The organism is Comamonas sp. A7-5, from assembly GCF_039581385.1.
GTDB lineage: Bacteria > Pseudomonadota > Gammaproteobacteria > Burkholderiales > Burkholderiaceae_C > Comamonas > Comamonas thiooxydans.
In genome coordinates this window covers 169,295-225,065 of sequence record NZ_JBCPWO010000005.1, presented here as the reverse complement: position 1 = coordinate 225,065, position 55,771 = coordinate 169,295, and the positions used below count along the sequence as shown (strand labels likewise).

51 protein-coding genes (1 of these 51 only partly in view) are annotated in these 55,771 nt (G+C 62.4%); 22 read left to right on the top strand and 29 right to left on the bottom strand.

The window, feature by feature from the left end:
- The first annotated feature begins 59 nt into the window (after positions 1-59).
- Positions 60-314, top strand: a complete 255-nt coding sequence (locus AAIL67_RS11365) for an acyl-CoA-binding protein (protein ID WP_003050754.1) — start codon at positions 60-62, stop codon at positions 312-314.
- A gap of 186 nt (positions 315-500) precedes the next feature.
- Here AAIL67_RS11365 and AAIL67_RS11360 read toward each other — a convergent pair whose 3' ends face one another.
- Positions 501-1,499 (bottom strand): 2OG-Fe(II) oxygenase family protein, encoded by a 999-nt coding sequence (locus AAIL67_RS11360; RefSeq protein WP_063663685.1) that lies wholly within the window; start codon positions 1,497-1,499, stop codon positions 501-503.
- Between the two features lie 473 nt (positions 1,500-1,972).
- On the opposite strand from AAIL67_RS11360, the gene AAIL67_RS11355 reads away from it, so the two are divergent.
- Genes AAIL67_RS11355 through AAIL67_RS11335 form a run of 5 tightly spaced genes read left to right on the top strand, consistent with a single transcriptional unit; the run spans position 1,973 to position 6,270 of the window.
- Complete coding sequence (locus AAIL67_RS11355) at positions 1,973-2,989, top strand: ABC transporter substrate-binding protein (RefSeq protein WP_063663687.1); 1,017 nt, start codon at positions 1,973-1,975, stop codon at positions 2,987-2,989.
- 13 nt (positions 2,990-3,002) lie between these two features.
- Complete coding sequence (locus tag AAIL67_RS11350) at positions 3,003-3,503, top strand: nucleoside deaminase (protein WP_063663689.1); 501 nt, start codon at positions 3,003-3,005, stop codon at positions 3,501-3,503.
- A gap of 53 nt (positions 3,504-3,556) precedes the next feature.
- A complete protein-coding gene (locus AAIL67_RS11345) occupies positions 3,557-4,585 on the top strand; it encodes an ABC transporter substrate-binding protein (RefSeq protein ID WP_034404431.1) in 1,029 nt (342 codons plus the stop codon).
- A 57-nt stretch (positions 4,586-4,642) separates the two neighbouring features.
- Positions 4,643-5,491, top strand: coding sequence for an ABC transporter ATP-binding protein (locus AAIL67_RS11340; protein ID WP_063663691.1), 849 nt, complete (start codon positions 4,643-4,645; stop codon positions 5,489-5,491).
- An 8-nt stretch (positions 5,492-5,499) separates the two neighbouring features.
- Complete coding sequence (locus tag AAIL67_RS11335; RefSeq protein ID WP_003068629.1) at positions 5,500-6,270, top strand: ABC transporter permease; 771 nt, start codon at positions 5,500-5,502, stop codon at positions 6,268-6,270.
- Between the two features lie 76 nt (positions 6,271-6,346).
- Here AAIL67_RS11335 and AAIL67_RS11330 read toward each other — a convergent pair whose 3' ends face one another.
- Both AAIL67_RS11330 and AAIL67_RS11325 read right to left on the bottom strand, forming a co-directional pair.
- On the bottom strand, positions 6,347-8,032 hold the full coding sequence (locus AAIL67_RS11330; protein ID WP_231905889.1) for a phosphoethanolamine--lipid A transferase: 1,686 nt from the start codon (positions 8,030-8,032) through the stop codon (positions 6,347-6,349).
- 115 nt (positions 8,033-8,147) lie between these two features.
- On the bottom strand, positions 8,148-9,329 hold the full coding sequence (locus AAIL67_RS11325; RefSeq protein WP_063663693.1) for an aminopeptidase: 1,182 nt from the start codon (positions 9,327-9,329) through the stop codon (positions 8,148-8,150).
- Positions 9,330-9,371: 42 nt separating this feature from the next.
- Between AAIL67_RS11325 and AAIL67_RS11320 the strand changes: the two genes are divergently transcribed.
- From AAIL67_RS11320 to AAIL67_RS11310, 3 genes are all read left to right on the top strand, one after another.
- Complete coding sequence (locus tag AAIL67_RS11320; protein WP_034354821.1) at positions 9,372-9,989, top strand: hypothetical protein; 618 nt, start codon at positions 9,372-9,374, stop codon at positions 9,987-9,989.
- Positions 9,990-10,063: 74 nt separating this feature from the next.
- Positions 10,064-11,335, top strand: coding sequence for a cyclopropane-fatty-acyl-phospholipid synthase family protein (locus AAIL67_RS11315; protein ID WP_082877364.1), 1,272 nt, complete (start codon positions 10,064-10,066; stop codon positions 11,333-11,335).
- A 12-nt stretch (positions 11,336-11,347) separates the two neighbouring features.
- Positions 11,348-11,668: a DUF1840 domain-containing protein gene (locus AAIL67_RS11310; RefSeq protein WP_034354819.1), complete on the top strand. Its 321-nt coding sequence runs from the start codon at positions 11,348-11,350 to the stop codon at positions 11,666-11,668.
- A gap of 75 nt (positions 11,669-11,743) precedes the next feature.
- On the opposite strand, the gene AAIL67_RS11305 is transcribed toward AAIL67_RS11310, so the two are convergent.
- The 8 genes from AAIL67_RS11305 to AAIL67_RS11270 form a co-directional block, all read right to left on the bottom strand.
- Positions 11,744-12,733 carry a tripartite tricarboxylate transporter substrate-binding protein gene (locus AAIL67_RS11305; RefSeq protein WP_034377274.1) on the bottom strand — a complete coding sequence of 330 codons (990 nt, stop codon included), beginning with the start codon at positions 12,731-12,733 and terminating at the stop codon, positions 11,744-11,746.
- Between the two features lie 274 nt (positions 12,734-13,007).
- Positions 13,008-14,255, bottom strand: a complete 1,248-nt coding sequence (locus tag AAIL67_RS11300) for an AMP-binding protein (RefSeq protein WP_034377273.1) — start codon at positions 14,253-14,255, stop codon at positions 13,008-13,010.
- 159 nt (positions 14,256-14,414) lie between these two features.
- The gene (locus AAIL67_RS11295) at positions 14,415-15,254 is read right to left on the bottom strand and encodes an ABC transporter ATP-binding protein (RefSeq protein ID WP_034354808.1); all 840 of its coding nucleotides are present in this window, start codon (positions 15,252-15,254) and stop codon (positions 14,415-14,417) included.
- 199 nt (positions 15,255-15,453) lie between these two features.
- The gene (locus AAIL67_RS11290; protein ID WP_034354805.1) at positions 15,454-16,770 is read right to left on the bottom strand and encodes an ABC transporter substrate-binding protein; all 1,317 of its coding nucleotides are present in this window, start codon (positions 16,768-16,770) and stop codon (positions 15,454-15,456) included.
- A 198-nt stretch (positions 16,771-16,968) separates the two neighbouring features.
- Positions 16,969-18,033: a branched-chain amino acid ABC transporter permease gene (locus AAIL67_RS11285; RefSeq protein ID WP_003068654.1), complete on the bottom strand. Its 1,065-nt coding sequence runs from the start codon at positions 18,031-18,033 to the stop codon at positions 16,969-16,971.
- A gap of 17 nt (positions 18,034-18,050) precedes the next feature.
- A complete protein-coding gene (locus AAIL67_RS11280) occupies positions 18,051-18,980 on the bottom strand; it encodes a branched-chain amino acid ABC transporter permease (protein WP_034377271.1) in 930 nt (309 codons plus the stop codon).
- 10 nt (positions 18,981-18,990) lie between these two features.
- Positions 18,991-19,776, bottom strand: a complete 786-nt coding sequence (locus AAIL67_RS11275; protein ID WP_003068658.1) for an ABC transporter ATP-binding protein — start codon at positions 19,774-19,776, stop codon at positions 18,991-18,993.
- A gap of 11 nt (positions 19,777-19,787) precedes the next feature.
- Positions 19,788-21,725 carry an AMP-binding protein gene (locus AAIL67_RS11270; protein WP_034391224.1) on the bottom strand — a complete coding sequence of 646 codons (1,938 nt, stop codon included), beginning with the start codon at positions 21,723-21,725 and terminating at the stop codon, positions 19,788-19,790.
- A gap of 226 nt (positions 21,726-21,951) precedes the next feature.
- Here AAIL67_RS11270 and AAIL67_RS11265 point away from each other — a divergent pair, with 226 nt between their 5' ends.
- The 3 genes from AAIL67_RS11265 to htpG all read left to right on the top strand — a co-directional run bounded on the left by AAIL67_RS11265 (position 21,952) and on the right by htpG (position 27,014).
- Positions 21,952-22,683, top strand: a complete 732-nt coding sequence (locus AAIL67_RS11265; protein WP_034355313.1) for a Crp/Fnr family transcriptional regulator — start codon at positions 21,952-21,954, stop codon at positions 22,681-22,683.
- A gap of 84 nt (positions 22,684-22,767) precedes the next feature.
- Positions 22,768-24,738: a pseudouridine synthase gene (locus AAIL67_RS11260; RefSeq protein ID WP_343484063.1), complete on the top strand. Its 1,971-nt coding sequence runs from the start codon at positions 22,768-22,770 to the stop codon at positions 24,736-24,738.
- 326 nt (positions 24,739-25,064) lie between these two features.
- Positions 25,065-27,014, top strand: coding sequence for a molecular chaperone HtpG (gene htpG, locus AAIL67_RS11255; RefSeq protein WP_034377265.1), 1,950 nt, complete (start codon positions 25,065-25,067; stop codon positions 27,012-27,014).
- 114 nt (positions 27,015-27,128) lie between these two features.
- Here the strand turns inward: htpG and AAIL67_RS11250 are convergent, their stop codons facing one another.
- Complete coding sequence (locus AAIL67_RS11250; RefSeq protein WP_045838773.1) at positions 27,129-28,337, bottom strand: MFS transporter; 1,209 nt, start codon at positions 28,335-28,337, stop codon at positions 27,129-27,131.
- 23 nt (positions 28,338-28,360) lie between these two features.
- Positions 28,361-28,849: a RidA family protein gene (locus AAIL67_RS11245; protein ID WP_034377263.1), complete on the bottom strand. Its 489-nt coding sequence runs from the start codon at positions 28,847-28,849 to the stop codon at positions 28,361-28,363.
- 199 nt (positions 28,850-29,048) lie between these two features.
- On the opposite strand from AAIL67_RS11245, the gene soxR reads away from it, so the two are divergent.
- Positions 29,049-29,516: a redox-sensitive transcriptional activator SoxR gene (soxR, locus tag AAIL67_RS11240; RefSeq protein WP_003068674.1), complete on the top strand. Its 468-nt coding sequence runs from the start codon at positions 29,049-29,051 to the stop codon at positions 29,514-29,516.
- A gap of 6 nt (positions 29,517-29,522) precedes the next feature.
- Here the strand turns inward: soxR and AAIL67_RS11235 are convergent, their stop codons facing one another.
- Positions 29,523-30,731 carry an MFS transporter gene (locus tag AAIL67_RS11235; protein ID WP_082877365.1) on the bottom strand — a complete coding sequence of 403 codons (1,209 nt, stop codon included), beginning with the start codon at positions 30,729-30,731 and terminating at the stop codon, positions 29,523-29,525.
- Between the two features lie 120 nt (positions 30,732-30,851).
- Here AAIL67_RS11235 and AAIL67_RS11230 point away from each other — a divergent pair, with 120 nt between their 5' ends.
- The gene (locus AAIL67_RS11230) at positions 30,852-31,559 is read left to right on the top strand and encodes a TetR/AcrR family transcriptional regulator (RefSeq protein ID WP_034354790.1); all 708 of its coding nucleotides are present in this window, start codon (positions 30,852-30,854) and stop codon (positions 31,557-31,559) included.
- A gap of 11 nt (positions 31,560-31,570) precedes the next feature.
- The gene (locus tag AAIL67_RS11225; RefSeq protein WP_343484062.1) at positions 31,571-32,029 is read left to right on the top strand and encodes a hypothetical protein; all 459 of its coding nucleotides are present in this window, start codon (positions 31,571-31,573) and stop codon (positions 32,027-32,029) included.
- Between the two features lie 22 nt (positions 32,030-32,051).
- On the opposite strand, the gene AAIL67_RS11220 is transcribed toward AAIL67_RS11225, so the two are convergent.
- Positions 32,052-33,086, bottom strand: a complete 1,035-nt coding sequence (locus tag AAIL67_RS11220) for a serine/threonine protein kinase (protein ID WP_343484061.1) — start codon at positions 33,084-33,086, stop codon at positions 32,052-32,054.
- Positions 33,087-33,264: 178 nt separating this feature from the next.
- Between AAIL67_RS11220 and AAIL67_RS11215 the strand changes: the two genes are divergently transcribed.
- Positions 33,265-33,930, top strand: a complete 666-nt coding sequence (locus AAIL67_RS11215) for a 2'-5' RNA ligase family protein (RefSeq protein WP_343484060.1) — start codon at positions 33,265-33,267, stop codon at positions 33,928-33,930.
- Here AAIL67_RS11215 and AAIL67_RS11210 read toward each other — a convergent pair.
- From AAIL67_RS11210 to AAIL67_RS11190, 5 genes are all read right to left on the bottom strand, one after another.
- A complete protein-coding gene (locus AAIL67_RS11210) occupies positions 33,927-34,343 on the bottom strand; it encodes an organic hydroperoxide resistance protein (protein WP_003073596.1) in 417 nt (138 codons plus the stop codon). The genes AAIL67_RS11215 and AAIL67_RS11210 overlap by 4 nt on opposite strands.
- Before the next feature lie 52 nt (positions 34,344-34,395).
- Positions 34,396-34,869: a MarR family transcriptional regulator gene (locus AAIL67_RS11205; protein WP_063663709.1), complete on the bottom strand. Its 474-nt coding sequence runs from the start codon at positions 34,867-34,869 to the stop codon at positions 34,396-34,398.
- Positions 34,870-35,007: 138 nt separating this feature from the next.
- A complete protein-coding gene (locus tag AAIL67_RS11200) occupies positions 35,008-36,333 on the bottom strand; it encodes a serine hydrolase (RefSeq protein WP_197483953.1) in 1,326 nt (441 codons plus the stop codon).
- Between the two features lie 21 nt (positions 36,334-36,354).
- A complete protein-coding gene (locus AAIL67_RS11195; RefSeq protein WP_039050101.1) occupies positions 36,355-37,170 on the bottom strand; it encodes a crotonase/enoyl-CoA hydratase family protein in 816 nt (271 codons plus the stop codon).
- A gap of 75 nt (positions 37,171-37,245) precedes the next feature.
- Positions 37,246-38,094 (bottom strand): 3-hydroxybutyryl-CoA dehydrogenase, encoded by an 849-nt coding sequence (locus AAIL67_RS11190; protein WP_034374166.1) that lies wholly within the window; start codon positions 38,092-38,094, stop codon positions 37,246-37,248.
- A 195-nt stretch (positions 38,095-38,289) separates the two neighbouring features.
- Here AAIL67_RS11190 and AAIL67_RS11185 point away from each other — a divergent pair, with 195 nt between their 5' ends.
- Complete coding sequence (locus tag AAIL67_RS11185; protein ID WP_343484059.1) at positions 38,290-39,882, top strand: choline dehydrogenase; 1,593 nt, start codon at positions 38,290-38,292, stop codon at positions 39,880-39,882.
- 1 nt (position 39,883) lies between these two features.
- On the opposite strand, the gene AAIL67_RS11180 is transcribed toward AAIL67_RS11185, so the two are convergent.
- From AAIL67_RS11180 to AAIL67_RS11170, 3 genes are read right to left on the bottom strand one after another with little or no spacing between them, the layout of a single operon-like run.
- On the bottom strand, positions 39,884-41,098 hold the full coding sequence (locus AAIL67_RS11180; RefSeq protein ID WP_343484058.1) for a GGDEF domain-containing protein: 1,215 nt from the start codon (positions 41,096-41,098) through the stop codon (positions 39,884-39,886).
- A 9-nt stretch (positions 41,099-41,107) separates the two neighbouring features.
- Positions 41,108-42,559, bottom strand: coding sequence for an AMP nucleosidase (locus tag AAIL67_RS11175; protein ID WP_034354761.1), 1,452 nt, complete (start codon positions 42,557-42,559; stop codon positions 41,108-41,110).
- Positions 42,560-42,604: 45 nt separating this feature from the next.
- A complete protein-coding gene (locus tag AAIL67_RS11170; protein WP_343484057.1) occupies positions 42,605-44,683 on the bottom strand; it encodes an EAL domain-containing protein in 2,079 nt (692 codons plus the stop codon).
- A 160-nt stretch (positions 44,684-44,843) separates the two neighbouring features.
- Here AAIL67_RS11170 and AAIL67_RS11165 point away from each other — a divergent pair, with 160 nt between their 5' ends.
- From AAIL67_RS11165 to AAIL67_RS11155, 3 genes are read left to right on the top strand one after another with little or no spacing between them, the layout of a single operon-like run.
- A complete protein-coding gene (locus AAIL67_RS11165) occupies positions 44,844-45,818 on the top strand; it encodes a cation diffusion facilitator family transporter (RefSeq protein WP_034354754.1) in 975 nt (324 codons plus the stop codon).
- Positions 45,815-46,264 (top strand): D-aminoacyl-tRNA deacylase, encoded by a 450-nt coding sequence (gene dtd / locus AAIL67_RS11160; RefSeq protein ID WP_034377252.1) that lies wholly within the window; start codon positions 45,815-45,817, stop codon positions 46,262-46,264. The genes AAIL67_RS11165 and dtd overlap by 4 nt, the downstream gene beginning before the upstream one ends.
- 53 nt (positions 46,265-46,317) lie before the next feature.
- The gene (locus tag AAIL67_RS11155) at positions 46,318-48,099 is read left to right on the top strand and encodes a dipeptidase (RefSeq protein ID WP_343484055.1); all 1,782 of its coding nucleotides are present in this window, start codon (positions 46,318-46,320) and stop codon (positions 48,097-48,099) included.
- Between the two features lie 46 nt (positions 48,100-48,145).
- Here AAIL67_RS11155 and AAIL67_RS11150 read toward each other — a convergent pair whose 3' ends face one another.
- Positions 48,146-49,471, bottom strand: a complete 1,326-nt coding sequence (locus AAIL67_RS11150; protein ID WP_343484054.1) for an amidohydrolase — start codon at positions 49,469-49,471, stop codon at positions 48,146-48,148.
- 162 nt (positions 49,472-49,633) lie between these two features.
- On the opposite strand from AAIL67_RS11150, the gene dbpA reads away from it, so the two are divergent.
- Positions 49,634-51,043 (top strand): ATP-dependent RNA helicase DbpA, encoded by a 1,410-nt coding sequence (gene dbpA / locus AAIL67_RS11145; protein WP_034354741.1) that lies wholly within the window; start codon positions 49,634-49,636, stop codon positions 51,041-51,043.
- 100 nt (positions 51,044-51,143) lie between these two features.
- Here the strand turns inward: dbpA and AAIL67_RS11140 are convergent, their stop codons facing one another.
- The gene (locus tag AAIL67_RS11140) at positions 51,144-51,908 is read right to left on the bottom strand and encodes a sulfite exporter TauE/SafE family protein (protein WP_343484052.1); all 765 of its coding nucleotides are present in this window, start codon (positions 51,906-51,908) and stop codon (positions 51,144-51,146) included.
- Positions 51,909-52,100: 192 nt separating this feature from the next.
- Between AAIL67_RS11140 and AAIL67_RS11135 the strand changes: the two genes are divergently transcribed.
- Positions 52,101-53,096: a tripartite tricarboxylate transporter substrate binding protein gene (locus AAIL67_RS11135; protein WP_343484051.1), complete on the top strand. Its 996-nt coding sequence runs from the start codon at positions 52,101-52,103 to the stop codon at positions 53,094-53,096.
- A 65-nt stretch (positions 53,097-53,161) separates the two neighbouring features.
- Here the strand turns inward: AAIL67_RS11135 and AAIL67_RS11130 are convergent, their stop codons facing one another.
- The 4 genes from AAIL67_RS11130 to AAIL67_RS11115 form a co-directional block, all read right to left on the bottom strand.
- Positions 53,162-53,833, bottom strand: a complete 672-nt coding sequence (locus AAIL67_RS11130) for an outer membrane beta-barrel protein (RefSeq protein WP_343484049.1) — start codon at positions 53,831-53,833, stop codon at positions 53,162-53,164.
- A gap of 18 nt (positions 53,834-53,851) precedes the next feature.
- Entirely contained in the window at positions 53,852-54,346 is a 495-nt protein-coding gene (locus tag AAIL67_RS11125) for a heme-binding protein (RefSeq protein ID WP_034391195.1), read from the bottom strand.
- Positions 54,347-54,437: 91 nt separating this feature from the next.
- A complete protein-coding gene (locus AAIL67_RS11120; protein WP_224649025.1) occupies positions 54,438-55,064 on the bottom strand; it encodes a response regulator in 627 nt (208 codons plus the stop codon).
- Between the two features lie 7 nt (positions 55,065-55,071).
- Positions 55,072-55,771, bottom strand: partial view of an ATP-binding protein gene (locus AAIL67_RS11115; RefSeq protein ID WP_343484047.1) — the final stretch only. It continues 815 nt past the right edge of the window; 700 of the gene's 1,515 nt are visible here — the last part of the coding sequence; the start codon falls outside the window, past its right edge; it ends in the stop codon at positions 55,072-55,074.

Genomic DNA, 55,771 nt, shown 5'->3' with positions numbered 1-55,771 from the left:
CTAATTTGGTGGATTTTTGGCTACACTGGCCTCGATTATTAAAGTCCAGGAGACCTTTCATGTCCGATCTGAACGCCCGGTTTGAAGAGACCGTCAAGAATTCCACCTCGCTCGGCGAGCGTCCTGACAACGCCACCTTGCTCAAGATCTATGCCTTGTACAAGCAGGCGACCGAGGGTGACAACGAAGCCAAGAAGCCCAGCTTCACCGACATGGTGGCCCGCGCCAAGTGGGATGCCTGGGCCAAGCTGGAAGGCACGACGCCCGATGAGGCCAAGCAGCAGTACATCGATCTCATCGAGTCGCTGCGCTGATCCGCTCCAGCGCTGATTGCCGACAAGGCCCCGGTTTCCGGGGCCTTGTCGTTTCAGTGCAGACCAGATCACACTGCACCAAAGACGGAGGGCTGGAACCTGGCGCACCCCAAGCCAGGGACACCGAGGAAGGGCCGCCCCGAGGGTGTCGTCCCCTTGGGGGAAGCGGCAGGGCTGCTCAGGGGGTCAGTACCTGTTCGAGAAATTGGCGCTGATGCGCTGACGCAAATATTCCGCCCCTGTGATGGGCGGATATTTTTTGGCCGGCCCTTCTATCACCGCATCCTCATTGGCCTGGCAGAAGAAGGCCAGGCTATAGCGGGCCCCCTGGTACTCATGGGGAAGAGGGTTGCGCACGCGGTGGAAGTTGCTGGGCAACTGGTCGTCGCTCCAGCGCATCAGCATGTCGCCGATATTGCAGGTGATGACGCCATCCACAGGCTGCACGGGTGTCCATTGCTGGGCATCGGCCTCCTTGCCGGGCAGCACCTGCAGACCGCCTTGACCGGCGCGCTGGAACAACAGCGTCAGGCAGTCGAAGTCCGTATGTGCGCCTGCACGCCACAGGCCGATTTCGTCCTTGAGTGCCGGGTCCACGGCAAAGTAGTGCAGCATGCGCAGCGTGCTCTGGTAGCTGGGCACGGCGGGGTCATGTGCACGCGTGAAAAATTCCTCGTCAAAGCCCAGCTTGTAGGCAAAGCAGGACAGCAACTGCATGCCCACCTGCCAGCATTGATGCTCAAAGGCCAGCGTGGCCTGTTTGAAGCCGGGCAGTTCCTGCTCGCTGGGCCACAGGCCCTGCATGCGTGGGCGTGTGACCTGATAGGACTCTTTCTGGTCCGGGGTGCGCGTGGAAGGGCGAATCTGCGCCTTGTGCTCCCAGCCTGCGTTGCGCGATAGCGGCCATTGCGCCTTGGTTTCGGGAGGCAAGCCAAATAGCTGTTCGGCCCTGCCGAATGCAGCGTCGATATCGGCCTGGGCAATGCCGTGGCCGGAAACCTGGAAGAAGCCGATTTCCACCGAGGCGCTCCAGATCTGCTCGGCAATCTCCTGCTTGCGCTGCTCGAAGTCGCTGATGTCTATGACGCGAACTTCGCGCGCCGAAGTTTCTGCACCTTGCCCGCCCATGCGGGCTTCCTTGTCCAGTTCGCCAAGGCTGTAAGAGTGGCTGGTCATGGTCTGCATATGAATCTCTCTTGCGATGACTTCAGACACCGGCGTTGCCAGTGAGGCTCGGGGTTGCAGGCATCTGAAGTGTGGATACCAGGCGCGGCTGCTTGCCGCACCCACTTCAAGAGCAATGACCCGCGAAGCTGCTGACCGGGTGCGGTCAGAGCACCGTGCTGAACGCTTCTACTCTTGATTTGAGTGCAGCAAACGGCATGCCAGCCATCTACCAGGGCGCTGGCACTCTTGGTTTTGGTGCATGGCTTCAATCTGGTGCATTGCCGTGCATGAATCCATGCATCCATCTCTTTTGCATGCACTTTGTTGATGCCTGGCAAGGCGCAACCCAAAGCAGGCACGCCAATTGCTAGATGGTTGAACGAGTAGAAGCGTTCAGCCTGCATTCGCGTGCAGTGCCCGGAAATTGCTCAAGTCCTGTCAGCAGCGGCTGCTGCTGGCGTTCCTGTCGCCAGAGACCTGAGAGTTCCACCATGCTACGTCGCCATTTCCTTGCAGCCCTGCCTCTTTGCAGCGCACCCTGGGTCCATGCCCAGGGCAAGTCGCTGACTCCGCTGAAATTCACGCTGGACTTCCGCGTCAACGGCCAGACGGCGCCGTTCTTTCTGGCACAGCAAAACGGCTACTACCGCGATGAAGGGCTGGATGTGAGTCTGGACGTAGGGTCGGGCTCGGTGGCTTCGATTACTCGTATCGCCAGCGGTGCCTACCAGCTCGGACTGGGCGATGTCAGTTCGCTGATCGAGTTCAATGCGCAAAACGCCGGCACACCTCGCGTGCAGGCCGTCTACCAGTACTACAACCGCGCGCCTTTTGTGATCATCGGGCGCAAGGACAGAGGCATCACTTCGGATTTCGCAAGTCTCAAGGGCAAGAAGGTGGCTGCAGCGGCAGTGGAGTCCACGCGCCGTGCCTGGCCCATGGTGGCGCGGCGAAGGAATCTGCCCGCCGATCTGTTTGCCTGGTCGACGACGGAGTTCTCGGCACGCGACAACGTCATGGTGCGTGGCGATGTGGATGCCGCCACCTATTTCCATGATTCGGCGGTTTCGCTCTTTGCGCGCCTCAAGCCCGAGGAACTCTCCATACTGCGCTACAGCGATGCCGGCGTTCATCTGTATGGCAATGCGATCCTGGCGTCCAGCCAGCTGATCGCAGAGAAGCCGCAGGTCGTGGCCGCTTTCCTGCGCGCCACCAACCGTGCGATTGTGGAATGCCTTGCCAACCCCGCTGCAGGCATTGCCGCAGTGCGCCAGCGCGAGCCGATTCTCGATGAGAAGCTGGAGCTGGAGCGCTGGTCCATCACTGCACAGTATGTGGCCGCGGCAGATACGAAAAGCCATGGACTGGGCGACTTCAGCAAGCGTTTGCTGGAGCAGCAGCTGGACAGCGTGGTGCAGACCTTTGCGCTCAAGACCACGCCATCTGCCGATGCACTGTTCAACAGCAGCATGCTGCCCGCCAGGTCGGCGCGCATGCTCAAGGCCTGAGGAGGAAGCCACCATGCCCCTGCCTCAAGTCCAGACCTTGAATGACAGCGATGGTCGCTATTTGCGCGAAGCCATTGCGCTCGCGGATGTGGCGCGCGAGCGCGGCAACCGTCCGTTTGGCGCGCTGATCGTGGCTGCAGATGGGCGCGTGCTGGCCGAGGCCAGCAATGCCAACGGCGAGAGCGGCGATTGCACGGCCCATGCCGAGTTGTCCGCCATCCGCCTGGCCAGTCCTTTGCATTCACGCGATGAGCTGGCCGTTGCCACGCTGTACTCGTCTGCCGAGCCCTGCGTGATGTGCGCCGGCGCGATCTTCTGGTCCGCCATCGGCCGAGTGGTCTATGGCATCGATGCGGAGCGGCTGCGCGTGTTCCGTGGCGAGCGGCTCGATCAGAAGGATGCCGAGCTGTCCTGCCGCGATGTGTTTCAGGCCGCTTCGCACGCCATCGAATGTATTGGGCCGGCCTTGATCGAAGAGGCCAGCAGTTCGCACCAGGGTGCCTGGAAGGTCTGAGCGCCGACACGAACCCAACAGCAATTCATTGACATAGAGAGAGGGAAGCCACCATGCAAACCAAGCGCCTGTTCCTGCAATCCGTTCTGGCCCTGGGCAGCTTTGCCAGCGCCACGGCGGCCTTTGCCGCCACGCCCATCAAATTCCAGCTCGACTGGCGTTTCGAAGGACCTGCCGCGCTGTTTCTGCAGCCCGCCGCCAAGGGCTATTTTCAGGCAGCGGGCCTGAATGTGACGGTTGATGCCGGCAGCGGCTCGGGCGGCGCAATTCAGCGCGTGGCATCGGGCTCTTACGACATGGGCTTTGCCGATCTGGCCGCACTCATGGAGTTTCATGCCAACAACCCCGATGTCAAAGACAAGCCCGTGGCCGTGATGATGGTCTACAACAACACGCCAGCCTCGGTCATGGCGCTCAAGAAGAGCGCCATCGCCAAGCCGGCGGACCTGACGGGCAAGAAGCTGGGAGCGCCGGTCTTTGATGCCGGCCGGCGCGGCTTCCCGCTGTTTGCCAAGGCCAACAAGGTCGGAGATGTGCAATGGACCACCATGGATCCGCCGCTGCGCGAGACCATGCTGGTGCGCGGCGATGTCGATGCCATCACGGGCTTTACCTTTACTTCGCTGCTGAACCTGGAGGCGCGTGGCGTGAAGGCGGCCGATGTGGCGGTCATGCCGTTTGCCGACAACGGTGTCAAGCTCTATGGCAACGCCATCATCGCCAGTGCCAAGCTGGTGCGCGAGAACCCCGAAGCCGTGCGCGCCTTCCTCAAGGCCTTCAGCAAGGGCGCCAAGGAAGTCATGGCCAATCCCGGTAGTGCCATCGCCTATGTGAAGGAGCGCGACGGCATCGTCAACACTGCTCTGGAAATCCGCCGCCTGCAACTGGCGATCGACACGGTGATCAACACCGCCGATGCGCGCGGCGAGGGCTTTGGCCAGGTCAGCCCGACACGCATGGCGCTGATGGCTTCCCAGATCTCGGACGTCTATGCGACCAAGACGCGCGTGAACCCCGAGACGCTCTGGAACGGCCGCTTTCTGCCGCCAGTCGCGGATCTCGACGTCTTTCCCAAAAAGTAATTGCTCATTGATTGATAGCTGTATGCGCTTGTGTGACAGGAGCTGCAGCCTGTTTTTATGAAATCATCAGATACAGAAGCTGCCCGGCCCTTCGTCGAATTCAAGGACGTCTGGCTGGCCTATAACGAAGAGCTGCTGCAGGCCAACCACTTTGCGGTGGAGGCCATCGACCTCACGGTGCAGCGCGGCGAGTTCATCGCCATCGTCGGTCCTTCGGGCTGCGGCAAGTCCACTTTCATGAAGCTCACCACGGGCCTGAAGATGCCCTCCATGGGCCGTATCACGGTCGATGGCCAGCGCGTGACAGGGCCGCTCAAGATCTCGGGCATGGCCTTCCAGTCCTCCTCACTGCTGCCCTGGCGCACCACGCTGGACAATGTGCTGCTGCCGCTGGAGATCGTGGAGCCGCACCGTTCGCAGTTCAAGCAAAAGCGCAAGGAATACGAAGCACGTGCCATCGAACTGCTGGGCAAGGTGGGCCTGTCGGGTTATGAGCGCAAATTTCCCTGGCAGCTGTCCGGCGGCATGCAGCAGCGCGCCAGCATCTGCCGCGCCCTGATTCACGAGCCGCAGATGCTGCTGCTAGACGAGCCCTTTGGTGCGCTCGATGCCTTCACCCGCGAGGAGCTGTGGTGCATCTTGCGCGACCTGCAGGCCGAACAGAAGTTCAATGTGATTTTGGTCACGCATGATCTGCGCGAGAGCGTGTTCCTGGCCGATACCGTCTATGTGATGAGCAAAAGCCCGGGCCGCTTCGTGGTGCGCCGCGACATCGACCTGCCGCGCCCGCGTGATCTGGAGGTCACTTACACCCCCGAGTTCTCGGACATTGTCTACGAGCTGCGCGGCCATATTGGCGCCCTGCGCAAGAGCGGCACCGACATCGCTGCCACCATTCCTCAATAAGGCGCATCATGAAACATCAAAAAACCGCCGAGCGCTGGGCTCCCTGGCTGCTGTTGCTGCTGATCGTCCTGCTCTGGCAGATCATCTGCTCGGGCTTAGGCGTCTCGGAGTTCATCTTCCCCAGCCCCTGGGCCATAGGCCATCAGCTCTATGAGTTTGCGGGCACGATTGCCATGCATGCCTGGCGCACCTACTGGGTGACGATGGCAGGCTTTGCCCTGGCGATCGTGGTGGGTGTGCTGCTGGGCTTTCTGATCGGCTCCTCGCGCCTGGCCTATGCGGCCTTCTATCCGCTGATGACGGCTTTCAATGCCTTGCCCAAGGCAGCGTTCGTGCCGATTCTGGTGGTCTGGTTCGGCATCGGCGCGGGCCCGGCCATTCTCACGGCCTTTCTGATCAGCTTCTTCCCCATCATGGTCAATATCGCCACGGGTCTGGCCACGCTGGAGCCCGAACTGGAGGATGTGTTGCGCGTGCTGGGGGCCAAGCGCTGGGACGTGCTGATCAAGGTCGGCCTGCCGCGTTCCCTGCCGTATTTCTATGGCTCGCTCAAGGTCGCGATCACGCTGGCCTTCGTCGGCACCACGGTCAGCGAGATGACGGCTGCCAACGAGGGTATCGGCTATCTGCTGGTCTCCGCCGGATCTTCCATGCAGATGGGTCTGGCCTTTGCGGGGCTGATCGTGGTGGGGGCCATGGCCATGGTGATGTATGAGCTGTTCAACCTGCTGGAAAAGCACACCACGGGCTGGGCGCGTCGCGGCTCCCAGGGCGAGTGATACGCAGCTGCTGAAAGCGGAAAAGCCTGCCGGATCGTGCATCCGGCAGGCTTTTTTTGTGCTGCGCAGTCAATGCCTAGCTGGCCGTGCGGCAGCTGGCAAATGCATCCAGAGGCTGCTTGTAGGTTGGAGAAGTGACATCCATCAATCCCATCACCGTATGGAACAGGTTGTCATGCGAGAGCGGCTGATCCAGCGTCTTGCTCAGACAGGCCTGATTCAGGCCGGTGCGAGCACCTAGCGTTCCCAGCCAGGCAATCATGGGCACATGTTTTTGATCATCGGGCGCCATGGCGTAAGGCATGCCGTGCAGATAGACACCGAGCTCGCCCAGCGATTCGCCATGGTCGGACATGTAGAACATGCCGGTTTCAAACTGGTTTTGCTGGGCCTTGAGCCAGTCTATGGTCTGGGCCAGGAAGTGGTCGGTATAGCGAATGGAGTTGTCGTAGACATTGACCACGCTTTGCTGAGAACAGCTGGACAGCTCATTGGTCGCGCACTCGGGCTTGAAAGCCTTGAGGTCTGCAGTGGAGCGTTTGAAGTAATCGGGGCCGTGACTGCCCATCTGGTGCATGACCAGTACCAGGCCCTTGGCGCGGCGTGCGGGATCCAGCTTGGCGATGCGCTCGTCCAGGCCGCTGAGCAGCAGAGCGTCCAGGCATTCGCCATCCTGGGCGCACAGGGCCTTGCCGGTCGGCGTATTCACGCTGTCGGCGGTATCGGCCATGGGGATACGCTTGCACACGCCTTTGCAGCCTGCCTGGTTGTCCACCCAAAGTACGGCCAGGCCGGCGGCCTGCAGAACGTCGAGCAGGTTGTCATGCTCGACCTTGGAGGCGTAAAAGCCTTCGCGGCCCAGGTTGGAGAACATGCAGGGCACCGATTCGCGGGTGCTGGTGCCGCAGGAGTGGGCATTGCGCCAGCTCAGCACATCGCGCTTGGCCAGCTCGGGGTTGGTATCGCGCTCATAGCCGTTGAGGCTGAAGTTCTTTGAGCGTGCCGTCTCGCCCACCACCAGCACCAGCAGCGGCGGTTTCTGGGCTGCGGCATAGCTGGCACCCAGAGCTGCGCCACCCGTGATGCTGTCAAAGGGCCTGGGCTTGTTGAGTAGAGGATCCAGGGCCACCGAGGCGGAGGACAACACGGGGTTGATGGGGTTGATCATGTAGCGCAGCCAAAGATTGTTGCGCACCACGGGGGCCAGATCGCGGTAGGAAACGGCCAGCGATGCGGCTATCAGGGCAATGCCGCCCAGTAGCAGCCAGGCGGTGCGCAGCATATTGCGCCAGGCGCTGTTGGCGCGTTTGAGCGGCGTTTTCCAAAGCCAGATGGCGGGCAGTATGGCGATGATCAACACCTCGGCCAGCAGCTTGATGTTGAACAAGTCCGAGCTTTCGCGTGCATCGGTCTGCAGGATGTTGTGAATCATGCCCTTGTCCATCACGGTGCCGTAGCTGACCATGAAGTACTGGGAGCTGGCCGCCACCAGCAGCAGTGCAACCCAGAACGGCTTGGTAAAGCGCGGCCAGGCAAACAAAGAGGTCAGCAGAAGGCTGGCGCCCAGCACCAGCGGCATAACCCGCAGGGCCAGCAGGGCCAGACTGCCGTGATAGCCATCCAGGGAAGGCAGGCGCAGCCACAGGGCCCAGTTGGCTGTCAGCGTCAGCCAGATGGCCAGGGCCAGAGCGATGAACTGAGGCGTGCGAGGTTGAAAAAGCCCCTTGAAAAATGGGGCAGAAGCGGAGTCTTGGGTAGCCACGGCAGACGGCAAAAAATAGGTATCGGAGAAGTCTGGCGGGACTTTCTTAAAAACCGCTGAAGCCTCCTATGTGGCGAACCCTTGTAAAAAATTGTTTTATGTCAATTTGAAGTATTTATTGGCACTGAATCGCTGTTTTGGCAGCTTCTCCCCATTGGGTGCATAGCCGCAACTTGCGCTCTCCAGCGGACAAGGCTGCCAGCTCGCGCATCTGCGCATAGAAGCTGCGCCAGGTCTCGGGAGTGGCCGGGCCTTCGCCGCGCAGTTGCAGCCACCAGCGAGTCATGGCAGGCACCCAGTCGTCATAGGCGGCCAGGGCGCCGAAACTGGCGTTATTGGACTGGGCCACCCATTCGTCGGTCTGGGTCAGGCGCCGGTAATATTGCTCGCGCAGGGCGAGGCTGCTCAGCAGGGGCTCGTCAGTGGCAATCCATTGCGCTCTGAGCTGCGCATAAGTGGCGCGGAATTCGTCAAATACTTTGCTTTTGATGGCTTCCAGCGCTTTGGCATCAAGGGCTTCAGTATTTTTCTGTTCATAAATCTGTTGCAGGCGCTGACGGGTCTCGCGCGTCAGCTGCTGCCATAGCTCGCGTCGCTGCAGGCTCTGCTGCCAGCGCTGCTGCGTGGCGGCGCTGGCATGGCTGTGCAGCCACAAGGGTGTGGCCATGCGCTCCACCGTGGTGGCAAAGGATTCGTTGAAGGCCGTGTCGTTCTTCACATACAGCAGCTGGTGGGCCAGTTCGTGGAACAGCAGGCCGGCAAAGTCGCCCTCCTGCCAGGAGGTGAAGGTGCTGAGCAAGGGGTCGCCGCCCAGCCAGTTCAGATAGCCCAGCGTGGAGTAGGCAGGCACGCCATAGACGCTGGTTTCCAACCCCTGGGACTGAAGCGTCAGTGCCTGCGCCTGTGCGTCGCTCTTGCTGAAGTAGCCTCGGTAGGCAATGCAGCCGGTGACGGGAAAGCACCATTGGTGCATCTCCAGGCTGTAGGCCGGGGCTGCCACCACGTTCCAGACCGCAAACGGACGCTGCAGCTGGGCGTAGCGGGTGTAGCTGGCGTTGTCGGGCAGAGCCAGCTCCCGGCTGGCGAAGCGGCGCATCTGTTGCGCGGTCTGCAGGCGCTGACGCAGTGCTGCGGAGGTACTGTCTTCTGCAAGCCAGTCATCAATAGGCCGTGCGGCCTGAAGAATCTGCATCTGTCCCTTGAAACCTTGCCAGTAATAGCCGGCGCTGCTGCAGCCCGTCAGGCCTGCAATTGCGGCACTAATTCCCAGCAAAGCCCTCAGGCTGACTACACTCATCCTTTTTCTCATTGCGCTTGTCCGCCTGTCTGGTTTCACTTCATGGATTTTCTAACGCTCGCCATCATTGTCACCACCGTGCTCTACGTGCTCAAGAAGCAGGAGCAGCGTCAGCACACCCAGCTTCTGGCCCAGCATCTGGCACGCTTTCAGATCGAGAAGCTCATGGCCAATCTGATGGAGGGATATCTGCGTGTCATCGGCGAGAAGGATGCGCAGAGGCGTGAACAGATCTGGCCCGTGCTGGCCAATACTGAGAGCAGCCTGGTGAGCCAGTTTCAGCGTTTCGCGGATGAATTCGCCACCTTGCCGGCCGAGCAGACGCGTGCCAGCACCCTGCCGCTGGCGCTGCCCTATATGACCAGGGTTCTGCCTTCGGCCACCATGGATGTGCGCGAGACCATGAAGCTTCATGCCCAGGCGCTGGCGGCTGCCCGTGTGGGGGATGCGGCCGACGAGGAAGAGCGCAAGCGCCGAGCCTTCACCATGACGGCCGAGCTGATGCTGATGCAACACACCTGCCACTGGTTCTGCCGCAGCCGCACCGTTGCTTCCATGCGCTTGCTGGCGCGTCACAAGACGGCTTATGAACAAGTGCTGCAGGCTGTGGCCCCCGCCACCCTCAAGGCCTACGACAGGCTGGTGAAAGCCAGCAACTGATCCTCTGCCAGACCTGGAGGCAGTTTTAGGCAGGGATGTTTTCCGTCTTGACCCTGCCATAGTCGATGTGAACAATGGTTTTCATGAAAAACCTGTTGAGCACATTGGAGCCGCTGCTAGCAAGACTTCCTGTGACTGCATCGATACAGCTTCCCTCGGGCGAGCGTATCGGGCCTGAACACAGCGCGGTTCAACTCATTTTTCGCTCTCCCAAGGCTGTTGCGGCGCTGCTGGACGGCCAGATCGGCTCGATTGGTTCGGCCATCGTCGAAGGCTGGGTGGAGGTCAAGGGCAGCTCCCGCGACATCATGGCGGCAGCGGCCGGGCTGCTGCGCGGTGATCCGGTCAGTCATACGCCCTCCTGGCTGGGGCAGACGGTCTCCAAGGCCAGGTCGCTGGCCATGCACACGCTGACTCGCGATGCGGAGCAGATTCAGTTTCATTACGATCTCTCCGACGACTTCTACGCGCTGTGGCTGGACCCGCGCCGCGTCTATTCCTGCGCTTACTACAAAGAGCAAGGCATGAGCCTGGCGCAGGCGCAGGAGGCCAAGCTCGATCACATCTGCAGAAAGCTCAAGCTCCAGCCCGGAGAGCGCTTCTGGGACATAGGCTCTGGCTGGGGCGGACTGGTCTTCTGGGCAGCCGAGCATTACGGCGTGCAGGCCCATGGCATCACACTGTCGCGCAACCAGTTCGATCATGTGCAGCGTCTGATTGCCGAGAAGGGCCTCCAGGGCAAGGTTCATGTCGAGCTACGCGACTACCGGCAAATGGTTGATGTGGAGCCATTCGACAAGATCGGCTCGGTCGGCATGTTCGAGCATGTGGGCAGCGCCAATCTGCAGGAATACTTCGAAACCATTTATTCCATGCTCAGGCCCGGCGGACTGGCCCTGGTCCATGGCATCACGGCGGGCGGTGTCAGCAATGTGGAGCTGGGGGCCGGCATGGGCGAGTTCATCAATCGCTACATCTTTCCCGGTGGAGAGCTCATGCATGTCAGCCGCGTGCTGCATGATCTGGCGGCCAGCGGACTGGAAATGGTGGATACCGAGAACTTGCGCCCGCACTACGCGCGCACGCTTTGGGCCTGGTCGGATGGGTTGGAGGCCAGGCTGGGCGAAGCTCAAATCATTTTGCAAGCCCAGTACGACGAGGAAAAGGCCGCTAAGGCTTTGCGTGCCTATCGTCTTTATCTGGCGGGCTCGGCCATGGGCTTCGAGCATGGCTGGATTGCGTTGCATCAGATGCTGTGTAGCAAACCCGATGGCGATCTGCGCAGCGGTGCGATGGCGGGTGCGCAGAGCGGCTATCCTTTCAACCGCGAATACATCTACCGTTGAAGGAGTCGCTTCATGCCCTACAAATTCAAATCGCGTGCCACGGCAGACCTCATCATGCTGGACGCCAACGGCCGCAAGCTGCTGGAAATCATCGGCAAGTCTCCCGATGAGGTGCATGGCATCATCACCGTGGAGCAGATTCCGGCCGCCATCATCGCGCTGGAGGCTGCTGCCGCCGAAGATGCGGCCAGACGTGCGCAGCCGCAAGACGAAGCGCAGGAGGAGGATGCCGTGCCTGCAAATCAGGACGGCGTGGCCCTGGGCCAGCGCATCGTGCCTTTTGTAGACATGCTCAGGCGCAGCGCCGCCGATGGCAAGGAAGTGACCTGGTAAGCGGCCTTCTTCGGTCGCCCCATGCAAAAAAGCCTGCAGATGCAGGCTTTTTTGCGTTGAACGGATTGTGCGTTCTCAGTCGGCGTAGATGCCGGCGGCCTTGATGACCTTGCCCCACTTGGCGATTTCGGCTTCCACAAACTTCTTGTGACCCGCAGGGTTGGTACGGTCGTCGCTGGCAATCACGGCCCCCAAGGCTTCCTGGCGCTTGATGAACTCGGGGTCCTTGAGCGAAGCCTTCATGGCTTCGTTGATCTTTTGCACCACATCGGCAGGCGTGCCCTTGGGGGCGTACAGACCGTGCCAGATGGTCACGTTGAAGTCCTTCAGGCCCAGGGACTGCAGCGTGGGCAGGTCCTTGAGTGCAGGCGTGGTCAGAGGCTTGGCAGTGGTCACGGCATAGGCCTGAACCTTCTTGGCGGCAATCTGCGAAGTGGTATTGGTGGTCTGGTCGCACAGCAGATCCACCTGGTTGCCCATCAGATCGGCAATCGCAGGAGCTGCACCCTTGTAGGGCACGGGCGTCATGTCCTGCTGCAGCGAGGCCTGGAACATCAGGCCGCACAGGTGCGAGGCCGAGCCCACGCCGGCGTTGGCCAGATTCACCTTGCCCTGGTTTTTGCTGACCCAGTCCTTGACTTCGGCGAAGTTCTTGGCGGGCAGGGTGGGGCGGCCGATCAGCGTCATGGGCACATCGTTGATGATGCCGGCGTACTCGAAGTCGTTGAGCACGTTGAAGGACAGCTTGCGGTACAGCGTCGGGATGGTGGACATGCCGATATGCGTCAGCAGCAGCGTGTAGCCGTCATTGCGTGCACGTGCGGCCTTGGCCGTGCCAATCGTGCTGCCGGCACCGTCTGCGTTGTCGATGACGATGGTGGCGTTGTTCAGCTGCTTGCGCATGGATTCGGCCAGGTCGCGAGCCACCTTGTCGGTGGGGCCGCCTGCCGTGAAAGGCACGATGATCGTGATCGTCTTGCCAGCGGCTGGGTAGCTGTCGGCATGGCTGCTGATGGCTGCGGTAGCGGCCAGAGCGATGGTGGCGATCTTGAAAATAGTTTTCACAGTGTCTCCCTAAAAATAATGTGCAAGCAGACCAGGACGGTTGACTTGTCGTGACGTAAAGCCGGATTCTAGGTAGCGCTAATCTGTGGGGTTTTTGTTATTTTCTAAGTGTTATCCCTTGATGGAGCGGGCGATCACATTGCATTTGCGTTAAAGCAAACCGATTGCCTGTCGCGTATTGGCGACACATGTGCAGGGGCTTGGCCAAGCTCAAGTCCCAGTACAAAACCTTTAGGTCGCAGAGCCAGCCGAATGCTGGTAGCTCTTCAGAGCTTCACTGATAGGAGCGCGCATCCTCGATCACCTTGCCGTCATTGGGCAGGCTTCCGGGAGACACCATCTGCACTTCGCCGCGCAGCTTGGTGACTTCGCGCAAGGCGTCGATCACCTGCAGGGCAAAGCCCGGTGCGGTTTCCGTGGTTTCAACCAGCAACTGCATCTGGTCGTTGGCCATCTCACCCGTCACTACCAGCCTGGCCCTGACGATCTGCGGAAAGCGCTTGACGACCTCGGCCACCTGTTTGGCATGCACGAACATTCCGCGCACCTTGGTGGTCTGGTCGGCGCGGCCCATCCAGCCCTTGATGCGGGCATTGGTGCGACCCGTGGGGCAGGTTCCCGCAAGATAGGCCGAGAGGTCACCCGTGCCAAAGCGGATCAGCGGATAGTCGGGGTTGAGCGTGGTGATGACCAGCTCGCCCACCTCGCCCTCGGCCACAGGGTCGCCGGTTCCGGGGCGCACGATCTCCACGATCACGCCCTCGTCCAGCACCAGACCTTCACGGGCGCTGGTCTCATAGGCAATCAGGCCCAGATCGGCCGTGCCATAGCTCTGGTAGGCGTCTATGCCATGATCGCGCATCCATTGGCTGAGCGAGGGGGGGAAGGCTTCGCCGCTGACCATGGCCTTGGTCAGGCTGGGCAGCTTCATTCCCATCTCCTGGGCCTTTTCCACAATGATTTTCAGAAAACTGGGCGTACCCACATAGGCCGCAGGCCGCAGATCGGCCATGGCCTGCACCTGCTGCTCGGTCTGGCCCGTGCCGCCCGCGAACACCGTGCAGCCCAGGGCCTGAGCACCGGTTTCCATCATCGATCCGGCGGGCACGAAGTGATAGCTGAAGCAGTTGTGCACCAGCTCCCCAGACCTGAAGCCCGCGGCGTACATGGAGCGGGCCATGCGCCAGTAGTCGGGGCGGCGGCTTTCGGGCTCGTAGATGGGGCCGGGGCTGGAAAACAGCCTGGGCATGTCGTGGCCAAGGCCAATGGCATTGAAGCCGCCAAAAATCTGCTGCGGACGCTGTGCAGCCTGGCGCTCCAGCAGCTCGCTCTTGCGCGTCACAGGCAAGGTGGCCAGCGCTGCGCGACTGGTGATACGGGACGCATCCACACCTTTGAGAATTTCGGCAAAAGCGCTGGAGCGCTGCTGTGCATGGGCAATCTGCAGCGGCAGGCTGGCCATGCAGTCGGCTTCGCGCTGTTCGGGGCTGCGGGTTTCCAGGGCATCGTAGAAATCACTCATGGCAAATCCTGTAGAGAAAATCTGCAAGCAAAACTGAAGTCAATGGGCGCAAGCTAAAAACTGGCGCGCACCAAGCCAGAGACAGCGAGCAAGCGCCGCCGCGCAGCGAGGCTGTCGTCCCCTTCGGGGGGAGGCGCGAAGCGTCTCAGGGGGCAGTCATCAAGCCAACCAGCGTTTTCTGCGTTTGTAGCTCTTCACATCCTTGAAGCTCTTGCGTTCGCCGCCGCCCACGCCCAGATAGAACTCCTTGACGTCCTCGTTGCTGGCTAGATCCTTGGCGGAGCCGTCCATGACGATGCGCCCGCTTTCCATGATGTAGCCGTAGTCGGCGTATTTGAGCGCCATGTTGGTGTTCTGTTCGGCCAGCAGGAAGGTGACTTTTTCCTTGCTGTTGAGGTCTTTGACGATGTGAAAGACCTCGTCCACGATCTGCGGTGCCAGGCCCATGGAGGGCTCGTCTAGCAACACCATACGCGGGTTGCTCATCAGCGCACGGCCGATGGCGCACATCTGCTGCTCGCCGCCCGAGGTGTAGGCCGCCTGGCTGGTGCGCCGGGTCTTGAGGCGCGGGAAGTAGTTGTAGACCTTCTCGAGATTGGCTGCAATCTCGCCCTTGTCCGTGCGTGTGTAGCTGCCGGTGAGCAGGTTTTCTTCGATCGTCAGGTGGGCGAAGCAGTGGCGTCCTTCCATGACCTGGACCACTCCGCGCTTGACAAGTTCGGCGGGCGAGAGGTTGGCGATCTGCTCGCCTTCCAGTGTGATGCCGCCTTTGGTGACTTCGCCGCGCTCGCCTTTGAGCAGATTGGAGATGGCGCGCAGCGTGGTGGTCTTGCCCGCGCCATTGCCGCCCAGCAGGGCCACGATGCTCTGGTGGGGGACTTGTAGCGAGACGCCCTTGAGAACCAGGATCACATGGTTGTAGATGACCTCGATGCCATTGACTTCCACCAGCGGTGCGGTCTGGGTGGAAGTGGAAACTGTGTGCGCGATATCGGTCATGCGGTCACCTGATAACTCAAAATAGATAGCTGTCTGCACTTTATGGATAAGCGCTTGAGGCTGATTTTTATAAATCCGGTTGCGACGAGGCGAGCCTTGGTCAGAGACATCAAGCAAGGACCGGGGCTGGCCGCGCCGCAGCGAGGATGTCGTCCCCCTCAGGCGCCAGGCGCCAGTGAGGGGGAAGGCGCGACGCGCCTCAGGGGGTGCAGGTTCTTACCTTGACGTTCTTTTCCTTGGCGTACTTTTCCGCGAATTCCTTGTAGAGCGGATCGACCATGGACTTGTCGGCCTGGTACCAGTCGGAAGTCACCTTGAACTTGGCGCCGTCCCAGGTGGCAATACGGGCCCAGTCGGCGCCCAGATGGTTGTCGCAGCTGGTCTTGAAGGGGCGGATGATCTTGCCGAAGCCCAGCTCGTTCAGGCGTTCCTGAGTCATGTTCAGGTTCTCCAGGCCCCAGCGCACCTGCTCGGGTGTCATGACCTTGCCTTTGCCGAACTTTTCCTGAGCGGTGCGGATGGCCTCGACCTGCAGCATGGAGATCACAATGCCGCGAGTATGTGCCAGCTGGCCCAGTTCCTTGGCGTCCTTGGCCGTGCCCTGACCCTTGTCGTAGAGCATGGACTTGATGTCGCCATGCACCTTGTCGCTCTCGGCAGTGTTGTGGATGGTCACCGTGTTGTAGCCCTTGGCGCCGGCACCGATGTCCTTGACGTCATGGTCGGAGCCGCCCCACCAGACGGCATACATCTTCTCGCGCGGGTAGCCCGTGGCCTGCGCCTCACGCACGGCCGTAGGAGTCATCACGCCGGCCGACCACAGCAGCACATAGTCGGGGCGGTTCTGGCGAATCTGCAGCCAGGTGGATTTTTGCTCCACGCCGGGGGCAGTCACGGGCAGCTTGATCAGCTCAAAGCCATCCTTGGCGGCGCGCTTTTCCAGCAGCGGAATCGGCTCCTTGCCATAAGGCGAGTCGTGATAGACCAGTGCGATCTTCTTGCCCTTGAGGTTGCCTTTTTCCTTCTTCAGAATGTCCTGCACGATGGAGTCGGCGGCTGTCCAGTAGTTGCCCAGCAGCGGGAAGTTCCACTCGAAGACCTTGCCGTCCACGGACTGGGACAGACCATAGCCCGGAGTGACCACCGGCACCTTGTCACCGGGAGCCTTGTCGGTCACGGCAAAGGTGATGCCGGTGGACTGGGTGTCAAAGCCCGAGGCGCCGCCGTCCTTGTTCTTGAGGCGCTCGTAGCATTCCACACCCTTGGCCGTGTCATAGGCGGTTTCGCATTCCTCGAATTTGATCTTCACACCGTTGACGCCACCCTTGGCATTGACCAGCTTGAGGTAATCCTGCTTGCCGTCCGCCCATGGAATACCCAGGGGCGCGAACTGGCCCGTGCGATACACCAGCAGAGGCACGAACTGCTCCTGGGCCTGAGCCGCAGGCGAGGCCATCAAGGCTCCCATGCCTGCAGCAACAGCAGCGGCAGCAATCGCAACTTTCTTGAACATCATCGACTGTCTCCTTGGGTTGTATGGGACGCTGTCCCGGTTGCAGGCACTCTGCGGTGTCTTGTAAATAAATCAGCTATCTCTCAATCAAGCACTCAGCAATTCAGGGGCACCGAGCAAGAGCCGCCTCGCGGCAGGGCCACCCCGGCGAAGGTGCCGTCCCCCTTGGGAGAAGCCGCGTCAGCGGCACAAGGGGAGTCATCAATGCGGAAACGGCCAGACGCGCAGCTTCTGACGGGCCGTGGCCCAGAGCTTGGCCAATCCGTGGGGTTCCACAATCAGGAAGAACACGATGAGCGCACCAAAAATCATGTGCTCGAGATAGGTCGCCGTGGCTGTGGACAGCGGCAGGCCCAGCCAGTGGGGCACCTGGTTGAGCAGCAGCGGCAGCAGCACGAAGAAGGCGGCGCCGAAGATGCTGCCCACGACCGAGCCCAGGCCGCCGATGATGATCATGAACAGCAGCTGCAGAGAGCGGTCCAGGCTGAAGGCTGCGGGTTCCCAGGCGCCCAGGTGGACAAAGCCCCAGAGCGCACCGGCCACGCCGACGATGAAGCTGCTCACGGCAAAGGCCGACAGCTTGGCGTAGGTGGGGCGGATGCCGATCACGGCAGCCGCCACGTCCATGTCGCGCATGGCCATCCATTCACGACCTACCGAGCTGCGCACCAGATTCTTGGCGGCCAGTCCGAGCAGACAAAGAATCGCCAGGCAGAGCAGGTATTTCTCCATGGGCGTGTCGATGGCCCAGCCCAGAATGGCCAGTGGCTTGGCGCTGACGGAGCCGGATGAGGAGTTGTTCGTCACCCAGGCCGCGCGGGTCGCCAGCCAGTCCACAAAGAACTGGGCGGCCAGCGTGGCCACGGCCAGATACAGGCCGCGAATGCGCAGGCTGGGCAGACCGAACACCACGCCGAACGCCATGGCCACCACGCCACCGCCCAGAAGTGCCACCAGCAAAGGCATGCCTTCAATGCGGGCCTGCAGGTTGTAGGCCGCATAGGCACCCACGGCCATGAAGGCGGCCGTGCCCAGCGAAATCTGGCCGCAGTAGCCGACGAGGATATTGAGTCCCAGCGCCGCCAGCGACATGATGACGAAAGGAATCAGAATCGCCTGAAAGGTGTAGTCGCTGGCAATGAAGGGAATGGCCAGGAAGGCAAAGGCCAGCACCAGCAGGATGACCCAGCGGTCCTGCGCGACGCCGAAGATCTGCTGGTCTGCCGCGTAGCTGGTCTTGAACTGGCCGTTTTCACGATAAAACATATTCTTGTTCTCCCTGTTCAGACGCGGTCAATGATCTTGTCGCCGAACAGACCTTGGGGTCGTACCAGCAGGAAGCAAAGGGCCAGACCATAGGCAAACCAGGTCTCGATGCCGCCGCCCACCATGGGGCCGATGTAGACCTCGGAGAGCTTCTCTCCCACGCCGATGATCAGGCCGCCGATGATGGCGCCGGGCAGTGATGTCAGGCCGCCCAGAATCACCACGGGCAGGGCCTTCAGGGCCACCAGCGACAGCGAGTACTGAACGCCCAGCTTGCTGCCCCAGATGATGCCGACGACCAGAGCCACGCCGCCGGCCACCGACCAGACGATGACCCAGATGCGCGACAGCGGAATGCCGATGGACTGGGCGGCCTGGTGGTCGTCGGCCACGGCACGCAGCGCGCGTCCGGTTTTGGTCTTCTGAAAGAAAAGGCTCAGGCAGATCACCAGGATGGCTGCGATGCAGGCCGCATACAGGTCTTCCAGGCTGATCATCACGCCGCCCTGAAACAGGCTGTCCATGATGAAGACAGGATCCTTGGGCATGCCCACGTCAATCTTGTAGACCTCGCTGCCAAAGACCATGGGGCCGAGGCCATCGAGCAAATAGGCAATGCCCAGCGTGGCCATCAGCAAGGTGATGGGCTCCTGATTGACCAGATGGCGCAGGGCCAGACGTTCGATCACCCAGGCCACGCCCACCATCAGCGCCAGGGTGACGGCGATGGCCAGCAGGTTGCCGATCAGCCCCGGCTCCAGGCCCAGCCAGCCGGGAATCCATTGCGAAAAACGCGCCATGGCCAGGGCTGAAAACAGCACCATGGCGCCTTGCGCAAAGTTGAAGACGCCGGAGGCCTTGAAGATCAGCACGAAGCCGATGGCGATCAGTGCATACAGCGTGCCCACCATGAGGCCGCCGAACAATGTCTCTAAGAAAAATCCCATGACTGCTCCTTCAGTGGCCTGCGCCCAGATAGGCGCGGATCACGTCTTCGTTGTTGCGTACTTCATCGGGAGCGCCGTCGCCGATCTTCTTGCCATAGTCCAGCACCACGACACGGTCCGAAATGTCCATGACCACGCCCATATCGTGTTCGATGAGCACGATGGTGGTGCCGAACTCCTCGTTCACATCGAGGATGAAGCGGCACATGTCCTGCTTTTCTTCCACGTTCATGCCGGCCATGGGCTCGTCCAGCAGCAGAACCTGAGGCTCCATGGCCAGGGCTCGGCCCAGGTCCACGCGCTTTTGCAGGCCATAGGGAAGCTGACCCACGGGAGTCTTGCGATAGGCCTGGATTTCGAGAAAGTCGATGATGTGCTCGACGAACTCGCGGTGCTGCATTTCCTCGCGTTGCGCGGGGCCGATGCGCAGGGCCTGCATGAGGATGTTGCTCCTGATCTTGAGGTTGCGGCCGGTCATGATGTTGTCGATCACGCTCATGCCCTTGAACAGCGCCAGGTTCTGGAAGGTGCGTGCGACACCCATCTCGGCCACCTGGCGGCTGTTCATATGACTGAAGGTCTGGCCGCGAAAGGTGATGGAGCCTTCGGACGGTGTATAGACGCCGTTGATGCAGTTGAGCATGGAGCTCTTGCCGGCACCGTTGGGGCCGATGATGGAGCGGATTTCGTGCTCTTTGACATTGAACGAGATATCGGTCAAGGCCTTGACGCCGCCGAAACGCAGACTGATGTTCTTGATGTCCAGAATCACTTCGCCGCTGGTTCTTGTATTCATGAAAATTCCTCTCAGGCGGCAGCCTTGGCCGAAGCCGGGTGGAGCTTGGCTTCGACGATGGTCAGCGTGGCGCTGACGCTGCCCGTGCGGCCGTCCTCGAACTTCACCAGGGTCTCGATGAACTGCTGCTGCTTGCCGGTGTAGAGCGCCTCCACCAGCACGCCGTACTTGTCGGCGATGAAGTTGCGGCGCACCTTGCGGGTGCGGGTCAGCTCGTCGTCATCGGGGTCCAGCTCCTTGTGCAGTACCAGAAAGCGCGCCACCTGGGTGTCGGCCATGCCGGGCTCGCTGGCCAGGTCGGCGTTGACCTTGTCTATGCAGTCGGCCACCAGCTCCAGCACCTTGGCCTTGCTGGCCAGGTCCACATAGCCGCCGTAGGGCAGACCCTGGCGCTCGGCCCAGTTGCCCACGGCCTCGTAGTCGATGTTGATGAAGGCGCAGACCTCGTCCTTGCCATGGCCGAAGCAAACGGCTTCCTTGATATGCGGGAAGAACTTGAGCTTGTTCTCTATGTAGTTGGGCGCGAACATGGCGCCGCGGCTGGTCTTGCCCACATCCTTGGCGCGGTCGATGATGCGCAGCTGACCGTTGGCATCGATCACGCCGGCATCGCCGGTATGGAAGTAGCCGCTGGCGTCGATCACCTCTGCCGTGGCGTCGGGGCGCTTGTAGTACTCCTTGAGCACGGACACACCCTTGACCAGCACCTCGCCGTTGTCGGCAATCTTGAGCTCGATGCCCGGAGCCGCCTGGCCCACGCTGGAGAGTTCCACCTGGCGGTCGCGCTGCAGGCAGACATAGGCACAGGTTTCGGTTTGACCGTAGAGCTGCTTGAGGTTGATTCCGATGGAGCGGAAGAAGCGAAACAGCTCGGGGCCGATGGCAGCGCCTGCCGTATAGGCCACGCGGATGCGCGAAAGGCCCAGAGCATTGCGCAGCGGTCCATAGATGAACAAGCTGCCCAACTGGTATTTGAGGCGATCCATGGCACTGACGTTCTTGCCGTCCAGAATGTCCGAGCCTACGCGACGTGCCACCTCCATGGCCTTGGCATACATCCATTGCTTGAGCGGCGAGGCATCTTCCATGCGAATGGAAACCGAGGTCAGCATGCCCTCGAATATGCGCGGCGGAGCAAAGTAGTAGCTGGGTCCGATCTCGCGCAGGTCGATGGCGATGGTCGAGGCGGATTCCGGGCAGTTGATGGTGAAGCCCGCCACCAGCCATTGCGCAAACGAGAACAGATGGTCTCCCACCCAGGCCGGCGGCAGATAGCAGATCACATTGTCCGAAGCATTCAGGCCATCGGTCTGCACGCCGCCGCGGGCAGATTCGCCAAAGCTGGCGTGGGTCTGGCACACCCCCTTGGGCTTGCCCGTGGTGCCCGAGGTGTAGAGGATGACCGAGACATCGTCGGGCGAGACGGCCTGGACCATGGCCTCATAGGCTCCTGCGTGCCGTGCATCCCATTCCTTGCCCTTGGCCAGCAGTTCATCGGTGCTGATGAGTCCGGGTTGGTCATATTTGCGCAGGCCGCGCGGGTCGTCATAGATGATGTGGCGAATGCTTGGCACGCTCTCGCGTACTTCCAGCAGCTTGTCCACCTGTTCCTGGTTCTCGGCAAAGGCGAACGCGATCTCCGCATCCTCCATCACAAAGCGCATCTCGGCGGCCACGGCATCCTGGTACAGCGGAATGGGCACTGCGCCACAGGCCTGAACGGCCAGAAAGCCCATGTAGACATGAGGCCGGTTATCGCTGATGAACGCCAGGTTCTGGCCACTTTCAAGCCCCAGCGCGCGCAGGCCGCAGGCCATGTGGCGCACGGTCTGTGCGGCTTCGCGCCAGCTCCAGGTTTGCCAGATGCCATACTCCTTTTCGCGCAGGGCGGGCGCATCGGGGCGTTCTGTCGCGTGCTTGAGCAGCAGTTGCGGGAACGTGGTTGTCATGCCTGATCCTCTTGGTTGGGGTTGGAGCCGTCGCGGCTACCCTTCACGAAAGTCTTGCAGACATGCTATGAGTGACTTTGACGTCAGGATGTCTGTTTGACGACAATTTGAGGGAAAGCCTGCATAGTGAAAATCCGCTGTAACAAATGCTGCTGAAAATGGCGCATTTGCTGCCTCGTGGAAATCCCGCTGTTGCGCCAGCGCGGCTTTGGCAATGCTTCTGGGCATGAGTCAAGAACTGTCCCTGCATCAAAGGCGGCGCAAGCCTTTGAGCTCAGAACTCGATGGCATTCCCTGGTGGCCTGTTCTGTTGCCCATGGAGCGTGAAAACGTGGCACGCGTGCTGCTCGTCGGCGATGCCGAGCCGGGCGACTATGTCTGCCGCACCGGTCGCCCGCCTACCTACTGGTTTGGCGTGGTCGACGGCCTGCTCAAGATGAACACCGAAAGCGCCGACGGAGTCAGCATGACGCTGGCCGGCCTGCCTCCCGGCGGCTGGTTTGGGGAGGGAACGGTCATCAAGCGCGAGCCCTATCGCTACAACGTGCAGGCCATCCGCAAGACTGTTGTGGGTGGCCTGCCCATAGACATGTTCCACTGGCTGCTTGATCACTCCATAGGCTTCAATCGTTTTGTGATGAACCAGCTCAACGAGCGCCTGGGCCAGTTCATCGCGGCGCGCGAGATCGACCGCATGAGCAACCCCGATCTGCGCGTGGCGCGTACTCTGGCCGCCTTGTTCAACCCCTTGCTCTATCCCGGCGTGGGGCAGATTCTGCGCATCACCCAGCAGGAGCTGGCCAATCTGGTCGGCCTGTCACGTCAGCGTGTGAACGAGGCCTTGTCTGTGCTGCAGCGCGAGCGCGTGATCCAGATCGAGTACGGCGGCCTGCGCGTGCTGGACCTGGAAGCGCTGCGGCATGGTGAGTTCTGTGCGTCGCGCAAGGCGCTTGCCTGAGGGACGTCCTATAACCTAGCTCCGCGCTGGAATTGTGGATAACTCTCGCCTCGCGCCCGCGCGTCGCGAGACAATTACGCCCAAATGTCAGTCAAACCTCCTAAAGAGTCCGGCGCCCCTGGTGCTGGCAAATCCTCCGCGCCCTCTGATTCCTCGTCGGCGCGCCCTGTTTTGCGTGCACCGGCCAAGCCAGCCAAGGCCGAAAAGCCTGCGGCAGCCCGTGGCTCCAGGCCCGCTGGCGGTACCGATCGCGGCCCGCGTGGTGAAGGCCCGCGTGGCGAACGTGGCGCCCGCCCTCAGCGTGAGCGCGACGAGCGCCCCCGCGCTTCCGGTTTTGGTCGTCCCGATGGCGGCCGCCCTGCTCGTGACGACGGTGAACGTCGCGGCGGCTTCTCGCAGCGCGATGAGCGCCGCCCCCGCTCCGATCGCGATGAAGGCGGCGAGCGCCGCTTTGGCGGCGGTGACCGCGGTTTCCGCCCCTATGGCGAGTCGCGTGATGGTGATCGCGGTGGCGAGCGCCGTGAGTTCCGTCCCCGTGACGACCGCCGTGATGACCGCCCTCAAGGCGGCCGTGACTTTGGTGACCGTCCACGTTCGTCCGGTTTTGGTCGCCCCGACCAGGGCCGCTTCGAGCGTTCCGAAGGTGGCGAGCGCCGTGAATTCCGCCCCCGTGACGACCGCCGTGATGACCGCCCGCAAGGCGGCCGTGACTTTGGTGACCGTCCACGTTCGTCCGGTTTTGGCCGTCCCGACCAGGGCCGTTTTGAGCGCTCCGAAGGTGGCGAGCGCCGTGAATTCCGTCCACGCGACGGCGAACGTCGTGGCGGTGATCGCTTTGAAGGCCGCCGCGATGAGCGTCCTCAAGGTCGTGACTTTGGTGACCGTCCGCAAAACCGTGGTTATGGTCGCCCAGACCGCTCCGAAGGTGGCGAACGCCGTGAATACCAGCCCCGTGATGGCGAGCGCCGTGGTGGCGATCGCCCGCAAGGCCGCGACTTTGGTGATCGTCCGCAGAACCGTGGCTACGGTGACCGTCCCGAAGGCCGCTCCTTTGATCGTGACGACCGCCGCGGGGATGCCCGTCGCGGTGATGACCGCCGCAACGACGAGCGCCGTGGTGAACGCCGCGATGAGCGCGGTAGCGAGCCGGAAAAGCGCCATATCCCCGGCTCGTTTGTGTCGGAGGCGACCCGTCGCCCCACCACCGGTATTCGCACCTATCGCCCCGCAGCCGATGGCTCGGACCGTGCGATTCCCGTCAAGCGTGCTCCCGAAGCCGAAGCGCGCCAGGACGACCGTCCCGGTGCCATTCGCATCAACAAGCGAATTGCCGACATGGGCATGTGCTCGCGTCGCGAAGCCGATGAGTGGGTGGAAAACGGCTGGGTCACGGTCAATGGCGAAGTCGCAACCATGGGTCAGAACGTGGTGCCCGGCGACAGGATCGAGATCGACCAGAAGGCTCAGGAACGCCAGGACCAGCAGGTCACCATCCTGCTGAACAAGCCCATGGGCTATGTCAGCGGTCAGGCCGAGGACGGCCATGAGCCCGCCGTGGTGCTGATCACCAACGAGAACCGCTGGAACGAAGACCGCAGCAAGACGCGCTTCAACTTCAGCCAGCTCAAGGGCCTGGCTCCCTGCGGTCGTCTGGACATCGACTCCGTGGGTCTGCTGGTGCTGACGCAGGACGGCCGCGTGGCGCGCCAGATCATTGGCGAGGACTCGGAAGTCGACAAGGAATACCTGGTGCGAGTGACCTTCGGCGATCGCGACGTGGATGTGCAGTCCGTCTTCCCAGAGGAAAAGCTGGCTCTGCTGCGTCACGGCCTGTCGCTGGACGAGCAGCCGCTCAAGCCGGCCCAGGTGGACTGGCAGAACCCCGAGCAGCTGCGCTTTGTGCTGACCGAAGGCAAGAAGCGCCAGATTCGCCGCATGTGCGAGCAGGTCGGCCTCAAGGTCGTGGGCCTCAAGCGCATCCGCATCGGCGGCGTGACCCTGGGCAATCTGCCCACCGGCCAATGGCGCTATCTGGCTCCACACGAGAGTTTCTAAGCTCCCCCTGAGCCGCTTTGCGGCTTCCCCCTCTCTCTACGCGCTGCGCGCTATGGGAGGGGGACGACACCCTCGGTGCGGGGCGGCGGGGCCGCCCAGGCCCTTCCTCGGTGTCTCTTGCTTGGGGTGCGCCAGTTTTTCAGTGAAATTGGCCTCTGGCCCTTTATTGATAAGCGCAAGTAGCTATTCTTTTTGAATAAGTGCTTGCGCTTTTTTCTTGCTCGAATAGCCCTTGAAATATCAGGGGCAGGCCCTAGCTATGACTGCGAATCGCCTTGAGAGGTTCTCCGGGCGGCTTTTGATTTCAGTTTTTCGCTCACAAAGACATGACAAAGCAAACCCATTCCTTCCAGGCCGAAGTGGCCCAGCTGCTGCACCTGGTCACGCATTCGCTGTATTCCAACCAGGAAATCTTCCTGCGCGAGCTGATCTCCAATGCATCGGATGCCTGCGACAAGCTGCGCTTTGAAGCGCTGGGCGACGCCAGTCTCTACGGCGATCAGCCCGAGCTGGAAGTGCGCGTTTCCTTTGATAAGGCTGCCCGCACGCTGACCATCACCGATACCGGCATCGGCATGAGCGAGCAGGAGGCCATCGACAATCTGGGCACGATTGCCAAGAGCGGCACCAAGGCCTTCATGGAAAAGCTCAGCGGCGACCAGAAGGCCGATTCGCAATTGATCGGCCAGTTCGGCGTGGGCTTCTACTCGGGCTTCATCGTGGCCGACAAGATCACCGTGGAAACCCGCCGCGCCGGTGCTCCGGCATCGGCCGGCGTGCGTTGGATCAGCGGTGGCACGGGCGACTTCGAGATCGAGCAGATCGAACGCGCCCAGCGCGGCACCAGCATCATCCTGCACCTGCGTGAAGATGCCGAGGAGTTCCTTAACGGCTACAAGCTCAAGCAGGTCATCTCCAAATATTCCGACCACATCAGCCTGCCCATCCTGATGGAAAAGGAAGAGTGGAAGGACGGCGAGAACGATCAGCCCGGCGAGATGGTCAAGACCGGCGAATGGGAAACCGTGAACAAGGCCAGCGCCCTGTGGACCCGCGCCAAGAAGGACATCACGGAAGAGCAGTACAAGGAGTTCTACAAGGCCATCAGCCATGACTTCGAGGACCCGCTGACCTGGAGCCACAACCGCGTCGAAGGCAATACCGAGTACACGCAGCTGCTCTATATCCCCGCCAAGGCCCCGTTCGACCTGTACCAGCGTGACAAGCATGCCGGCATCAAGCTCTATGTGAAGCGCGTCTTCATCATGGACGACGCCGAGGCGCTGATGCCCCAGTACCTGCGCTTTGTGAAGGGCGTGATCGACTCTGCCGATCTTCCGCTGAACGTGAGCCGCGAGCTGCTGCAGGAAAGCCGCGATGTACGCCTGATCCGCGACGGCTCGGCCAAGCGCGTGCTGTCGATGCTGGAAGACCTGGCACGGCATGACAGGCATGAAGCCGCAGCTGAGGCTGCGGATGGCGTGCAGGATGTCGTCAGCGAAGAGGACAAGGCCAAGGAAGGCAAGTTCACGCAGTTCTACAACGAGTTCGGCGCCGTGCTCAAGGAAGGCCTGGGCGAGGACTTCGGCAACAAGGAACGTATTGCCAAGCTGCTGCGCTTCGCCACCACCACGCATGAGGGCCTGAACACCTCGTTTGCCGACTACAAGGCACGCATGAAGGAAGGTCAGGACGCGATCTACTACATCACGGCCGACACCCTGGCTGCGGCCAAGAACAGCCCTCAGCTCGAAGTGTTCAAGAAGAAGGGCATCGAAGTCCTGTTGATGACCGATCGCGTGGACGAGTGGGCGCTCAATTATCTGCACGACTTTGACGGAACGCCGCTGCAGTCCGTGGCCAAGGGTGCCGTGGATCTGGGCAAGCTGCAGAACGAGGAAGAGAAGAAGGCCGCCGAGGAAGCTGCCGAAGCCTTCAAGCCCGTGCTGGCCAAGCTCAAGGAAGCACTCAAGGACCGTGCCGAAGACGTGCGCGCCACCAGCCGCCTGGTCGACTCGCCCGCCTGTCTGGTGGTCAGCGACGGCGGCATGAGCCTGCAACTGGCCCGACTGCTCAAGCAGGCCGGCCAGGCCGCGCCCGAGTCCAAGCCCGTGCTGGAAGTGAACCCCGATCACGCCCTGGTCAAGAAGCTCGACGGCTCGGTCCACTTCAACGATCTGGCCCAGATTCTGTTCGACCAGGCCGTGCTGGCCGAGGGCGGCATGCCCGAAGATCCTGCTGCTTATGTCAAGCGTGTGAACGCGCTGCTGGCCTGAGCGGTTCGGTTACCCCGATAAAAATCCCCGCAGAGTGGTGGCTCTGCGGGGATTTTTATCATGATTTCTGGCTATATCGCTTATGGGCAGGTGGCAACCAGCTATCAAAATTGATTAGCTGCGTGAACGTGCAAGCAGGCTGCGATCCCAGAGCACCATGGCCAGGGTGAACAGGCCCAGCAGGCCGCCCATGAGACTGGTGCCGGCCCAGCCATGTGCCAGCCAGGCCCACGAGCCCAGTGCCGAGCCGAGGGAGGCGCCGAGAAAGTACGTGGTCATATAGACGGCATTGATGCGCGAGCGGGCCTCGGGTGCCAATGCATAGACCACGTTCTGGTTGCTGATGTGCAGGGCCTGCAAGGCACCGTCAACCACCAGCAGGCCCAGCATGAACCACCAGAGGCTGCTGCCGCCCAGCCACAGGCACAGCCAGCCCAGCAGCATCAGAATGGCGCCGGCCAGCGTGGTGGACTGCTCCAGCCCTTTGTCGGCCATGCGGCCTGCCACATTGGCCATCAGTGCGCCGGCAATGCCCACGATGCCGATCAGGCCGATCATGAGATCCGAGAGTTCAAAGCCCGGCCCGGCCAGCAGCAGCGCCATGGTGGAGAACAGCACGCTCACGGTGGCAAAGCCGGTGCCGCCAATCAGCGCGCGGCTGCGCAGGCGCGGATGTCGGCGCAACAAGTCCCCCAGGGACTTCATGACTTCACCATAGCTGACGGGAGCGGCGGGAGCCGCCTTGGGCAAGGCACGTGCCAGCAGCAGAGCCATGAAGGCCGTAGCGATGGCACCTGCCCAGTAGACGGTGCTCCAGCCGCCCAGATCGGACAGAATCCCCGCCACGCTGCGCGAGGCCAGAATGCCGATCAGCAGGCCGCTCATGACCAGCCCTACGGCGCGGCCGCTGGTGCCGGGGGCGGCGAAGGTGGCCGCCATGGGCACCAGTACCTGGGCGGCCACCGAGAAGACACCGGCCATCAGCGTGCCGGCAGCCAGCAGCGCAAAACTGCCTGCCAGGCCGCTGATACCCGAGAGCAGCATGCCGCAGGCGGCTAGCAGCATCAGCGTCAGAACCAGGCGGCGGCGCTCCAGCATATCGCCCAGCGGCACCAGAAACAGCAGGCCCAGGCCGTAGGAGACCTGGGCCATGGTCACGGTGCTGGAGGCCTGGGCATCGCTGATGTGCAGATGCTGGACCATGGAGTTGAGCAAGGGCTGGTTGAAGTAATTGGCTCCGGCGCACAGACCGCAGGCCGTGGCCATGAGCAGCAAGGTGGTTCTGGAGAGGACGGTAGTGGCCGCTGGTGTTGTGGTTTTCATGAGGCGTTCAGGTGTGCAGGGTGTCAGGCGGGAGTGGCGGCTTTGGCGCCCACCGCCATGGGCAGGGCCGCCGTGGCCTCCACCTCGATCAGCATGCCGGGCAGGGCCAGCTTGGGCACGGGAATCAGCGTGCAGGCCGGAAAGCGCGGCCGCTTGTCGCCGGGTTCGCCGCTGCCCCAATGCTGTCTTACGGCGCTTTGCCAGTGCTCGAAGCGCTCCAGCGAATGATCGACGATGAGCACGGTGAGCTTGAGCACATGGCCCATGTCCGCGCCACCGGCGTCCAGGGCGGTCTTGATATTGGCCAGAGCCTGCGCAGCTTGCAGGGCAAAGCTGTCTGGCAGCTCGGCCAGGGCGTTTTCTCCGCCCTGGCCCGAGACGAAGAGCCAGCGCAGCGGCTCCTGGACGGTGACCACATGGGTGTAGCCATTGGGCAGGCTGTCATAAAGACCGGCGGGCTGCAAATAGCACGGTTGCGGGGCAGGGGCAATGAAACTGGGCTTGGCGTCCATGAAGTCTTTCAGGCAAGGCTGGTCCGGCAGGGCCCGCCAGCAGCAGGCCTTTGTTCCGGAAGCCGCTGGAATTGTTCAACCTCAACTAAGCTTGAGGTCAAGAGGTTTGTATGACCACACAGGATTGCGGTTATGGCGGCCAGGCCGGGACAAAGGGAAGCAACGGGAGATGACTGTGCAGTGTGAAGAGGCTGGCGATATGAATGGATGCGGCAGCGGCCTGGTGGCCGAGGCTGAGGGAATGCCGGATCTCAGTGTGGGAGAGGTCGCCAGCCGCAGCGGGGTGGCGGTATCGGCCCTGCATTTCTATGAGAAGCAGGGCCTGATCGAGAGTGCGCGCACCGCAGGCAATCAGCGTCGCTATGCACGAGCGGTGCTGAGGCGGGTGGCCGTGATCAAGGTAGCCCAGCGCATGGGCGTACCCCTGGCCGAGATCGCGCAGGCACTGGCCCATCTGCCGGCCAACCGCGTACCCGGCAAGGCCGACTGGAGTCGCCTGTCCTTGCATTGGCAGGCACAGCTCGATGCACGCATTGCCATGCTGACCCAGCTCAGGGATCAGCTCGATTCCTGCATAGGCTGCGGTTGCCTGTCTCTGCAGGCATGCCCGCTGCGCAACGACCATGACTGTCTTGCGGCGCAGGGAGCCGGCCCGCATTTCAGATAGCCGGGCCTACTGGCGCGGCACGGGCAGCACGCGTGCCCTTGCGCTGATGATGCCAAGCAGTGCCGACAGCAGGCCCAGACAGGCACAGAAGCCTATCAGTGCACCCGTCAGCCCTATATGGTCGGACAGCCAGCCCATGCCCAGGATGGGGACGATGGTGCCTACATAGCCCACGACCAGATAGGTGGACAGCAGGCCCGTGCGGTTGATGGGCTTGGAGACCTTGTTGACCACGGCCATGCCCGACAGATTGCACAGTGCATGACCGCAGGACATGCTCAGCACACTCAGAGCGAACAGCCATGGCGAGCCGGCAAACAGATTGAGAACCAGCAGGGCATTGGTCGCCGCCAGGGCGAAGAAGCCGATGATGATCAGTCGCTTGGTGGGGTAGGGCCGGGCGATGAGCTGAATGCCGGCCGACAGAAACAGGATGACGCCGATGGACAGACCCGAGACTGCCGGTCCGTGCCAGGGCAGCATCTGGGCCATGAAGCTGGGGGCCATGGCGGCAAACAGGCTGAACATGCCGAAGGCAGAAAACGCCGCCATGCAGCCCAGCGCATAGTGGTAGAGAAAAGGCTTGCGCGGCTGGGAAATGCTGGGCAGAACATCTTTAAGTGTCAGGCCGGGAGCGTTGTGGACGGGCGCACTGGCCGCCGGTAGCTGGACCTTGAACAGCGCATGGATGCCCAGAAAGCTCAGTGCGATGGGCGGCAGATAGCTGCTGACCAGCGGGTGGGGCACCCATTGCGCCATCAGGCCGCCAACCACGGGCCCCAGGCCGAAGCCGAAGGCAATCGTCAGGCTGGTGGTCGCAGCCGCACGCTGCAGGTCGCCCTTGTTGTTGAGCTGGGTCATGCCTATGGAGGCCGAGGTGGTGATCAGGCCCGAGGCCAGGCCGATGATGAAGCGGGAGGCGCCCAGACTCCAGGCATTCCAGGACAGGGCCGAGCCGATGACGCCCACGGTCATCACCATCAGTCCCAGGCGCAGCACTTTGAGAAAACCGAAGAGGTTGGTCAGACGGCCCAGAAACAGCAGGCTGATCAAGGCGCCCAGCATATAGGTCACGAAAATCTGCGTGATATGGCTGGGCTGCAGCCCCCAGGCCTGCTGGTAGAGCGGGTAGAGCGGGCTGGCAAGCGCCGTTCCCATGACGCCGACGCACATGGAAAAGCAGACCCAGGCATAGGGGCTCAGACGGGATTGCATTGGGAAGGCTTTGGTGGAGCAGTCATCCGCATGCCCGGTGCGGGCAAGTCGGCTTGGCCTAAAATTATTAAAAATGACTAATTGGTCAATTTTAATAATTCTAGAAAAGGATTTCAGAGCATGGCGGATGTTGCGACGGCAGCCCCTTGTGCGGACCCGGATATCGGCACAGTGGCAAAGCGTCAGCGGCGCACGCGTGGCCCGAGTCTCGACAAGACAGCGCAGACCCGTCAGCAGATCGCGGAGGCCGCGCTGGCCGAGTTCGTGGAGTGCGGCGTGGCCCGCAGCACCATGGAGCGCATCGCCTGCCGCGCGCAGGTGGCTAAGGGCACGCTGTATCTCTACTACCCATCCAAGGATGAGCTGCTGCGGGGCGTGGTGGAGCATGCGCTGCGGCATTCGGCCGTCTACCGGCCGCTCAAGCGTCGAAAAAGCGAGACGGTGCGTGCCTTTCTGCGCCGCAGTCTGCTGCCGACGCTGGAGGCGGTCGAGAGCAGCGAGCGCGGCATGCTGGCACGTCTGGTGCTCAGCGAGGCACGGCATGCGCCCGAGCTGGCCAGACTGTACAAAGAGCTGGCTTTTGATGCCTGGCAGAACTATGTGCAGGACTTGCTGGCGCTGGCCGTGAAAGAGGGGGAGCTCAAGACCCGCTCGGTCAGCCGCAGTGCCCAGTTGCTGGCCAGCCCGTTCTGGATGGCGCTGGTGCACAACAACCTGCTGGCTTCCGAGGGCTCGCAGAAGCTGGCTCTCAAGCCACTGGTCGAGCTACTGATTGATAACCTTTTTGCGGTCACGGCGGGTGACAATGCGGCTGTTAAACGTCAGTGAGAGTTAGTGAGATGAATTCCATGCCAGTCACCATAAAGCCCGGTCATCACAGAATCCTGAGCACGGTCTGTGCCGCTGCTCTGGTGCTGGTCTTGCCCGCCTGCGGCTCCGTAGGAGCTGGCGTGGGCGTCGGGATTCCGGTGGGGCCGTTTTCCGTGGGCGTGGGCCTTGGCAGCGGCGGTCTTAGCGCAGGCGTCGGCACGGGCGTCGGGCCTGTCGGTGTGGGCGTAGGCGTCAATCAGCGTGGGCAGGTGCTGGGGAGTGCCGGTGTCGGCGCTTCCACCGGTGTGGGCGGTGCCAGCGTGGGTGTCGGGGTGGGGTCCTCCACCGTGCTGCATGACCCCAATCGCCCGCAGGCACCAGAGGCGCAGCCCGCGCCGCCGGCCCCCGCACAGAGCGGCGATGCCGTGCAATGGCGCGATGCACGTGGGCAGCTCGTGCCCGAATGCCGTTTGCAGGGGCGCTGCTAGCTCTTTGCAGACATGGACCGCCTTAGGCGTAGAGCGGCTCCTGCTGCATGGCTTCGATCTGTTCGTTCAGCATGTCCACCTGACCCTGCCAGTAGTCGGTGCTGCCAAACCATGGGAAGTTGATGGCAAAGATCGGATCCTGCCAGCGGCGCGCCAGCCAGGCGCTGTAATGCAGCAGGCGCAAGGTGCGCAGCGGCTCGATCAGCGCCAGCTCGCGCCGGTCGAAGCTGCGGAACTGCTCATAGCCTTCGAGCAGGGCCGACAGCTGCTGCGTCTGCTGGCCCCGGTCGCCCGAGAGCAGCATCCACAGATCCTGCACGGCTGGACCGCTGCGCGCATCGTCCAGATCGACGAAATGCGGGCCGCCATGGCCTTCGTCGTCCAGTGGCGTCCAGAGAATGTTTCCCGGGTGGCAGTCGCCATGCAGGCGAATCTGCGTTGCAGAATGCAGGCCAAAATGGCCTGCAGCGCTTAATCCGTCAGCGGATGGTGCTATTAATGAGAGAGCTTTGTCGCAAGCCTGCTGCCAGCGGCTGCGCACTTCGAGCGCGACGACCTCGTGTTCGAGCAGATAGTGCATGGATTCGTAGCCGAAGCTTTTCAGGTTCAGCGCCGGACGATGCTCAAAGGGCCGAGCGGCACCCACGGTGTGGATGCGGGCCAGAAAACGGCCTATCCATTCCAGTACCTCCCAGTCGTCCAGCTCGGGGCGGCGCCCGCCGCGCCAGGGGCTGATGCTGAACAGAAAGCCCGCATGCTCATGCACAGTCTGCCCTTGCAGCGCCAGCGGCGCCACCACGGGAACCTCGCCAGCCGCCAGCTCCTGGGAGAAGGCATGTTCTTCCTCGATCTGGGCGCGGCTCCAGCGGCCCGGGCGGTAGAACTTGGCGACGACCTTGTCGCCCTCGTCCTGGTGGGCCAGGTAGACGCGGTTTTCATAGGAGCTCAGCGCTGTCAGCCGCCCGTCCGGCACAAGGCCCGTGCTGCACAGTGCATCGATCACGCAGTCCGGCGTGAGGTCCGCATAGGGGTGAGAAGGGTCTTGGGTATCGCTCATCCCCGCATTGTCAGGCTCAAACAGGCTCTTGCGAACGGGATGGCATGGCACATGCGTGGGCAAAATTGCTTTTGATTTGATAGCTGCTGCCGTTTCTCTGGCGGATGTTGGCGGCCGGAAATCCCGGGAAAAATGACCGGAATGCCGTGCATGTCGCCCGCGCTGGCACACTGCCCGCATGCAAGAGAGCGAAGCACTTTCACTGCCCTGCGAGGACCGGGATTTTGCCGAGTGGCATCAAGGCTGCCCCTGGTGTGCCGTCTGGGTGGTGATGCTGCAAGGCCATGGTCTGGAGTTCGTGCTGCAGCAGGCCAGATCCAGGCTTGGTGATGCCCTGCTGCCGCGCCATGCGCGCCAGCCGCATATCACGCTGGCCTATAGAGGGCTGTGCGGGGGAGGGGACGAGCATGTGGCGCGGGAATATGACCGGCTGGCGCTGCACGCCGATGTGGTCATGCTGCAAAGCCTGCGGCTGCGCCCTTTTGCCGTGCAGATTGCGGGGGCTGGCAGCTTTACCACCGTGCCTTATCTGGGCGTCGGCCGGGGGCAGGAATGCCTGCAGCTGTTGCATGCAGCGCTGGTGCCCGCAGAGCCCGCGCCGGGTTGGCGCTATGTGCCCCATGTGACCCTGGGCCACTATGCGAGAAGGCTGCTGCTGCGAGAGGCGGTGGACAAGTTGCTGACACTGACCCGGGACTTGCCGGTTGTCGAGGTGAAGCGGCTGGCGCTGGCCCGCTATGCGGCGGCCGATATTGCGGGGCCGCTGACGCTGGAGGGTGTCTTCGAACTGGACACCGGGCGCTATGTCGCAGCGCCCGGTGCCCTGTGGCCTGATTCGCTTTAGGCGATGGTCAGCGTCACGCCGATATTGCCGCGTGTGGCGTTGGAGTAGGGGCAGACCTGGTGAGCGGCGTCCACCAGTTGCTGGGCCGCAGCCTTGTCCATGCCGGGCAGGCTGATCTTCATGCGCACAGCGATGCCGAACACTTCGCCCACGGGGCCCAGATCGACTTCGGCATCCACCGACAGGTCGGCGGGCAGGGTGATCTTCTGGCGAGCGGCGACGGCCTTCATGGCGCCGATAAAGCAGGCGGAGTAGCCGGCGGCAAACAGCTGCTCGGGGTTGGTGCCCTTGCCGGCGCCGCCGGGCGAGCTCAGCTGAATGTCCAGGCGGCCATCATCGGTGCGCGAATTGCCTTCGCGTCCGCCGGTGGTGTGGGCGTGGGCGGTGTACAGAACCTTGTCGAGTTGGGCCATGGTGTCTTCCTTTGCGAGAGTGCCCGGCACTGCGGGCGGGTGGAGGAAATCGTCAGGAGTGGCTGCGGCGCGGCGCCAGCCGTGCGCGCAGTGTGCCGAGCTGGCCCGTGAGGGCCTGCAGTTCGGGCAGGGTGCACTGCGTGCTCTGCAGCACGCAGGCAGGTATTTTTTCGGCCTCGGCGCGCAGTGCCTGGCCGGCGTTCGTGAGGGCAATGCGCACGCGGCGCTCGTCCTGTGCATCGCGCTGGCGTGCCAGCAGGCCTGCGCTTTCCAGCCGCTTGAGCAAGGGCGTCAGCGTGCCTGAATCCAGGTAAAGACGTTCGCCCAGTTCCGAGACCGTGAGCTGGTCGCCTTCCCAGAGCACCAGCATGACCAGGTACTGAGGGTAAGTCAGGCCTATGGCATCCAGCAAGGGCTTATAGAGCTTGGTCATGGCCAGCGATGCCGAGTACAGCGCAAAGCAGACCTGATTGTCCAGGCGCAGCAGCTCGGAGCTGTCTGGGAGAAGGTCGTCATCGGATCGCATGGGCTAAATTATTGCAGACAATTAAATTGTGTGCAATTTAATTTGTAGATCACCAGGCGAGAGGAGGCAGTGCAGAGGTCCGGAGCAATGCAAACAGGCTCCGTGAGTGGAGCCTGTCGCGGCTGAAGCGTCCCGTGCCTAACGGGCAGTCAGCGCATCGGCCAGAGCCTGGTACATGGGCAGGCTGGTCGGGTCTATGCCCGCATTGCCCGCAATCGGGTGGGAGGCATAGCGCACCACCACCATCTGGGCCTTGGGGTCGATATAGATGGCCTGACCGTGAATGCCGCGTGCCATATAGGCCCCGTTGGGGTTGTGCGAGACCCACCACATATTGCGATACGACCAGCCGGGCAGCGTGGCATAGCCGGCCTTCACAAACTTGGCCGGGTCGGCGCCGCGGCGGATGTCCTGAACCACGGCCCTGGGCAGCACCTGCTGGCCGCTGGCGGCGCGGCCTTCATTGCGCATCAGTTCACCAAAGCGGGCCAGGTCGCGCAGCGTGGTGTTGAGGCCGCCGCCACCCGATTCCGTGCCTATGCGATCCACCATGAAATAGGCGTCCTGCTCGGCTCCGATGCGGCTCCAGATGCGCTCGGACAGCAGCTGGGCCAGAGGCTTGCCGCTGGCGCGGCGCACGATCCAGGCCAGAACTTCGGCATTGACTGTCTTGTAGGCAAATCCCTGGTCATGCTCGCCCTCTTTTTGCAGGGTCTGCAGAAATTCGTAGAAGCTCCTGGGCCCGGCATAGTCCTTGCCCTGGGGCATCATGCCGCCGGCACGGGCGTAGTCCCAGACTTCGGCCTTGGGATCGGCGTAGTTTTCGGAGTACTTCACGCCGATCGTCATGTCCATCACCTGGCGCACGGTGGCATCGCCATAGGCGGTGTTCTTCATCTCGGGCAGGTAGTCGGTCACAGGTGCCTCGGGCTTGATAGTGCCTTCATGGGCCAGCAGGGCGGCCAGGGTGCCGACAAAGGACTTGGTGACCGACATGGCCAGGTGCGGGCGCTGCGGCTCCAGCGCCCCCAGGTATTTCTCATAGATCACGCGGCCCTTGTGCATGACCAGAATGCCGTCGGTGTAGTTGCGATCCAGTGCCTGGGCAAAGGTCAGCTCCTCGCCCGTGCCCATGACCTTGAAGCGCACTTGTTCGATGTCGACCGGAGCCGAGCGCAGGGCGCTGGGAGCTCCCGGGCCGCGCCAGACATTGGCCGTGGGCGTGATTTCGCGGATATGCGAGAAGGTCCAGCGATTGCGTGGAAAGGTATTGCCCAGGGGGTTGTCGAAGGTGATGAGCTTGTCGGCAGCGGGCGGAAAGCCCTGCATCCAGCCCATGGCCTGCACGCTGGTGCTGGCTGGGTCGGGCAACGCGGGTGCGGCAGTCTGCGCATGGATTGCAGAAACCATAGCTGTCAGCGCAAGTGGCACAAGCGTTCTGCGCGTAAAAGACTTCAAACTCATCATCACCTCTTGGATTTGGGATCAACGACCGGTAAAGCGGGCTGGGCGTTTCTCGATGAAGGAGCGCACGCCTTCGGCGGCGTCCTCGCTGTTGGCCAGGCGCTGCTGCACGGGGATGAAATCGGCCACGGCGGCGGCCTGGCCCAGCTCTATGGCCTTGAGGACATTGAGGCGCGTGGCCACCACGGCCTGCGGTGCCTGGGCGGCAATGCGCTCGGCGATGCGAAAAGCCTCGTCCAGTTCCTGGCCTGCAGGCACCACTTTTTGCACAAAGTGGCAGCGCAGGGCCTCAGCCGCATCGAACGCGTCGCCGGTCAGCAGATGCAGCATGGCATTGCCCACGCCGGCGCGCTCGGGCATGCGCAGCGTGGCGCCGCCCGTGGGCATGATGCAGCGCTGCACTTCCATCTGTGCAAAGCGGCTGCTGTCGGCAGCGACGACGATATCGGCGCCCAGCATCAGCTCGATGCCGACGGTAAAGCAGATGCCCTTGACGGCGGCAACCATGGGCTTGGTGCGGCGGCGATAGCCGGGCAGGCCATAGTCGTGCGGCTCCACGAGACCTGCAGGGATGACCTTCTGGCCGCTTTTCATGAACTCGGCGATGACGGGAAGATCCAGCCCCGCCGTGAAATGTTCGCCAAAAGCATGGAGCAGGCCCACGCGCAACTCGGGCTCGTCGTCGAGCCGGGTATAGGCCTCTGCCAGTTGCTGGAACATGGCCGGCGTCCAGCCATTGCGCTTGGCCGGGCGGTTGATGCCTATCAGCAGCACATGGCCGCGGACTTCACAAGAAATGCAGCCCTCGGGCGGAGGGCTGGGATGGTCGATTTGCATGGCAGGTCTCCTGCTGCAACCTTAGACGGCTGTCGCAGCCGCCGCAGTCGCGCACAAGACCTGAAGGCCGGCGATTTAGTAGGTGTAAACACCCTGGCCGGTCTTGCGGCCCAGACGACCGGCAGCCACCATTTCGCGCAGCAGGAAGCAGGGGCGGTACTTGCTGTCGCCGAATTCCTTGAGGTAGACCTCCATCACGGCCAGGCAGACGTCCAGGCCGATCATGTCGGCCAGGGCCAGCGGGCCAATCGGCTGGTTGCAGCCCAGTTTCATGCCGGCGTCGATGTCCTCGGCCGAGGCCGTGCCTTCGCTGAGCACCTGGAAGGCCTCGTTGATCATGGGCACCAGAATGCGGTTGACCACAAAGCCGGGAGCGTTCTTGACGGTGATGGGCGACTTGCCCAGTTTTTCCGACAGGGCCTTGACCGCATCGTGGGTGGCGTCGCTGGTCTGCAGGCCGCGGATGATCTCCACCAGGGCCATCATGGGCACGGGGTTGAAGAAATGCATGCCGATGAACTTGTCGGCACGCTGGGTGGCGGCCGCCAGCTGGGTGATGGAGATGGACGAGGTGTTGGTGGCAACGATCACGTCCTGTGCCAGCAGGGTATCGAGCTGCTTGAGGATCTTGACCTTGAGCTCGTAGTTCTCGGTGGCTGCTTCGATCACCAGCTGGGCCGACTTCAGATCGTCGTAGCTGGTCGAAGTCTTGATGCGTGCCAGCGCTGCGCTCTTGTCGGCCTCGCTGATCTTTTCCTTCTTGATCAGGCGGTCCAGGCTACCGGCCACGGTGGCCAGGCCTTTTTGCACGGCGGCGTCGGAGATGTCCACCATCACCACGTCGATGCCCGATACGGCGCAAGCCTGCGCGATGCCGTTGCCCATGGTGCCGGCGCCGATGATGCCTACGGTTTGGATTGCCATTTTTTTGTCTCCATTCAGATAAGTGCGGTTGAACGGGAAAATGTTATCCCGGTTCTGACCGGGTTTGACCCTAGTCGGGCATGGTTGGCGTGTTAAGAGTCATCACGATGACAGTGTTTTTGTGCACGACCGTGTTTTTCCGCGTTTCGCCGCTGCAGACCTCTGGTCAGAATTTACGGCAAAAGGAGTGCGGACATGCGTGACTATCTGGTGGTGGGAGGCGGCTCCGCTGGTGCGGTGCTGGCAGCCAGGCTCAGCGAGAACCCGCAGGTCACAGTGACCTTGCTGGAGGCGGGTGGCGAAGACACAAGCGTGCTGATCCACTGCCCGGCAGGGTTGGCGCTGATGGCCAAGCAGAAAAACTTCAACTGGGCCATGAGCACGGTGCCGCAGGCCGGCCTCAATGGTCGGCGGGGGTATCAGCCGCGCGGCAAGGTGCTGGGCGGCTCCAGCTCCATCAATGCCATGATCTATCTGCGCGGCCAGCCTGCGGACTACGAATATTGGAGCGCTCAGGGAAATCCAGGCTGGGGCTGGAGCGATGTTCTGCCCTATTTTCTGAAGGCCGAATGCAATACGCGCGGCGCAGAGGCTCTGCATGGCGCAAGCGGCCCTTTGCATGTCTCCGATCTCTGCGATCCGAACCCGCTGGCGCAGGCCTTTGTGCGGGCGGGCGTGCAGGCCGGCCATGCGCACAACCGCGATTTCAATGGGGAAAGTCAGGAAGGGGTGGGCCTGTACCAGGTCACGCACCGCAATGGCGAGCGCTGCAGTGCGGCCAAGGCTTATCTGACCCCGGTGCGAGGCAGCAGGCCCAATCTGGAAATCCTGACCGGTGTGCAGGTGCTGCGGGTGCTGATGGACGGTCGCAGAGCTGTCGGAGTGGAATATGTGCAGGGTGGTCAGAGCCGGCAGCTACGCTGCCGGCGCGAGGTCTTGCTTTGTGCCGGGGCGCTGCAGTCGCCGCAGCTGCTGATGCTCTCGGGCATAGGGCCGGGCGAGCATCTGCAGCAAACAGGCGTTGATGTCGTGCATCACCTCCCCGGTGTGGGCGAGCATTTGCATGACCACCCCGATGTGGTGCAGGTGGTGGACGGGCCGCAGATGACGGACAGCTTTGGCCTGTCGTTTGCCGGCCTCAGGAATGTCTGGCAGGGCATGGGCCGCTGGCGCCGTGAGCGCCGGGGCATGCTGACCAGCAACTTTGCCGAGGCCGGCGGCTTTATCCGCAGCGGGCCGCAGGAGCGTGCGCCCGATCTGCAGCTGCATTTTGTGGTGGGCAAGCTGGTCGACCACGGTCGCAAGACGGTGCTGGGCCACGGTTACTCCTGCCATGTCTGTCTGCTGCAGCCAAGGAGTCGGGGCAGCGTGAAGCTGGCCTCTGCCGATGCCAGAGCCATGCCGCTCATAGACCCTGCCTTCTTTGCCGAGGCCGACGATATGCAGCGCCTGGTGCGCGGCGTACGCCGCATGCGTGAAATTCTCGGGCAACCTGCGCTGGCTCGTTTCGAGGGACGGGAGCTTGAGTATTCGGCACAGGCGCGCAGCGATGCGGAGATCGAGCAGTTCATCCGCAATTACGCCGACACCATCTATCACCCAGTGGGAAGCTGTCGCATGGGGCCTGGCGTGAAGGATGTGGTCGATGCACGCTTGCGGGTGCATGGCGTGCAAGGGCTGCGCGTGGTCGACGCATCGGTCATGCCGCGCATCGTGAGCGGCAATACGAATGCGCCGACCATCATGATTGCCGAGAAGGCGGCAGATCTGATCAAGGCCGAGTGCTGACTCAGGTCAGCGGAGCCAGGTCGGAGGGGGCATGATCCTCGCCGGGCGGAGGCGTCAGAGTGGTGCATTCGACCCTTCCCCGGCCCTGATTCTTGGCTTGTTGCAGGGCGGTGTCGGCATGGCTGGCCAGCTCGTTGAGGCTCAGGCTCTTCCAGGCCGAGGGGACCAGGGCACAACCCGCGCTGAAGTCCAGATCCATCTGCAGTTCGTACTGCGCGCCGATCTGGAATGCGGACTGGATGCGAGTCAGCAGCGACCTGACACCCAATTGATCGGCGTGAATCAGCAGGCAAAAGGATTCACCCTGCCATCTGGCCACGACCTCGTCGCCGCGCATCTGCTTTCGCAGAGTGCGTGACATGAGCTGCAGCGCCGCGTCTCCGGCCTGATAGCCATGGCGGCTGTTGACCCGCGAAAAGTGATCCATGTCGATCAGAATCAAGGCCAGCGGCAGGCCTTCGCGTCGAGCTCTGTTCAGCATGAAGCGGGCCTGGTTCTTGATGGCCTGGCGCAGCGGCAGGCCGGTCAGACTGTCTTCTGGTGCGTTTGCGGATCGCTGGCGGACCTCTTCGTCACGGCAGGCCATCAGGATCGATACGAAAAAAATGGCGGAACCTATGGGGATCAGCCACGAAAGCAGCATATGTGGGCTGGGTTCCTCTGCAAAGCTGTGCAGCCAAGGAGCGTGCAAGGTGAAGTAGCCGCGTATGAGCAGAATGCTTGCGATGCAAAGGCCAGCACCCAATAGCAGATAACGCCAGGCCGTGGCCGAGTTGGTTTGCGGCGATAAGGTCAGGCAGACCAGAGTGACAAGGCTCAAGCCGTAGCTGATATTGAACCAAGCCAACCGGTAGGGCTTGCTTTCGATCAGAACCAGCACGCCCGCAAGTGTCAGCAGGCACAGCAAGGCCAGGGAGCGGGTGAGTATCTTGTTGCGAGGTCCAAGCCAACCCTTGAGTGCTTTATGCAGCTGCCACAGTGCGCCGGTTGCAGCCGCGGCACTGGATATCGACAGCAGCGCATTCCATGTGAAGGGGAGTACATGCCCGGCGCAGAAGACGAGCAACCAGGCCAGCCCCTGCAAAAGCAGGAATTGCTGAGCATTTCTGGTCGCCCGGCTCATTTGCTGACCCATAAACCATGGCAGTGCAAAAGCGACCGTCATCAAATTGACGGCCACCATCAATGTCATGGAAAACTGGTCGGTTTCCGGCATGGCTGGGCTTTACTGGAAGGCCACTTCGTCAAAGCTGCGCAGCTTGCGGCTGTGCAGGCGGTCGGAGCCGCCTTCGCGCAGTATGTCGACGGCACGCATGCCGATGCGCAGGTGCTGGTCCACACGCTCTCGATAGAAATGGTTGGCCATGCCAGGCAGCTTGATCTCGCCGTGCAGCGGCTTGTCGCTCACGCACAGCAAGGTGCCATAGGGCACGCGGAAGCGGAAGCCGTTGGCGGCAATGGTGGCCGACTCCATATCCAGCGCCACGGCTCGGCTCTGGCTGAAGCGGCGCTGGGGCAGGTTGTCAGGCAGCAGTTCCCAGTTGCGGTTGTCGGTGCTGGCCACGGTGCCGGTGCGCATGATGCGCTTGAGATCGGCACGCTCCATCTGCGTGACATCGGCCACGGCCTGCTGCAGCGCGACCTGGATCTCGGCCAGCGCAGGAATCGGCACCCATAGAGGAAGCTCTTCGTCCAGCACATGGTCTTCACGCACATAGGCGTGGGCCAGCACATAGTCGCCCAGCTGCTGGCTGTTGCGCAGACCCGCGCAGTGGCCCAGCATCATCCAGGCATGAGGGCGCAGTACGGCGATGTGGTCGGTGATGGTCTTGGCATTGGCCGGGCCCACTCCGATATTGACCATGGTGATGCCGCTATTGTCTGCGCGCACCAGGTGGTATCCCGGCATCTGCGGCAGGCGCGGCGGCGCCGTGCCGAGTTCGTCGACGGCTTCCGCGGGCAGGCCGGCACGGCGGGTCACCACATTGCCGGGTTCGACAAAGGCAATGTATTCGCTGTCCTCCTTGGCCATTTCGGCGTGGCCCAGGCGGATGAATTCGTCGATATAGAACTGGTAGTTGGTGAACAGCACGAAGTTCTGAAACCAGTCGGGGGCCGTGCCTGTGTAGTGGCGCAGGCGATGCAGCGAGTAATCCACGCGCGGGGCGGTGAACAGCGACAGAGGCAGGGCCTCGCCGGCCGCCGCGCGCCAGGTGCCGTTGGCGATGCCGTCGTCCATGGATTCCAGGTCGGGCAGATCGAACACATCACGCATCAGCATGCGGCGCTCTGGCGAGAGCGAACCTTCGATATGGTCGTTGTCGGCGAACGAGAAATGAATCGGGATGGGCTTGTCGCTGAGGCCTACTTCGATGGGGACCTGGTGGTGCAGGATCAGCAGGCGCAGTTGCTCGCCGAAGTAGCTGGCAAACAGGTCGGGCCGGGTCAGCGTGGCCTCGTAGGTGCCTGGGCCTTCCACAAAGCCGTAGGTCAGCTTGGTATCGGCTTGCGCCACCGTGGTGGTCTTGATGCGTACAAACGGGTAGTAGGCATGAATGGGCGCGGCCGGAGTTTCACCCGCCACGAAACGCTGCATGGCAGCTCGCAGATGGTCGATTTGCTCGCGGTACAGCTGCTGCACATGGGCCAATGCCTGAGGGGCATCCGTATGAAACATGCTGCTGCTTTTATGAGAGGGTGTCGGTGTATTCGAGGCCATGCACTATTGTCTTTGTAGCAGTTGACAGTGTTGCGACATCCATGCCGAGGCTTGCTCGGCAGATAATGGCGCTGACACGAGAAACCCTTGCATCATGGCACAGCCCATCTCTCTCAGAAGTTGCAGCTGTTCAGTGCTTTCCACACCTTCGGCCAGAATCTCCAGATGCAGGCTACGGCCCATCTGCACGATGGCATTGACAATGGCGGCCGCATCCGGGTTGTGGGGCAGATCGGTCACGAATGAACGATCGATCTTGAGCCGGTCTATGGGGTGCTTGCGCAGGTAGGCAAGAGACGAGTAGCCGGTACCGAAATCGTCGATCGCCAGTCCCACGCCCAGTGCCTTGAGTGCATGCAGAGTCTGCTGCATCTGGTTGCCCGAGAGCATTAGCGTGGTTTCTGTGACCTCGATGTGCAGATAGCAGGCGTCCAGCCCCGTGTCGGCCAGTGCCTGCGCCACTTCCTTGACTACATCGCGCTGGCGGAATTCCTGTGCCGACAGGTTGACGGCCACGGGGATGGCGGGAAAGCCTTGTTGCTGCCAGGCACGGGCTTGACGGCAGGCCTGATAGAGCACCCAGCGGTCCACGGCTGCGATCAGCCCCCGGTTTTCGGCAAAGCCGATGAACTCGTCGGGCGAGACCAGGCCGCGGTGCGGGTGCTTCCAGCGCACCAGGGCTTCGAAGCCTGAAAGCTCGCCCGTCTGCATGAGGGTCTGCGGCTGGTAATGCAGCTCGAACTCACCGCGTTCCACGGCGTTGCGCAGCATTTGCTCCTGCATCAGCATGCGTGTGGCCCGGCTTTCGAGCGCAGGAGTGTAGAACTGGGAGAAGCTGCGGCCGCGACTCTTGGCCATCTGCATGGCGGCCTCGGCATTGCTAAGCAGGGACGCCGGACATTTCCCGTCCTTGGGATACATGGCAATGCCGACACTCACGGAAATCACCAGTTGGGTACCCTCGATCAGATAGGGCGCCTCTGCTGTGGCCCGAAGTCGCGTCAGCAGGGCCTCGGTCTCGAGCAGGCCGGGGTTGTCGGGCAGCACGACCACAAAGTCGTCGCTGCCGGTGCGGGCCACGATGTCCTGAGCACCCACAGTGTTTCGGAGCCGCTTCGCAAGCTCGCACAGCAGCAGATCCCCTGCCTGATGGCTGAGCGAATCGTTCACCGCCTTGAACTGGTCCAGGTCCAGTGACAGCACCGCCAATCGTGATTGCTCGCTGGCAGCCCTGGCGATGGCATCGGCCAGCAGATGGTTGAGACGCGCTCGGTTGGGCAGATGTGTCAGCAGGTCATGCTGGGTCAGATAGTCCATGTGCTGCCGGGTCTGAAGGCTTGCTGTCAGGTCGCGCAGCAGGACGATGCGATGCCTGTCCTTTTCTCCAGGCATGGTGCAGGCCTCGATCTCTACGGGGATTAGCTGGCCGTTCTTGTGAATGATCACGGACTCGAGGCGATCCTCTCGCTCGCTGCGCATGTTCTGCAGCGCCCGCAGGCGCGCTTCATGTGCCACGTAATCGAGAACCGGCGTGCCGCGCAGTTCGCCAAGCGAGTAGCCAACCAGCCGGGCCAGTGCGTCATTGCCGTCCGTGATGATGCCGTCACGATGCAGCACGATGGCCTCGGTGGTGATGGCAGCGAACTTGCGCATGCGCTCTTCGCTGTCGCGTATCTGCTGTGTCGCCAGATGGTGGTGGCTGACATCGGTCATCAGCGCCACAACGCCCTTGAGTACGCCTTTTTCCTCATGAGGGCGCAGCACTGCCTCGATGTGTTGCAGCCGGCCAGTCTCGTTTTCGACCTGGCGGGTGTAGCGCAGCGTCTGAGTGTTGTCGACGGCCACGGAGTCCAGATAAGGTTCGATCTGTGTCCAGACCAGCTCGCCCACAATGTCACGCACATCCATGCCCACTATGGTTTGCATGGTGTGGCCAAAGTGCTCTGCATAGCGCGCGTTGGCAAAGCGACAGGCGCGTGTGTCGGCATCAAAATAGGCCAGCATAGCGGGCGCTGTATCGGCCACCAGTCGAAGAATGGCGTCCTCATCCCTCGGTTGCTGTGCTATCAACGTATCAGGCATGCGCCTCCCTTTTTTCTGGGAGTATTTATATAGGAATCAGGTCAGCCTCGACCATGACATGTCCATCACGATAAGGGATTCTGGGTTGCTTTATAGACAACTTGCAAAGACTATTGATGCATCAAAGCACTTGGTGATATAGAGGCTGTAGAACCTGAACATGTCCAAATCTGACGTCTCAACATATTCACAATGGCTGCAGCCGCATAATTTGCTGCGCCTGTCCGTTGTGGTGGCGCTGCTCACCATTGTGCTCAAGACTCTGGCCTGGTGGCTGACCGGTTCGGTAGGCCTGCTGTCCGATGCGCTGGAGTCCTTTGTGAATCTGGCCGGAGCCATGTTTGCACTGACCATGGTGACCGTGGCCAAGCGACCGGCGGATACCGAGCACCCCTATGGACATTACAAGGCGGAGTACTTCTCGGCCGGTTTCGAAGGCGTGCTGGTCATAGGCGCGAGCCTGGCGATTGCCTGGGCGGCGCTGTCGCGGCTGTGGAACCCGCAACCACTGGAGCAATTGAGCTGGGGCCTGATGCTGTCGCTGCTCAGCACCGTCTTCAACGGGCTTCTGGCCTGGGTCATGCTGCGCTCTTCACGCAAATACCGCTCCATGGCGCTGGAGGGCGATGCGCGGCATCTGCTGACCGATGTCTGGACTTCGGTGGGCGTGGTGGTGGGTCTGCTGGCCGCCGCCTTGACAGGCTGGCTGTGGATGGATGCACTGGTGGCTCTGGCAGTGGCTGTGCATATCTGCGTGCAGGGGGTGCAACTGGTCTGGCAGTCCTCGCAAGGACTGATGGATCAGGCGCTGGACGCGCCGCAGCGTCTCAAGATTGACACTTTGCTGGACGGCTATGCCAAGCGCAACGAGGGGGTGAGCTTTGACAATATCTCCAGCCGTCAGGCGGGGGAGCGCAGCTTTGTGGACTTCCACATGCATGTTCCCGGCCAGTGGAGCGTGCAGCGGGCGGCACAATTGCGCTCGGAGATTGAAGCCGCGCTGCTGCAGGCCATTCCAGGCCTGTATGCCCGCATCGAGCTGCTGCCCATGGGTATGAACACGGTCAGTGAAGTGGCCGATGGAGAGCAGGGCGGCGAAGCACAGGGCGCGGCCAAGGAAGGTTTGAGTACATGATGAGTGTGATTCAGCGCGTCAAGCAGGCGCGCGTGGAGGTCGACGGCCGTATTACGGGCCAGATCGACCAGGGCTTGCTGGCGCTGGTCTGTGCCGAGCGCGGCGATACCGAGGCCGAGGCCGACAAGCTGCTGGCCAAGATGCTCAAGCTGCGCATCTTCAGCGATGAGGCCGGCAAGATGAACAAAAGCCTGCAGGACGTTGGCGGGGGGCTGCTGGTGGTCAGCCAGTTCACGCTGGCGGCCGACACCAGAGGCGGCAATCGCCCCAGTTTTACCGCAGCCGCCGCGCCAGACGAAGGCCGACGCCTCTACGAATACTTTGTGGACCAGGCCAGGCTTGCCCACGCTCAGGTGCAGACCGGCGAGTTCGCCGCCGATATGCAGGTGCACCTGGTCAATGACGGGCCCGTCACCATTCCCATGCGTATGGAGCCGCAGGCCTAGGCAGGCCGGGCCTGCGACCCCATCCATCACCACGATTCCTACAAGAGCTGTTCATGAAGCAATCCTGCAATTCCTCTCTGTCCCTCATAGCCGCCGGCCTGATTCTGGGTCTGGCAGGCGCCAGTCTGCCAATCCAGGCGCAGACCTTGAAGAAACCCGCGCTGGACGCACTGATCGCATCGTCCGCCCAGACCCCGCCCGAATCCTTCAAGGCCTTTGCGCAGCAGGCTGCCAGGGCCGAGCCGGGTGTGGCGCCAGCCGTGCAGCGATACACGCGTGGCCAGACGCTGTCGGATGGCGAGCTCGCGGATATCGCGCGATTGCTGGGTGTGTACAACCGTCTGACGCAGGAGACAGCGGTGCTGGAGAGCCTGCAGCGCATGGTGGCGCTGCCCACGGTGCGCGATCCCAAGGTACCTGCGCATGAGAGTCCGGCCATCCTGGACTTCGGCAAGCTCGTTGCATCCATGGCCGCCGAATTCGGGCTGCGCTTTCGCAATGTGGACAACCGCATTTTTGAAGTGACGCTGCCAGCCAATGCGGCGAGCCGCGCCAGCGAGGCCGCCGAGTTCGGCATCCTGACTCATGCCGATGTGGTGCCGGTGGTGGCTGCCGAGTGGGTGCTGGACGGCAAGCAGATCAATCCTTTCCAGGTCACCCGCGTGGGCGATCGGCTTTATGGGCGCGGCACGATTGACGACAAGGGCTCCATCGCCACCGTGCTGTATGCGATGAAGGCGGTCAAGGACAGCGGTCTGCCGCTGTCGCGCAGCATTCGCCTGATGATAGAGACCACCGAGGAAACCGGCGGCGATGCCATGAAGTACTACCAGAGCAGGACCGCGCTGCCGCAGTACAACGTCGTGCTGGACAGCAAGTACCCGGCCGTGGTCGCTGAAAAGGGCACGGGCGCGCTCAAAGCCTTGTTTGCGGATGTCACCGTGGATGCGGCCAAGCCTGCCATCACCGCCATGAGCGGCGCTGCCTCGGCCAACTCCATTGCGCAGACGGCCTCCGCCACCGTCTCCGCCACTGATGCGGCTGCGCTGGATCAGATTGCGCAGCGCCTGTCTCAGGAAAAGGACGGGTTTGTGCGTCGGCACGAGGCTCTGGGCAAGTTTGCCATCGATGTGCAGCGCGCCGAGGGGCAGGTCACGGTCAAGGTCAGCGGCGCTTCCGCTCACGGCTCGCGCCCTGAGGAAGGGGTGAATCCCGTGCCGCGTCTTGCGCTGTTTCTGCAGCAGAGCCTGATGCCGGAGCAGGGCGCGGCGCTGCTGCAGCCCAATCAGTACAGCCAGGCCCTGCGCTATATCAACGGCGTGTTTGGCCTGGACTATCTGGGCCGGCAGCTGGGCATCGCCTATGCCGATGATTTCATGGGGCCTCTCACGCTGTCGCCCAATCTCATTAGGTCGGCGGACGGCAAGCTGGAGGTGACGGCCAATGCGCGCATGCCGCGGGGCAAGACGCCGGAGCAGTTGCGCACCGAGGTGGAGCAGGGTATTGCCCGCTGGAGCGAAGCGGCCAAGGTGCCGGTCAGCGTGCAATACACCCAGGGCAACTGGATGGCCCGCGATCCCAAGGGTGCGTGGCTGAGCACCTTGCTCAATATCTTTGGCGACACCACGGGTCTGGATGCCAAGCCCGTGCCTACCGCAGGCAGCACCACGGCCAAGCTCATGCCCAATGCCATCAACTTCGGCCCGGCGATGCCTGGCAAGAAATACACGGCCCACAATGCGCTGGAGTACCAGGAGCTGCCGGATCTGCGCACGGACATGCAGATGTTCACCGAGATGCTGGTGCGCATCGGCAATCTGCAGCAAATGCAGTGATGAACGGCAGACAAGCCGTAGCCCCGATGGCGGGGCAGGCTTGCGGTTACTGCATCACGTTCATGACGGCCAGCGTCATGGTTTCCACACCGGTCTTGAGCGTGGGTTCTGGCTCGGGAGCGAAGAAGGGCGAGTGGTTGAAGGGCAGCGGCTTGCCGCCGGGCTGGCTGGCCTGCGCCACCTTCTGGGGATCGAACACGCCCAGGGTGTAGAACATGGATGGAACGCCCTGGTTGATGAAGTCGGAGAAATCTTCGCTGGCCGTGATGGGCGGGATGGGGATCACGTTCCGGTCGCCGAGCGCGGCCTTGAACAGCCTGACCGTGCGGCTTACCAGCGCCGCGTCGTTGACCACGGCGTCCGAGCCCTTGGTCAGTTTGATCTCGGGGGCAGGAGCGCCCGACATGGCGGCTTCGGCCTTGGCTGTGCGCTCTATGCCTTCGTGCATTCTGGTGCGCACCTCGCTTTTGTAGCTGCGGATGGTGCCCAGCAGCCGCGCCTGGTCGGGAATGATATTGCCCGCGCTGCCCGAATTGAAGGCGCCCACGGTGACCACGCCGAACTCCATGGGGTCTTTTTCGCGGCTGATCACGCCCTGCACGTCGACCACAAAGCGCGAGGCCATGAGCACCGGGTCAATGCCTTTGTCCGGCATGGAGCCGTGGCTGCCACGGCCATGGAAAGTGATGTCCAGAGAGTCCGAATTGGAGGTCGCCGGCCCGGCCACATAGCCCACCATGCCATAAGGCATGGAGCCGGTATGCAGCGCAAAGGCGTAGTCGGGCTTGCCGAACTTCTTGAACAGGCCGTCGGCCAGCATGGCCTTGGCGCCGGTCACGGTTTCCTCGGAAGGCTGGGCGACGAACATCAGCGTGCCCTTCCATTGATTCTTCAGGCCCAGCAGTGCCTGGGCCGTTCCCAGCCAGCTGGTCATATGCATGTCGTGGCCGCAGCTATGGGCGACAAAGCTCTCCTTGCCGTTGTACTGGGCCTTGGCCTTGCTCGCATAGGGCAGGCCGGTTTTTTCCTCCATGGGCAGGGCGTCCAGCTCGGTGCGCACCATGACGGAGGGACCCGCGCCATTGCGATAGATGGCGACCAGGCCGGTCTTGCCCATGCCCTCGGTGACCTCGAAGCCCAGCTTGCGCATTTCGGCAGCCAGCTTGGCGGCGGTACGCGTTTCCTGAAAACCCAGCTCGGGGTTGGCATGCAGGTCTTCGTAGACGCCGCGCAGCTGCGGATACATCTTGGCGATCAGCTGCTGCAGCTGGGGCTTGAGCGGCTGGAGATCCAGCTCTGCGGCCTGGGTCGAGGTCAAACTGGCGGCCAGCGCGGCGGCGATGCAGAACTTGCGAGTGAGGCTTGGGTGCATATTGGGTCTGTGGTTGGCGTCAAACAGAAGCGGCTCATGGAGAGCGCGCTTTTAGACTAGGAGCATGGCCGGACCGGATTGAAGAGGGGCAACCCGCAAATGGCACCGTGAATAGCGATGGCTCAAGGCTTTTGCGGCGCAGGCCCGGGATAATCCGCTCCCATGAACACCTCCACCAGCGCCGCCCAGGCCTCTGATTCCACCGCTTTCTCGGCGCTGCCCCTGTCCCCCGAAATGCTGGCCAACCTCCAGCAACTCGGCTATGCGCAGATGACGCCCATCCAGGCCGCCAGTTTGCCGCTGACCCTGCAGGGCAAGGACCTGATCGCCCAGGCCAGCACCGGCAGCGGCAAGACGGCTGCCTTCGGCCTGCCCATGGTCGACCGCCTGAACCCGCGCTGGTTTGCCGTCCAGGCCCTGGTGCTGTGCCCCACACGCGAGCTGGCCGACCAGGTCGCCACCGAAATCCGCCGCCTGGCGCGCGCGCAGGACAATATCAAGGTCGTCACAGTCTATGGCGGGGTGCCCTCGCGCAACCAGATCGCCTCGCTGGAAAACGGCGCGCACATCGTCGTCGGCACGCCCGGACGCGTGATGGATCTGATGGAGCGCGGCAAGCTCGACATCGGCAACCTCAAGACCCTGGTGCTGGACGAGGCCGATCGCATGCTGGACATGGGCTTTCTCGGCGACATTGAAACCGTGGTGCGCCAATGCCCGGCGGACCGTCAGACCTTGCTGTTCTCGGCCACCTACCCCGATGGCATTGCCTCGCTGGCCAGCCGCTTCATGCGCGATCCGCAGACCGTCAAGGTCGCGACCCAGCACAGCGCGGGCAAGATCGCGCAGCGCTGGTACGAAGTCGGTGCTAGAGAAAAAGTGAGCGCGGTGGCCAAGCTGCTGGCACACTTCCGTCCCGAATCAAGCATTGCCTTTTGCAATACCAAGCAGCAATGCCGCGACGTGGTGAGCGAGCTGCAGGCCCAGGGCTTCAGCGCTCTGGCCCTGTTCGGCGAGCTGGAGCAGCGCGAGCGCGACGAGGTGCTGGTGCAGTTTGCCAACAAGAGCTGCAGCGTGCTGGTCGCCACCGATGTGGCGGCGCGCGGTCTGGACATCGCCGATCTGTCTGCAGTCATCAATGTGGATGTCACCCCCGACCCCGAGGTGCATATCCACCGTATCGGCCGCACGGGCCGTGGCGATGCCGAAGGCCTGGCGCTGAATCTGGTAAGCATGGACGAGATGGGCAGCGTGGGCAAGATCGAGCAGCTGCAAGGCCGTGCTTCACAATTCTTCCCCGTTGACGAACTCACGCCTGCCGCCGGTGGCGAGCTGCTGCCACCCATGATGACCATCCAGATCATTGGCGGGCGCAAGGAAAAGATCCGCGCCGGCGATGTGATGGGCGCCATGTGCGCCGACTTCGGCTATAGCCGCGAGCAGATCGGCAAGATCAGCGTCAACGACTTTTCCACCTATGTGGCCGTGGATCGCAAGATTGCCTCGGCGGCCTGCGCCAAGCTCAATGCAGGCAAGGTCAAGGGCAAGACGGTCAAGGCTCGTCTGCTCTGAAAATATCGTCAAATTGGCCTCTGACGCTTATCTATCAAGCGCTGCGTGCTCACAAAAAAGCCTTCTCGGACCGAGAAGGCTTTTTGCTTTGGGCAGCACTTCAGCCTTTGGCGAAGAACAGCCCTGCCATCACGAGCCCCGTGGCCACAATGCCCCAGCGCAGGACATGGGGTGCAATCTTGCGCGCCACGCGGGCTCCCAGATAGCCGCCCAGGGTGGCGGCCACCATCATGACGATGGCCTGCTTCCATTCCACAATGCCGCCCACGGCGTAGATCACCACGGCAATGGCCGTCAGCAGGGCAGAGACCAGGTTCTTCATGCCGTTCATGGCGTTGAGCGAGGTCTGGCCCAGCAGGCCGAACAAGGCCAGCAGCAAAATTCCCAGGCCGCCGTTGAAGTAGCCGCCATAGATGGCCACGATCAGCATGCCAGCAGCGGCCTTGGCCGCCGATGGGGTGGTATGGGCGGCATTCTTGCCCGAGGCCCAGGCGCGCAGCTGCGGCCCGAAGGCGAACATGGCGGTGGCGGCCAGCAGCAGCCAGGGAACGACCTTGCGGAAGGTGGCGTCGGGCGTGAACAGCAGCAGCGCCGCACCGGCGGAGCCGCCGATCAGGGACAGCGCCACCACCTGTTTCATGGACAGGCCAGGCGGGGACTGCATATCGTCTTTGAAGCCCCAGGCGCCCGCCATATAGCCTGGCAGCAGGGCCACGGTGCCCGTGGCATTGGCAATCACGGGTGGCACGCCGGTGAAGACCAGCGCGGGAAGGGTCAGAAAGCTGCCGCCACCGGCGACGGCGTTGAGCGCGCCGGCCGTGAAAGCTGCGGCCAGCAAAAGGGCGAGGTGGCCCAGGTTCTCCATGTTCTTGTCTCCTGATTTTCTCTATCGGCTTTGCGCCTTGTGGTTGGGGTCGATCTTAGGCGCTGGCCCGCGTCGCCTCTTTTCTTTTTCTTGTGTGGTTAATTATTTTTGGAAATAAAAGAATATGAAAACAGTATTTTGAGGAATAAGTGATTGTTTTGACAATCAACTCCTTAGTTAAGGAGTTTTGCCGTGAATCTGCCCCGTTTCCTTTCCCGCACCGCCTGGGCCATGCTGGCTGCAAGCTGTGTATCGGGCGCAGCCATGGCTCAGCAGCCGGATTTTCCTGCGCGCTCCGTCAGGCTGGTGGTGGCCAACGGCCCCGGCAGCGTCCCGGATCTGCTGGCCCGTCAGGTGGGCAATCTGGTGGGCAATCTGGTGGGCAGGGACTGGAAGCAGGCCATCGTGGTGGAAAACAAGGGCGCGGCTGGCGGTGTCTCGGCTGTGGATGCCGTGGTCAAGGCCCAGCCCGATGGCTACACCCTTCTGGTGGGCGGCGACAGCGCCATCACCATCATGCCCAATGTGCAGCGCAACCTTCCCTATAACGTCAAGAACGACCTGGTGCCGGTGACCAAGCTGGGCCAGTCCGACTTCGTGCTGGTGGCCAATCCCCGCAAGGGCTTCAAGACCTTGCAGGACTTTGTGGCTTATGCCAAGACCCACCCGGGCAAGATCAACTATGCCTCCTCGGGCACGGGCGGCGCCCAGCATCTGGCCATGGAGCAGTTCAAGCAGCGCGCAGGCTTTTTCGCCACGCATATTCCCTATCGCGGCGGCCCTCAGGGCCTGCAGGATGTGTTGGCCGGCCAGGTCGATGTGATGCTGATTGCGATTGCTCCGGCGCTTACCCAGATCCAGAGCGGCAAGCTCACGGCGCTGGCCGTGTCCGGTCTGCAGCGCCATGCACTGCTGCCCCAGGTGCAGACCCTGGCCGAGAGTTACAAGGGCTTTGAGGCTGGTGCCTGGTTCGGTTTGTTCGCACCCAAGGGCACGCCCGCTGCCGTGGTCCAGGCCATCGCCCAGGACACGGACAAGGCGCTCAAGGACCCCGAGCTGCGCAAGAGTCTGCAGCAGCAGGGCATCACCCCCGTGGGGGAGGGCCAACAAGTGTTTGCCAAGCAGATCAAGACCGAAGATGTGCGCGTTGCCCAACTGGTGCGCAGCATTGGCCTGAGCGTCGAGTAAACGGCTTTACGCACCAGCAGAAAAAGCGGCCGAGGGCCGCTTTTCCTTTGCTCTAGGGGACTGGGTCAGAAGTTGTAACGCAGGCCGATCGAGATTTCGCTGGCCGTCAGCTTGGCACGCATCTGCTCGTCCTGCAGGCCGCGGACGTTGGCGAAGTTGTTGGAACCGCTCTTGGCCTTGCCCATGTCGACATAGCGCCAGCCCAGGTCGATGCTGAGCTTCTGGATAGGCGAATAGCTGACGCCAAAACCCACGGAATACGCCAGATTGCTCTGGGTGTCGCTGATGTACTGACGGCCCGGATTGCCCTGCCAGCCGCTGGACTCCAGACGTGCCAGGCCCAGGCCGGCCATTCCGTACAGTGAGAACTGGGAGTTCAGGGGGAAATCCTTGTATGCATTGACCATCAGGCGCTGCGAGCGGATCTGGTGGTGGTTGAAGCTGGTTGGGAAGCGGGTGGAGCCGCTGGTGAACTCGTTGTTCTTGGGCAGGGTGTACTCGGCTTCCACGCGCCAGTTCGACGGGAGTTGATAACCAAGGGCCAGGGAGCCCCCTGTGGCGGTATTCGACTCGTCGCCAGGCACGAACTGGCCCAGGCCGGGGCGGGCGCTGGAGTCCATGTCGTGGGCCTGGTAGCGTGCGGAATTGATCCGCAGGGCGCCGTAGTAGCTATCGTCGGCAAAAGCGCTGCCTGCGGCAGCCAGGATCAGCAGGGGGGCAAGGCGTTGAAATTTCACGAAAAATCCTAGATCCGATTACTTCAGCAGGTCCTGCACCTTGGCCAGGGCGGCCTGTGCGCATTGGTCGTCCAGATGGCCGCCGGGCGCACCGGCCACGCCCACGGCACCGATCACCTCATTGCCCACCTTCACGGGCACGCCGCCGCCCAGCAGCAGGAAGCCGGGGATGTCCTTGAGGTTGGCTGCGCCGGCGTTCTTCTGGGAGTTCTCCATAATGGCAAGCGTTGGCGCCTTGGCCGATGCCGAGGTGAAGGCCTTTTCGCGGCTGGCTTCCACGGTGTGTGGGCCGGCGTTGTCGGCACGCTGCACGGCGCGCACGCCGCCGGCGCGATCGACCACGGTGGCGGTCACGGCATAGCTGTTGGCGGTGCAGGCCGAGACGGACTGGGCGGCGATCTGGTTGGCCAGCTCTAGCGACATATTCTTTTCCGTGCGCACGGCCTGGGCGTTGGCGGTGCCGGCGGTCAGGGTGGCCAGAGTCAGGGCGGCGAGTGTCAGAGTGCGTTTCATACGTTTTTCCGGGTGGATGGGTATGAACGCAACTGTAGAAAAACGCCACCCGGGCGTCCATGCGGCAGGCTACGCGCCTACCTCCGTAGAACTACGGAGCGGCGTCCTCGACCAGGGCCGCGTAGCGCCGGATGAGCATGGCCAGCGAGTCGGTCTCCAGCTTGGCGAACAGGTTGGCGCGGTGGGTCTCCACCGTGCGCGGCGAGAGCGACAGCGCGCGGCCGATCTCCTTGTTGGTGAGCCCTTCCACGATCAGGCCCAGCACCTCGCATTCGCGGCTCGAGAGCTGTGCATAACGCTCGCGTGCCTGCCGGTCGGCCTGGTGGCGCTCGCGCGAGCGCACATGCTGGCGTACAGAGGCCTGCAGAGCCTCGATGAGCAGCTCGTCATCGACTGGCTTCTCAAGGAATTCCGCAGCCCCTGCCTTGAAGGCGCGGCGGCACATCTCCACTGTGCCATGGCCCGTGAGCATGATCACTGGCTGGTCTACCCCTTGCGCCACCAGCCTGTCCAGCACCGTCAGACCGCTGGTGCCGGGCATGCGCACGTCGAGCACGATGGCGCCCACGTCGCTGCGGTCGAACTCGGCGAGAAAGGCATGCGGGTCGGACCAGGATTGGACGCGCAGGCCTACGGTACCTATGAGCAGCGCCAGGCTGTCGCGCACGGCGGTATCGTCGTCCACAAGGTGAATCAGGGGCGAGAGGGAAGAGGTCATGGCGCGTTCAAGGCTGGTGGGCCAGCGGGAGCAGCAGATGGAATTCGGCCCCAGGCCCGTCGGCTGGCAGGGGAGAGGGAGGCGCCAACGTGAGCTCGCCTCCCATCGCCTGCGCCAGGCTTTCCGACAGTGACAGGCCCAGTCCCAGGCCGCCGGAGCGTGTGGTGTAGAACGGGGTGAACAAGTGCGCTCGTGCCTCGGGCGCTACGCCGGGGCCGGTGTCGCGCACGCTCAGCAGGACTCGCGCGCCCTGGGGGCTAAGGGTGAGGCGCAAGCGGCGCAGGCCGGCCTCGGTCTGCTCCATGGCCTGCAACGCGTTCATCACCAAGTTGTGGATGATCTGTTGCAAGGCCACGGGCTCGGCGCGCACGGCAGGCAGGTCTGCGGGGGCATCCACCTGCACGGCAATGCTGCGGCGGCGCAGCTCGGGCTCCAGCAGGTGCAATGCATCATGCACGGCGGTGGGCAGGGGCAGAGCCTGAACCTGGCCTGAAAGGTCAGGCCGCTCGACCACGCGGCGCAAGCGTCCCACGACGGTGCTGGCGCGCCTTGCCTGGGCCACGGCCTGACTCATGGCATGGCGCGCCATGTCCAGATCTGGCTCCTCATCGTCCAGCAGGCGCTGCGCCGCCTGGGTATTGGCCAGCAGCGCGGTCAGCGGCTGGTTGAGCTCGTGTGCCATGCCCGCGGCCAGTTCGCCGAGCTGG

Bases quoted from the DNA above. Each gene is read 5' to 3' on its own strand.
- AAIL67_RS11225 (WP_343484062.1), top strand. From the start codon at position 31,571: ATGAATTCCATGCCAGTCACCATAAAGCCCGGTCATCACAGAATCCTG.
- AAIL67_RS11360 (WP_063663685.1), bottom strand. From the start codon at position 1,499: ATGCAGACCATGACCAGCCACTCTTACAGCCTTGGCGAACTGGACAAG.
- AAIL67_RS11355 (WP_063663687.1), top strand. From the start codon at position 1,973: ATGCTACGTCGCCATTTCCTTGCAGCCCTGCCTCTTTGCAGCGCACCC.
- dtd (WP_034377252.1), top strand. From the start codon at position 45,815: ATGATGAGTGTGATTCAGCGCGTCAAGCAGGCGCGCGTGGAGGTCGAC.
- AAIL67_RS11210 (WP_003073596.1), bottom strand. From the start codon at position 34,343: ATGGCCCAACTCGACAAGGTTCTGTACACCGCCCACGCCCACACCACC.
- AAIL67_RS11280 (WP_034377271.1), bottom strand. From the start codon at position 18,980: ATGGGATTTTTCTTAGAGACATTGTTCGGCGGCCTCATGGTGGGCACG.
- AAIL67_RS11335 (WP_003068629.1), top strand. From the start codon at position 5,500: ATGAAACATCAAAAAACCGCCGAGCGCTGGGCTCCCTGGCTGCTGTTG.
- AAIL67_RS11200 (WP_197483953.1), bottom strand. From the start codon at position 36,333: ATGAGTTTGAAGTCTTTTACGCGCAGAACGCTTGTGCCACTTGCGCTG.
- AAIL67_RS11170 (WP_343484057.1), bottom strand. From the start codon at position 44,683: ATGCCTGATACGTTGATAGCACAGCAACCGAGGGATGAGGACGCCATT.
- AAIL67_RS11220 (WP_343484061.1), bottom strand. From the start codon at position 33,086: ATGAGCGATACCCAAGACCCTTCTCACCCCTATGCGGACCTCACGCCG.
- AAIL67_RS11315 (WP_082877364.1), top strand. From the start codon at position 10,064: ATGGTTTTCATGAAAAACCTGTTGAGCACATTGGAGCCGCTGCTAGCA.
- AAIL67_RS11250 (WP_045838773.1), bottom strand. From the start codon at position 28,337: ATGAAAACCACAACACCAGCGGCCACTACCGTCCTCTCCAGAACCACC.
- AAIL67_RS11345 (WP_034404431.1), top strand. From the start codon at position 3,557: ATGCAAACCAAGCGCCTGTTCCTGCAATCCGTTCTGGCCCTGGGCAGC.
- AAIL67_RS11155 (WP_343484055.1), top strand. From the start codon at position 46,318: ATGAAGCAATCCTGCAATTCCTCTCTGTCCCTCATAGCCGCCGGCCTG.
- AAIL67_RS11235 (WP_082877365.1), bottom strand. From the start codon at position 30,731: ATGCAATCCCGTCTGAGCCCCTATGCCTGGGTCTGCTTTTCCATGTGC.
- AAIL67_RS11350 (WP_063663689.1), top strand. From the start codon at position 3,003: ATGCCCCTGCCTCAAGTCCAGACCTTGAATGACAGCGATGGTCGCTAT.
- AAIL67_RS11195 (WP_039050101.1), bottom strand. From the start codon at position 37,170: ATGCAAATCGACCATCCCAGCCCTCCGCCCGAGGGCTGCATTTCTTGT.
- AAIL67_RS11300 (WP_034377273.1), bottom strand. From the start codon at position 14,255: ATGAGTGATTTCTACGATGCCCTGGAAACCCGCAGCCCCGAACAGCGC.
- AAIL67_RS11270 (WP_034391224.1), bottom strand. From the start codon at position 21,725: ATGACAACCACGTTCCCGCAACTGCTGCTCAAGCACGCGACAGAACGC.
- AAIL67_RS11325 (WP_063663693.1), bottom strand. From the start codon at position 9,329: ATGAGTGTAGTCAGCCTGAGGGCTTTGCTGGGAATTAGTGCCGCAATT.
- AAIL67_RS11340 (WP_063663691.1), top strand. From the start codon at position 4,643: ATGAAATCATCAGATACAGAAGCTGCCCGGCCCTTCGTCGAATTCAAG.
- AAIL67_RS11310 (WP_034354819.1), top strand. From the start codon at position 11,348: ATGCCCTACAAATTCAAATCGCGTGCCACGGCAGACCTCATCATGCTG.
- htpG (WP_034377265.1), top strand. From the start codon at position 25,065: ATGACAAAGCAAACCCATTCCTTCCAGGCCGAAGTGGCCCAGCTGCTG.
- AAIL67_RS11125 (WP_034391195.1), bottom strand. From the start codon at position 54,346: ATGAAACGCACTCTGACACTCGCCGCCCTGACTCTGGCCACCCTGACC.
- AAIL67_RS11230 (WP_034354790.1), top strand. From the start codon at position 30,852: ATGGCGGATGTTGCGACGGCAGCCCCTTGTGCGGACCCGGATATCGGC.
- AAIL67_RS11205 (WP_063663709.1), bottom strand. From the start codon at position 34,869: ATGCGATCCGATGACGACCTTCTCCCAGACAGCTCCGAGCTGCTGCGC.
- soxR (WP_003068674.1), top strand. From the start codon at position 29,049: ATGAATGGATGCGGCAGCGGCCTGGTGGCCGAGGCTGAGGGAATGCCG.
- AAIL67_RS11260 (WP_343484063.1), top strand. From the start codon at position 22,768: ATGTCAGTCAAACCTCCTAAAGAGTCCGGCGCCCCTGGTGCTGGCAAA.
- AAIL67_RS11290 (WP_034354805.1), bottom strand. From the start codon at position 16,770: ATGATGTTCAAGAAAGTTGCGATTGCTGCCGCTGCTGTTGCTGCAGGC.
- AAIL67_RS11320 (WP_034354821.1), top strand. From the start codon at position 9,372: ATGGATTTTCTAACGCTCGCCATCATTGTCACCACCGTGCTCTACGTG.
- AAIL67_RS11190 (WP_034374166.1), bottom strand. From the start codon at position 38,094: ATGGCAATCCAAACCGTAGGCATCATCGGCGCCGGCACCATGGGCAAC.
- AAIL67_RS11265 (WP_034355313.1), top strand. From the start codon at position 21,952: ATGAGTCAAGAACTGTCCCTGCATCAAAGGCGGCGCAAGCCTTTGAGC.
- dbpA (WP_034354741.1), top strand. From the start codon at position 49,634: ATGAACACCTCCACCAGCGCCGCCCAGGCCTCTGATTCCACCGCTTTC.
- AAIL67_RS11285 (WP_003068654.1), bottom strand. From the start codon at position 18,033: ATGTTTTATCGTGAAAACGGCCAGTTCAAGACCAGCTACGCGGCAGAC.
- AAIL67_RS11275 (WP_003068658.1), bottom strand. From the start codon at position 19,776: ATGAATACAAGAACCAGCGGCGAAGTGATTCTGGACATCAAGAACATC.
- AAIL67_RS11150 (WP_343484054.1), bottom strand. From the start codon at position 49,471: ATGCACCCAAGCCTCACTCGCAAGTTCTGCATCGCCGCCGCGCTGGCC.
- AAIL67_RS11175 (WP_034354761.1), bottom strand. From the start codon at position 42,559: ATGTTTCATACGGATGCCCCTCAGGCATTGGCCCATGTGCAGCAGCTG.
- AAIL67_RS11295 (WP_034354808.1), bottom strand. From the start codon at position 15,254: ATGACCGATATCGCGCACACAGTTTCCACTTCCACCCAGACCGCACCG.
- AAIL67_RS11245 (WP_034377263.1), bottom strand. From the start codon at position 28,849: ATGGACGCCAAGCCCAGTTTCATTGCCCCTGCCCCGCAACCGTGCTAT.
- AAIL67_RS11120 (WP_224649025.1), bottom strand. From the start codon at position 55,064: ATGACCTCTTCCCTCTCGCCCCTGATTCACCTTGTGGACGACGATACC.
- AAIL67_RS11165 (WP_034354754.1), top strand. From the start codon at position 44,844: ATGTCCAAATCTGACGTCTCAACATATTCACAATGGCTGCAGCCGCAT.
- AAIL67_RS11365 (WP_003050754.1), top strand. From the start codon at position 60: ATGTCCGATCTGAACGCCCGGTTTGAAGAGACCGTCAAGAATTCCACC.
- AAIL67_RS11185 (WP_343484059.1), top strand. From the start codon at position 38,290: ATGCGTGACTATCTGGTGGTGGGAGGCGGCTCCGCTGGTGCGGTGCTG.
- AAIL67_RS11215 (WP_343484060.1), top strand. From the start codon at position 33,265: ATGCAAGAGAGCGAAGCACTTTCACTGCCCTGCGAGGACCGGGATTTT.
- AAIL67_RS11140 (WP_343484052.1), bottom strand. From the start codon at position 51,908: ATGGAGAACCTGGGCCACCTCGCCCTTTTGCTGGCCGCAGCTTTCACG.
- AAIL67_RS11180 (WP_343484058.1), bottom strand. From the start codon at position 41,098: ATGCCGGAAACCGACCAGTTTTCCATGACATTGATGGTGGCCGTCAAT.